General features: G+C 63.0%; 52 protein-coding genes, 1 tRNA gene and 1 other RNA gene (2 of these 54 cut by a window edge). 27 read left to right on the top strand and 27 right to left on the bottom strand.

The annotated features are described in order from the left end of the window. On the bottom strand, positions 1 to 1585 hold the 5' portion of the coding sequence (locus tag MGMSRV2_RS13345; protein WP_024080888.1) for a FecR domain-containing protein. 1136 nt of this gene lie to the left of the window's left edge; 1585 of the gene's 2721 nt are visible here — the first part of the coding sequence; it begins with the start codon at positions 1583 to 1585; the stop codon falls past the left edge of the window. 227 nt (positions 1586 to 1812) lie between these two features. Here MGMSRV2_RS13345 and MGMSRV2_RS13340 point away from each other — a divergent pair, with 227 nt between their 5' ends. After that, positions 1813 to 2319 carry a TIGR00645 family protein gene (locus tag MGMSRV2_RS13340; protein ID WP_024080887.1) on the top strand — a complete coding sequence of 169 codons (507 nt, stop codon included), beginning with the start codon at positions 1813 to 1815 and terminating at the stop codon, positions 2317 to 2319. A gap of 4 nt (positions 2320 to 2323) precedes the next feature. Then, positions 2324 to 2593 carry a hypothetical protein gene (locus tag MGMSRV2_RS13335; protein ID WP_024080886.1) on the top strand — a complete coding sequence of 90 codons (270 nt, stop codon included), beginning with the start codon at positions 2324 to 2326 and terminating at the stop codon, positions 2591 to 2593. Between the two features lie 244 nt (positions 2594 to 2837). Here the strand turns inward: MGMSRV2_RS13335 and MGMSRV2_RS13330 are convergent, their stop codons facing one another. Continuing rightward, a complete protein-coding gene (locus MGMSRV2_RS13330) occupies positions 2838 to 3632 on the bottom strand; it encodes a M23 family metallopeptidase (protein WP_024080885.1) in 795 nt (264 codons plus the stop codon). 4 nt (positions 3633 to 3636) lie between these two features. Beyond that, entirely contained in the window at positions 3637 to 4656 is a 1020-nt protein-coding gene (locus tag MGMSRV2_RS13325) for a COX15/CtaA family protein (protein ID WP_024080884.1), read from the bottom strand. Positions 4657 to 4725: 69 nt separating this feature from the next. Here MGMSRV2_RS13325 and MGMSRV2_RS13320 point away from each other — a divergent pair, with 69 nt between their 5' ends. The 3 genes from MGMSRV2_RS13320 to MGMSRV2_RS13310 all read left to right on the top strand — a co-directional run bounded on the left by MGMSRV2_RS13320 (position 4726) and on the right by MGMSRV2_RS13310 (position 8438). After that, positions 4726 to 6069 (top strand): TldD/PmbA family protein, encoded by a 1344-nt coding sequence (locus MGMSRV2_RS13320; protein WP_024080883.1) that lies wholly within the window; start codon positions 4726 to 4728, stop codon positions 6067 to 6069. A gap of 90 nt (positions 6070 to 6159) precedes the next feature. Continuing rightward, positions 6160 to 6519, top strand: coding sequence for a hypothetical protein (locus MGMSRV2_RS13315; protein WP_024080882.1), 360 nt, complete (start codon positions 6160 to 6162; stop codon positions 6517 to 6519). A gap of 245 nt (positions 6520 to 6764) precedes the next feature. Further along, on the top strand, positions 6765 to 8438 hold the full coding sequence (locus MGMSRV2_RS13310; protein ID WP_024080881.1) for a diguanylate cyclase domain-containing protein: 1674 nt from the start codon (positions 6765 to 6767) through the stop codon (positions 8436 to 8438). Between the two features lie 2 nt (positions 8439 to 8440). On the opposite strand, the gene MGMSRV2_RS13305 is transcribed toward MGMSRV2_RS13310, so the two are convergent. The 6 genes from MGMSRV2_RS13305 to MGMSRV2_RS13280 form a co-directional block, all read right to left on the bottom strand. Continuing rightward, entirely contained in the window at positions 8441 to 9244 is an 804-nt protein-coding gene (locus MGMSRV2_RS13305) for a hypothetical protein (protein WP_024080880.1), read from the bottom strand. Positions 9245 to 9285: 41 nt separating this feature from the next. Then, the gene (locus MGMSRV2_RS13300; protein WP_024080879.1) at positions 9286 to 10995 is read right to left on the bottom strand and encodes a diguanylate cyclase domain-containing protein; all 1710 of its coding nucleotides are present in this window, start codon (positions 10993 to 10995) and stop codon (positions 9286 to 9288) included. 68 nt (positions 10996 to 11063) lie between these two features. Then, on the bottom strand, positions 11064 to 11786 hold the full coding sequence (locus tag MGMSRV2_RS13295; protein ID WP_024080878.1) for a response regulator: 723 nt from the start codon (positions 11784 to 11786) through the stop codon (positions 11064 to 11066). A 95-nt stretch (positions 11787 to 11881) separates the two neighbouring features. Next, positions 11882 to 12412 carry an ArsR/SmtB family transcription factor gene (locus tag MGMSRV2_RS22330; protein ID WP_024080877.1) on the bottom strand — a complete coding sequence of 177 codons (531 nt, stop codon included), beginning with the start codon at positions 12410 to 12412 and terminating at the stop codon, positions 11882 to 11884. A gap of 153 nt (positions 12413 to 12565) precedes the next feature. Beyond that, positions 12566 to 12865 carry an ATPase inhibitor subunit zeta gene (locus tag MGMSRV2_RS13285; protein ID WP_024080876.1) on the bottom strand — a complete coding sequence of 100 codons (300 nt, stop codon included), beginning with the start codon at positions 12863 to 12865 and terminating at the stop codon, positions 12566 to 12568. Between the two features lie 17 nt (positions 12866 to 12882). Further along, entirely contained in the window at positions 12883 to 13236 is a 354-nt protein-coding gene (locus MGMSRV2_RS13280; protein WP_024080875.1) for a winged helix-turn-helix transcriptional regulator, read from the bottom strand. A gap of 112 nt (positions 13237 to 13348) precedes the next feature. Here MGMSRV2_RS13280 and MGMSRV2_RS13275 point away from each other — a divergent pair, with 112 nt between their 5' ends. The 4 genes from MGMSRV2_RS13275 (at position 13349) to MGMSRV2_RS13260 (ending at position 18292) form a co-directional block, all read left to right on the top strand. Beyond that, a complete protein-coding gene (locus MGMSRV2_RS13275) occupies positions 13349 to 14350 on the top strand; it encodes a zinc-binding alcohol dehydrogenase family protein (protein WP_024080874.1) in 1002 nt (333 codons plus the stop codon). Positions 14351 to 14444: 94 nt separating this feature from the next. Continuing rightward, positions 14445 to 16247, top strand: coding sequence for a translation elongation factor 4 (gene lepA, locus MGMSRV2_RS13270; RefSeq protein ID WP_041633627.1), 1803 nt, complete (start codon positions 14445 to 14447; stop codon positions 16245 to 16247). A 733-nt stretch (positions 16248 to 16980) separates the two neighbouring features. Beyond that, positions 16981 to 17517, top strand: coding sequence for a molybdopterin adenylyltransferase (mog, locus tag MGMSRV2_RS13265; protein WP_024080872.1), 537 nt, complete (start codon positions 16981 to 16983; stop codon positions 17515 to 17517). 85 nt (positions 17518 to 17602) lie between these two features. Further along, positions 17603 to 18292: a c-type cytochrome gene (locus tag MGMSRV2_RS13260; protein ID WP_024080871.1), complete on the top strand. Its 690-nt coding sequence runs from the start codon at positions 17603 to 17605 to the stop codon at positions 18290 to 18292. Between the two features lie 134 nt (positions 18293 to 18426). Here MGMSRV2_RS13260 and rpmB read toward each other — a convergent pair whose 3' ends face one another. The 9 genes from rpmB to MGMSRV2_RS13215 all read right to left on the bottom strand — a co-directional run bounded on the left by rpmB (position 18427) and on the right by MGMSRV2_RS13215 (position 24628). Further along, on the bottom strand, positions 18427 to 18729 hold the full coding sequence (gene rpmB / locus MGMSRV2_RS13255; RefSeq protein WP_024080870.1) for a 50S ribosomal protein L28: 303 nt from the start codon (positions 18727 to 18729) through the stop codon (positions 18427 to 18429). A gap of 134 nt (positions 18730 to 18863) precedes the next feature. Further along, the gene (locus MGMSRV2_RS13250; RefSeq protein ID WP_234016272.1) at positions 18864 to 19382 is read right to left on the bottom strand and encodes a protein phosphatase CheZ; all 519 of its coding nucleotides are present in this window, start codon (positions 19380 to 19382) and stop codon (positions 18864 to 18866) included. 144 nt (positions 19383 to 19526) lie between these two features. Further along, the gene (gene meaB / locus MGMSRV2_RS13245) at positions 19527 to 20510 is read right to left on the bottom strand and encodes a methylmalonyl Co-A mutase-associated GTPase MeaB (RefSeq protein WP_024080868.1); all 984 of its coding nucleotides are present in this window, start codon (positions 20508 to 20510) and stop codon (positions 19527 to 19529) included. A gap of 10 nt (positions 20511 to 20520) precedes the next feature. Further along, complete coding sequence (locus MGMSRV2_RS13240; protein ID WP_024080867.1) at positions 20521 to 20856, bottom strand: hypothetical protein; 336 nt, start codon at positions 20854 to 20856, stop codon at positions 20521 to 20523. 115 nt (positions 20857 to 20971) lie between these two features. Next, entirely contained in the window at positions 20972 to 22615 is a 1644-nt protein-coding gene (groL, locus tag MGMSRV2_RS13235; RefSeq protein WP_024080866.1) for a chaperonin GroEL, read from the bottom strand. Between the two features lie 36 nt (positions 22616 to 22651). After that, the gene (gene groES / locus MGMSRV2_RS13230) at positions 22652 to 22939 is read right to left on the bottom strand and encodes a co-chaperone GroES (RefSeq protein ID WP_024080865.1); all 288 of its coding nucleotides are present in this window, start codon (positions 22937 to 22939) and stop codon (positions 22652 to 22654) included. A gap of 188 nt (positions 22940 to 23127) precedes the next feature. Next, an RNA gene (ffs, locus tag MGMSRV2_RS13225) (signal recognition particle sRNA small type) lies at positions 23128 to 23226 on the bottom strand. A 59-nt stretch (positions 23227 to 23285) separates the two neighbouring features. After that, positions 23286 to 23609: a c-type cytochrome gene (locus MGMSRV2_RS13220; protein ID WP_024080864.1), complete on the bottom strand. Its 324-nt coding sequence runs from the start codon at positions 23607 to 23609 to the stop codon at positions 23286 to 23288. Next, entirely contained in the window at positions 23606 to 24628 is a 1023-nt protein-coding gene (locus MGMSRV2_RS13215; RefSeq protein WP_024080863.1) for a hypothetical protein, read from the bottom strand. Before MGMSRV2_RS13215 ends, MGMSRV2_RS13220 begins: the two co-directional genes overlap by 4 nt. Positions 24629 to 24846: 218 nt before the next feature. Here MGMSRV2_RS13215 and MGMSRV2_RS13210 point away from each other — a divergent pair, with 218 nt between their 5' ends. The 10 genes from MGMSRV2_RS13210 (at position 24847) to MGMSRV2_RS13165 (ending at position 36038) form a co-directional block, all read left to right on the top strand. Further along, complete coding sequence (locus tag MGMSRV2_RS13210; protein WP_041633626.1) at positions 24847 to 25863, top strand: TAXI family TRAP transporter solute-binding subunit; 1017 nt, start codon at positions 24847 to 24849, stop codon at positions 25861 to 25863. Between the two features lie 128 nt (positions 25864 to 25991). Beyond that, positions 25992 to 27752, top strand: a complete 1761-nt coding sequence (locus MGMSRV2_RS13205) for a DNA polymerase III subunit gamma/tau (RefSeq protein ID WP_024080861.1) — start codon at positions 25992 to 25994, stop codon at positions 27750 to 27752. Next, positions 27749 to 28072, top strand: a complete 324-nt coding sequence (locus MGMSRV2_RS13200) for a YbaB/EbfC family nucleoid-associated protein (RefSeq protein ID WP_024080860.1) — start codon at positions 27749 to 27751, stop codon at positions 28070 to 28072. The genes MGMSRV2_RS13205 and MGMSRV2_RS13200 overlap by 4 nt, the downstream gene beginning before the upstream one ends. A 15-nt stretch (positions 28073 to 28087) precedes the next feature. Next, on the top strand, positions 28088 to 28678 hold the full coding sequence (recR, locus tag MGMSRV2_RS13195; protein ID WP_024080859.1) for a recombination mediator RecR: 591 nt from the start codon (positions 28088 to 28090) through the stop codon (positions 28676 to 28678). Between the two features lie 202 nt (positions 28679 to 28880). After that, entirely contained in the window at positions 28881 to 30887 is a 2007-nt protein-coding gene (hyfB, locus tag MGMSRV2_RS13190) for a hydrogenase 4 subunit B (RefSeq protein WP_024080858.1), read from the top strand. Then, positions 30884 to 31831 (top strand): respiratory chain complex I subunit 1 family protein, encoded by a 948-nt coding sequence (locus MGMSRV2_RS13185; protein WP_024080857.1) that lies wholly within the window; start codon positions 30884 to 30886, stop codon positions 31829 to 31831. The genes hyfB and MGMSRV2_RS13185 overlap by 4 nt, the downstream gene beginning before the upstream one ends. Continuing rightward, entirely contained in the window at positions 31831 to 32496 is a 666-nt protein-coding gene (locus MGMSRV2_RS13180) for a hydrogenase 4, membrane subunit (RefSeq protein WP_024080856.1), read from the top strand. The genes MGMSRV2_RS13185 and MGMSRV2_RS13180 overlap by 1 nt, the downstream gene beginning before the upstream one ends. Further along, entirely contained in the window at positions 32493 to 33986 is a 1494-nt protein-coding gene (locus tag MGMSRV2_RS13175) for a hydrogenase 4 subunit F (RefSeq protein ID WP_024080855.1), read from the top strand. The genes MGMSRV2_RS13180 and MGMSRV2_RS13175 overlap by 4 nt, the downstream gene beginning before the upstream one ends. A gap of 7 nt (positions 33987 to 33993) precedes the next feature. Beyond that, positions 33994 to 35511, top strand: a complete 1518-nt coding sequence (locus tag MGMSRV2_RS13170) for a hydrogenase large subunit (RefSeq protein ID WP_024080854.1) — start codon at positions 33994 to 33996, stop codon at positions 35509 to 35511. Then, a complete protein-coding gene (locus MGMSRV2_RS13165; RefSeq protein ID WP_024080853.1) occupies positions 35508 to 36038 on the top strand; it encodes an NADH-quinone oxidoreductase subunit B family protein in 531 nt (176 codons plus the stop codon). The genes MGMSRV2_RS13170 and MGMSRV2_RS13165 overlap by 4 nt, the downstream gene beginning before the upstream one ends. Here the strand turns inward: MGMSRV2_RS13165 and MGMSRV2_RS13160 are convergent. Further along, the gene (locus MGMSRV2_RS13160) at positions 36035 to 36847 is read right to left on the bottom strand and encodes an ABC transporter permease (protein WP_024080852.1); all 813 of its coding nucleotides are present in this window, start codon (positions 36845 to 36847) and stop codon (positions 36035 to 36037) included. The genes MGMSRV2_RS13165 and MGMSRV2_RS13160 overlap by 4 nt on opposite strands. Before the next feature lie 34 nt (positions 36848 to 36881). Here MGMSRV2_RS13160 and MGMSRV2_RS13155 point away from each other — a divergent pair, with 34 nt between their 5' ends. Continuing rightward, the gene (locus MGMSRV2_RS13155) at positions 36882 to 37439 is read left to right on the top strand and encodes a regulatory protein RecX (RefSeq protein WP_024080851.1); all 558 of its coding nucleotides are present in this window, start codon (positions 36882 to 36884) and stop codon (positions 37437 to 37439) included. On the opposite strand, the gene MGMSRV2_RS13150 is transcribed toward MGMSRV2_RS13155, so the two are convergent. Beyond that, entirely contained in the window at positions 37436 to 38593 is a 1158-nt protein-coding gene (locus MGMSRV2_RS13150; protein WP_024080850.1) for a mechanosensitive ion channel family protein, read from the bottom strand. The genes MGMSRV2_RS13155 and MGMSRV2_RS13150 overlap by 4 nt on opposite strands. A 76-nt stretch (positions 38594 to 38669) precedes the next feature. Here MGMSRV2_RS13150 and arsC point away from each other — a divergent pair, with 76 nt between their 5' ends. After that, positions 38670 to 39014: an arsenate reductase (glutaredoxin) gene (arsC, locus tag MGMSRV2_RS13145; RefSeq protein ID WP_041634498.1), complete on the top strand. Its 345-nt coding sequence runs from the start codon at positions 38670 to 38672 to the stop codon at positions 39012 to 39014. Positions 39015 to 39185: 171 nt separating this feature from the next. Beyond that, on the top strand, positions 39186 to 40886 hold the full coding sequence (locus tag MGMSRV2_RS13140; RefSeq protein ID WP_024080848.1) for a methyl-accepting chemotaxis protein: 1701 nt from the start codon (positions 39186 to 39188) through the stop codon (positions 40884 to 40886). 11 nt (positions 40887 to 40897) lie between these two features. On the opposite strand, the gene MGMSRV2_RS13135 is transcribed toward MGMSRV2_RS13140, so the two are convergent. From MGMSRV2_RS13135 to ccrA, 3 genes are all read right to left on the bottom strand, one after another. Beyond that, positions 40898 to 41749: a C-type lectin-like domain-containing protein gene (locus MGMSRV2_RS13135; RefSeq protein WP_024080847.1), complete on the bottom strand. Its 852-nt coding sequence runs from the start codon at positions 41747 to 41749 to the stop codon at positions 40898 to 40900. A gap of 162 nt (positions 41750 to 41911) precedes the next feature. After that, positions 41912 to 43576, bottom strand: coding sequence for an acyl-CoA dehydrogenase family protein (locus MGMSRV2_RS13130; protein ID WP_024080846.1), 1665 nt, complete (start codon positions 43574 to 43576; stop codon positions 41912 to 41914). 78 nt (positions 43577 to 43654) lie between these two features. Continuing rightward, entirely contained in the window at positions 43655 to 44923 is a 1269-nt protein-coding gene (gene ccrA, locus MGMSRV2_RS13125; RefSeq protein ID WP_024080845.1) for a crotonyl-CoA carboxylase/reductase, read from the bottom strand. A 221-nt stretch (positions 44924 to 45144) separates the two neighbouring features. On the opposite strand from ccrA, the gene MGMSRV2_RS13120 reads away from it, so the two are divergent. After that, positions 45145 to 47118, top strand: coding sequence for a protein meaA (locus MGMSRV2_RS13120; protein WP_024080844.1), 1974 nt, complete (start codon positions 45145 to 45147; stop codon positions 47116 to 47118). 54 nt (positions 47119 to 47172) lie between these two features. Here the strand turns inward: MGMSRV2_RS13120 and metH are convergent, their stop codons facing one another. The 3 genes from metH to MGMSRV2_RS13105 form a co-directional block, all read right to left on the bottom strand. Beyond that, positions 47173 to 50649 carry a methionine synthase gene (metH, locus tag MGMSRV2_RS13115; RefSeq protein WP_024080843.1) on the bottom strand — a complete coding sequence of 1159 codons (3477 nt, stop codon included), beginning with the start codon at positions 50647 to 50649 and terminating at the stop codon, positions 47173 to 47175. A 114-nt stretch (positions 50650 to 50763) separates the two neighbouring features. Beyond that, positions 50764 to 51645 (bottom strand): methylenetetrahydrofolate reductase, encoded by an 882-nt coding sequence (gene metF, locus MGMSRV2_RS13110; protein ID WP_024080842.1) that lies wholly within the window; start codon positions 51643 to 51645, stop codon positions 50764 to 50766. Continuing rightward, entirely contained in the window at positions 51642 to 52586 is a 945-nt protein-coding gene (locus MGMSRV2_RS13105; RefSeq protein ID WP_024080841.1) for an ArsR/SmtB family transcription factor, read from the bottom strand. The genes metF and MGMSRV2_RS13105 overlap by 4 nt, the downstream gene beginning before the upstream one ends. A 267-nt stretch (positions 52587 to 52853) precedes the next feature. Between MGMSRV2_RS13105 and MGMSRV2_RS13100 the strand changes: the two genes are divergently transcribed. Together MGMSRV2_RS13100 and MGMSRV2_RS13095 are read left to right on the top strand one after the other, a co-directional pair. Further along, positions 52854 to 53603: an MlaA family lipoprotein gene (locus MGMSRV2_RS13100; protein ID WP_024080840.1), complete on the top strand. Its 750-nt coding sequence runs from the start codon at positions 52854 to 52856 to the stop codon at positions 53601 to 53603. Between the two features lie 23 nt (positions 53604 to 53626). Beyond that, a complete protein-coding gene (locus MGMSRV2_RS13095) occupies positions 53627 to 54229 on the top strand; it encodes an MlaC/ttg2D family ABC transporter substrate-binding protein (RefSeq protein WP_158497772.1) in 603 nt (200 codons plus the stop codon). Between the two features lie 57 nt (positions 54230 to 54286). Here the strand turns inward: MGMSRV2_RS13095 and MGMSRV2_RS13090 are convergent, their stop codons facing one another. Continuing rightward, positions 54287 to 54634, bottom strand: a complete 348-nt coding sequence (locus MGMSRV2_RS13090) for a PilZ domain-containing protein (RefSeq protein ID WP_052588977.1) — start codon at positions 54632 to 54634, stop codon at positions 54287 to 54289. A 132-nt stretch (positions 54635 to 54766) separates the two neighbouring features. On the opposite strand from MGMSRV2_RS13090, the gene MGMSRV2_RS13085 reads away from it, so the two are divergent. Continuing rightward, positions 54767 to 54842, top strand: a tRNA-Ala gene (locus tag MGMSRV2_RS13085). A gap of 290 nt (positions 54843 to 55132) precedes the next feature. Next, positions 55133 to 55846, top strand: partial view of a hypothetical protein gene (locus MGMSRV2_RS13080; RefSeq protein ID WP_024080837.1) — the 5' portion only. 249 nt of this gene lie beyond the right edge of the window; the window shows 714 of its 963 coding nt (coding positions 1-714); it begins with the start codon at positions 55133 to 55135; its stop codon lies off the right edge, out of view.

Raw genomic sequence — 55846 nt, 5'->3', positions numbered from 1 at the left:
CGGCCACCCGCCAATTGGCGTTGGGGCCGGCGGCGGCCAAGGTCAGCGAATCGCCATCACCGCTGGTGTAATCGATGAAGGTGTCGCCGGTGGATAGGGTGGAGTTGGCGGCGATGGTGACGGCGTCGGCGGTGTTTTCCACGCCGACGATATAGTCGGTGACCCCATCGGTGACGGTGATGGTGGCGGCACCACCGGTCAGGTTATGCTGCTGCATCGGCTGGCTTAACGCCTCGTCCTCGATCTGGTCGATCATGTCCTGCAAGGCCTCGTCGATGATCTCGCCGATTTCAAAGCCGAGTTCACCGATCAACTCACCTAGATCGAACTCACCGGGGCCGAACTCTCCGAACGGGTCGGGGCCGAATTCGCCGAACAACGGCCCGTCGTCGCCCAGCATCTGTTCGAACAGATCGTCGATTTCGTTCATCATGATCTGGCCGTCTTGGCCGAACAGTCCCAGATCGGTGCCCAAGGCCTGGGCCAGATCGTTCAATGATCCGAACAGATCGGTTGCCTCTTCACGCGCCGCCTCGCCTTCGGCATTCAGCGCATTTTCGGCCTCGGCCTCGGTGGCGGCCTGCTCGGCGGCGGCTTTTTCCGCCGCCTCGGCTTGGGCTTGTTGCTGGGCTTCGGTGGTGGCGTCGGCCTGACGCTGTTGCTGTTGCTGTTGAAGCTGTTCCGGCGACGGCGGCGGCGGCAGCGCCTGCAAGGTGTCGCCGTATTGCTGCTGAATCTGTTGCGGCGACAGGATCACCGGCGGCGGCGGCGCGGTGAAGGCGCTGGTGAACTGGGTGGTGGCGCCCGGCTGGCTCAGCATCTGGGTGCCGGCTTGGTTGCTGACCGACATCTGGCCGACATTGCCGTCGGCATCGGGCAACAGCGATACGGTGTTGTTCTGGCCTTCCGGCCCGGCAACGCCGGCGCCGGTGGTCCCGCGCACGCCGATATTGGCCACCGGCGTCTTCAATTGCATGGCGTCGGGCACGGATTTGGCGATGGTTCCGCTGGAAAACGAGAACGACCCGCCCTGGATCGCCAGCACTTCCTTGCCGCCGCCGCCGGCTGCGTCGGGCAAGGTCATCTCGTCGACGCTCATGCGGCCATTGCCGCCCAAGGCAAAGGTCGAGCCGTCGTCGAAGGTGATGCCGACCTTGCCGTTGCCGCCGGTGCTGATGATATCGCCGACCTTGACCGCGTCGCCGTTTTTTACCGCGTCCTGGGTGCCGTCGGCGTGACGGACCTGGACCTGGCCGACGGCGTTGCTGACGGTACCGATGGCCGGCGCCGCTGCCGCGCCGCCGGCTTGGGCGTATTGCCCCGGCGCCAGCGGCCCGGCCAGCCGGACGGCCCAGTCGCCGGTCACCATCATGCCGCCATCGTCCACCAGGGCGGGCGGATTGGGCAGATCGAAATAACCGGGTACCACCATGCTGACGCTGTCACTGCCGGTCAGCAGCAGATCGCCGCCGTCACGGCTGAGATCGGCGCCGTCCAGCCAGTCGGCACCGGGAACCCGGATGTGGTCGCCGGTGGCGGAGAGGACGACAGGATCACGGAGCGAGGCGCTGGTTTGCGTAAGCATGAGCTGGTCTGCCGAGAAGTGATGCGCAGGCGTGCCCGAATCCAGGGTTGTTTCAAGTGGGCGCCAAAATTCTACACCAAATGGTATGTGCTGGAAATTGAAACATAACTTTAGTTTTAGTTTGTGGCCCTTCGATCCATTAACCGCAATGAGTGTAAGAAGCTTGCTGCCCCTTGCCAGCTCTGCCGCAGCGCGGTAATGACAAGTCGAGGGAAGGGAGAACCATCATGATCGAGCGCGCCATCGAGGGATTTCTGTTTTGGAGCCGCTGGCTGTTGGCCCCGCTCTATATGGGGCTGACCGTCGTCCTGATATTCTTCGCCTTCAAGTTTTTCCAGGAACTGATCCATCTGGTGCCACTGCTGCCGCAGATGGTCGAAGCCGACCTGATCCTGACGGCGTTGGGTCTGATTGATCTGGCCCTGGTCGGCAACCTGCTGATCATGGTCATCCTGTCAGGCTACGAGAATTTCATTTCCCGCATCGACCAGTCGGCACAAACCGAAAAGCTGTCGTGGCTGGGCAAGGTCGACGCCGGCACCTTGAAGATCAAGGTGGCCGCCTCCATCGTCGCCATCTCCTCGATCCACCTGCTCAAGGCCTTCGTCAACATCCTGTCCATTCCCAACGACAAGCTGATGTGGCTGGTCATCCTGCACATGACCTTCGTCCTTTCGGCGCTGATCCTGGCTTATGTGGACAAGCTGGCCTTTGCCGCCCATCGGGACCACTAAGGCCATGGGCGCGGGTGAAATCAATTTCCTGGCTCTGCCCTTGGTGGCGCTGCTGGCCCTGGTGGGGGCGCCGTGGGCGTTTCGCCGCGCCGGTTTTTTGTGGGGCAAGGTGGTATTCGGCTCTTTGACCGTGGTGTTCGCGGCCTTGGGCTCCGCCGGCATCATCATCTCGGTGCAGCACAAGACCGGATTGTCGGCGCTGCCGCTGGCCTGGCTGGTGCTGCCGGCGCTGATTTTCGCCCTTTACCGCATCAGCCGGATCAAGGCTGAGTAGCCGTCGCCCGTGGAAAAGTCCCTCGGCTTCGCCTCAGTGTACTTTTCCCCGATTTGATGTGTAAGCCCGTGCTCAAGCAAGCTTTCCGCGCGGGCTTTACCTTTTCTTCCGCCATCAGGAGAACCTTGTTCGCCTGATGGCGGCAAAAGAAGAAAGTGAAAAATAGGTGCAGGGCCGTCCCAAGCCTATTTTTCTCCGCTTCAATGAACGGGGAAAAGTACACTGAGCGAAGCGAAGGACTTTTTCACGAGCAGCAAGGCAGCACGGCCAATACCGTTTCCGGGTCCAGGCGCACATCCAGCCACGACGCCCCCCAATGCAGATGCGGCCCGGTCGCCCGACCGCTGGCCCCCACCGCGCCGATGACCTGGCCCTTGGCGACGGTCTGACCTTCGGTCACATCCATGCGCGACAGATGGGCATAGACGCTTTGCAAGCCCAAGCCATGGTCGATCATCAGCGTCTGGCCGGTGAAGAACATGTCCGGGTGGGTCAAGGTGACGATGCCGTCGCCCGCCGCCCGCACCGGCGCACCGGTGATGGCGGCGATGTCGGTGCCGGAATGGGGGGCGCGGGCTTCGCCGTTCAACACCCGCTGACTGCCGAACACGCCCGAGACGATGCCGTCGGCGGGGGCGGCCAGACCGGCCAGGAACAGGGCGCGCGGTTGGGATTGCTGCCGACGTTCGGCGATCAGGCGGTTTTCCGCCTGGATGCGGGCCAGTTGCGCCGGGTCGGGACTGACCTTGGCCGCCGGCAGGCCGTCGATGCGCTGGATTTGCCAGTCGCGCTTGGCGATGGGCAAAATCCGGGTTTGCGTGCCGATGGTCAAGCTGGCGGCAGGGCCGGCATCGCGACCGAACCCCAGGAGGAAACGGCCCTGGTCATCGGTGGGGACGGCCCGTCCGTCCAGGCTGATGGCGGCACCGGGCGGGGCTTGGCCGATGACCAGCCCGCCTTGCTCCAGCTTGCCGCGCAAATCCCCGGCCCAGGCTGGCCCCACGGCCAGCAGCAGCACAAAACCCAATACACGGCGCATGTTCCTATCTCCGAACCGAGAACAGCGCCCATGTTAGCAGAGCAACCAGCACCACCGCGCCCCCTTGATGCAGTGCAGCCAGAACCAATGGGGCGCCGTGCAGCAAGGTGGCGATGCCCAGTCCGGCCTGAACCTGGACCCAGGCGCCGGTCAGCAGCAGCGGGCGCGGTCCATGGCGACGCCAGCTCCATGCCGCCAGCAGCGACAGGCAGGCCCAGGCGGTGATTGCCAACACCCGGTGCACATATTGTACCGAGGCGGCATCGGTGATGGCGTTGCCGAGCGGCGGCGACGGCAGCCAGCCGTCTTGCATCAGCGGAAAGGTATTGTGGATGCGCCCCGCATCCAGTCCGGCGACCAGGGCACCCCAGCTCATGGCGGCCAGGGTCAGGGCGGCGACCAACCACAAGGTGGTGAACAGCAGGCGGTGGCGTTGGCGGGGGTGATCCCGCAGCGCCAGGGCACACCAGATCAGCGCCGCCAGGATGACCAGGGCCAGCAGCAGATGGGCGGCAAGGCGGAAATGACTGACCTCGGGACGGTCGGCCAAGCCGCTGGCCACCATCAGCCAGCCCATCACCCCTTGGCCGCCGCCCAGGGCCAGCAGGGCCAGCAGGCGCGGCAGCCAGCCCGCCGGCACCATGCGCCGCCAGACGAACCAGACCAGCGGCAGGGCGAAGGCCAGGCCGATCAGCCGCCCCCACAGGCGATGGATATATTCCAGCCAGAAAATGGATTGATAGCCGGCCAGATCCATCTGGGTGTTGATCAGTCGGAATTCCGGGCTTTGCCGGTAAAGGGCGAAGGCTTCCTGCCATTGGCCGGCGTCGAGGGGCGGCAGGATGTGGTGGGGATTCCATTGGGTCATGGACAGGCCCGATCCGGTCAGCCGGGTCAGCCCGCCCAAGGTCACCATCACCGCCACCATGGCCGCCACCATCAGCAGCCACGCCGCCAGGATGCGGCGGTGGCGATCCTGCGGGTGATCCAGGTCATGGGCGGCGGCATCTCTCATTTTCGGCATATGGGGCGGGGTTCCCACGCTGCCAAGCCCGTGCTAGCCTTGCTGCCCGTACCCGTCCCGGAGGAAGTCATGTCCACTGCCGATACCCTGTCTTTGCTGGATGGGCTGGTGGCGCAGGCCCGCCGGGCCGGTGCCGATGCCGCCGACGCGGTGGCGGTGGACAATGTGTCGTTGTCGGTGGGCGTGCGCCTGGGACAGCTGGAACGCATGGAACGCTCGGAAGGCGCCGATATCGGTCTGCGCGTGCTGATCGGCAAGCGTCAGGCCATGGTGTCGTCGTCGGACCGTTCGCCCGATGCCTTGGGTGAGTTGGTCGACCGCGCCGTCGCCATGGCTCGGGCGGTGCCGGAAGACCCCTATGCCGGTCTGGCCGATCCGTCGGAACTGGCGCGCGAATTTTTGGATTTGCAGGCCTGCGATCCTGGCGAACCGTCGGCGGAAATCCTGCTGGAGATGGTCAAGGCGGCCGAGGATTCCGCCCGCGCCGTGCCCGGCGTGACCAATTCCGAGGGGGCCGAGGCGGGCTGGGGCCGCTCGGCGGTGGCCTTCGTCGGTTCCAACGGCTTTTCCTTTGGCTATGCCGCCACCTCGGGCTCGTTGTCGGCGGCGGTGCTGGCCGGCGATGCCGAGCAGGGAATGGAGCGCGATTACGATTATACCCAGGCGGTGTTCATGGCCGATCTGCGCGCCCCCGAGGATGTGGGCCATCAGGCCGGACGTCGTGCCGTCCGTCGTCTGGGCGCGCGCAAGGTCAAGACCTGTCAGGTGCCGGTGGTGCTCGACCCCCGGGTCAGCCGCGGTCTGGTCGGGTCATTGGCCGGGGCCATCAACGGCGCCGGGGTGGCGCGCGGCACCTCGTTCCTCAAGGATAAGATGGGGCAGCGCCTGTTCGCCCCCGGCATCCGCATCGTCGACGATCCGCACCGCCTGCGCGGCCTGCGCTCGCGCCCCTGCGATGGCGAGGGCGTGGCCACCCGCCGTCTGAACGTGGTTGAAGACGGGGTGCTGACTTCGTGGTTGATGGATTGCCGTTCGGCCCGCCAGTTGGGTTTGAAAAGCACCGGCCATGCCAGCCGCGGCACCGCCAGCCCGCCCAGCCCGTCGGCCAGTAATTTCTATATGGAAGCTGGGGCGGTGACGGTGGCCGAGATGATCGGCGACATCCATGACGGCTTCTATATCACCGAGCTGTTCGGCCAGGGCGTCAATGGCGTCACCGGCGATTATTCGCGCGGTGCCGCCGGTTTCTGGATCGAGGCCGGCGAAATCGTCTATCCGGTGTCGGAAGTCACCGTGGCCGGCAATCTGAAAGACATGTTCCTGAATTTGACTCCGGCCAGCGACCTGGAGTTCCGCTATGGCGTCGATTGCCCGACCGTGCGGATCGACGGCATGACCGTGGCGGGGCGTTGAGTCTCTTCCCAAGGTCTTAACCATTTGGTAAGACTCATGGTATCGGTTCCTCGCCAGAACGGCGAGGGCAGGGGATAGGGAATTCGCGCCATGTATGCCAAGCTTGCCATTGCCGCCGCCATCGCCGTGTCCGTCGGCGCCTGTGCCGTGCAGCCCTATGAGAGCGGCATTTCCGGGCATTCCCCCGCCAACTTCAATTACAAGTCCGACGGCGAGAATGCGCGTGCCCTGCTGGCGGCGTCGGAAAGCGGCAAGGCCCAGACCTGGGCGGTGTCGGAGAGTTCTTACGGTGCGGTGTCGGCCAGCGGCCCTGCCTATCCCGACCGGGCCCGCCGCCAGTGCCAGCCGTTGAAGCATGAACGTGACGGCGCCGCCCGTCAGGTCACCGCTTGCAAGGGGGCCGATGGTACCTGGGTCGTGGCCGAGTGGGTGCCGGACAAGGGCGAGTGATTGCTGTTTTTCCGGTGAGACGTATCGAGGCCCGGTCAGTTTGACCGGGCTTTTCTTTTGCCTTCGTAAATGTTCCGTGAATGAATCGTAGACAGCATTGAAATCTGTTGTTGCTCCATTCTTATTGTTTGCGACGTATTCAACTAAATGTTTGTGCATTTGCATTGTTACTGCTGAAAGTCGCCTGGAAAAAAGTATATAGTTAATACCATCGTTTGGTGTTGCTGTTGCGGCCAGGGGTCTTGATGGGCATTCGTGAAAAGTTTGTACTGGCCGTGATGATCGGTGTTGCTGCCTTCATCGCTTTGTTCACTCTGTCGCTGCTGGAACAGCGCAAGGTGGTCCTGGCCGCTTACGAGGCGCGCAACGCCAGCGTCGTCGACCTGACCGTCAGCATGCTGCAACAGATCGATGCCCGGCGCCTTGAAGGTCAGATGGACCTGAAGGCGGCCCAGGATCAGGCCAAGGCTACCCTGCGCGCCCTGCGCTATGATAACGGCGATTATATTTTTGTTCTGGGATTGGATGGCGGTTTCATCGTCAATCCTGGCTTTCCCCATCTGGAGGGCACGGTGCCGCGTGACCTGGTGGACGTCGAGGGGCGTCCCCTGCTGTCCCGCCTTGCCGACGTTGCCGCGCAGGGGGTGGGCACGGTCCGCTATCGCTATCCCCGCGTCCATGGCGGTGAGTCGGTGGAAAAAACATCGGCGGTGCGCCTGTTCGCGCCGTGGGGCTGGGTTGTCGGTTCCGGCGCCTATGTGGACGACGTCCAGACCATGTTCGCCAAGCGGGCCCGGCAATTCGCCATGGTGGTGGTGCCCCTGGGGCTGGTGTTGATCGCCGGGGTTTTCTGGCTGGCGCGGTCGGTAGCCGTGCCTTTGCGCGATCTGGTGGCGGGGGTGCATGCCATTCGCCGGGGCGATTTCGACCGCGACGTATCGCACACCGATCGGGCGGATGAGTTGGGGCAATTGGCCGAGGCGGTGGAATCCTTACGTCAGGTAGCGGTGATGGCGGACGAGGTCCAGCGTTCGCGCGAGTTGATGGCCAAGGTGTTCGATACCAGCCGGGAAGCGGTGCTGATCACCGATCACAGCGGTCGGATCGTTCTGGCCAGCGCCGCTCTTTGCACCATCAGCGGTTATGCCGCCGCCGATCTGGTCGGCCAGAAGGCGTCGATCTTGAAGTCTGGCCATCACGACGACGAATTTTTCGCCGATATGTGGAGCCGCCTGATCAATGGCGGTGCGTGGGAAGGCGAAGTGTGGAACCGCCGCGCCAATGGCGAGGTGCTGGTGGTCTACGAGCGCATTTCCGCCATCCGCGACGATTCTGGGCGCATCCTTAATTTTGTCGCCATCATGCATGACGTGGTTGAACACAGCCGCAATCAGCGCGGCGCCCGTTTCCTGCCCATGCATGACCCGTTGACCAATCTGGCCGATCACGACCTGCTGGCCGAACAGGCGTCCAGGATGCTGGCCAAGGCGTCGCGCACCGGCCGTCCGGTGGCCTTGCTGGTGGTGGACGTGGATGATTTTGCCCAGGTCAATGCCGCCCACGGCATGGTTGCCGGTGACGAAATCCTGCGTTTCATCGCGCTTCGGCTGATGAAGGTGGTGCGTGGTGCCGACATGGTCGCGCGTTTGGGCGGCGACGATTATGCCGTGCTGATGGAGGATTATTCAGGGGTGGCTGAAATCCGCGCCGTCGCCACCCGCATCATCGAGGCCATGCACGCAGCCCTTAGCGTCGGCGACAGCAAGATCGGGATATCGGTGTCGGTGGGTATCGCTCAGGCGCCGCAGGACGGGCGGGGTTTCACCCAGTTGTTGAAGGCCGCCCGCGCCGCCCAAGGCCTGGTCAAGGCCGGGGGCGGCAACGGCTTCCATCTGACCGGCCAAGACGTGGCGGCGTAGGTTCAGCGTTTGCGCTTTTGCAGCCGTTCGGTGCGGCGCGGCTTGTCCGGCTGTCCCTCGGTGTCGTCGGTTTCCGGTGCCGGGCGGCCCAGGCGCGGGGCTTCGACGCGCAGCCGCAGCCAAACCTTGGCGAAATAGGCCGAAGATACCGTCAGGGCAGCGAAAGACAGGACGAATTGCACCAGACCGGCAGCGATTTCGGTGCCTTGGCCAGCCGGCAATTGTCCGACCAGATCGGCCCAGGCCAACGAGATGACCAGGAAGGGCAGGTTGGCCAGCACATAGCCGAAACCGACGGAAATGCCGCCGGCCAGGGTCATTTCCTGCAACGATGCGCCGCTTTTGCCCTCACCGCGCTGGTAAAGGGCGATGTGCGGCAGGATCAGGAACATGATGCCGATCAGCAATTGAAAGGCTTCCTGCACGGCGATGCCGATGATCTTGCCGCTTTCCATATCGGCCAGGCTGGAGCTCAGCAGCAGGATCGGAAAGCTTTCGAAACCCAACAGCAATTGATAGGCCAAGGCCCACAGCAGATGGCGCAGGCCGATGCGGATGGCCACCGGCCGGCCCGGCTCCTCCCCCAGGGCGACGAAGCGTTGCCAGGTGACGGCAAAGGCGCCGAAGGCCAGTCCGTTCAGCCCGAAGGGGATCAATCCGCCCCCGGGCAACCCCAGGCCGACGGCGAAATGGGCGGCCAGTGCCAGCACGAACCAAGGCGCGATGGCGCGCAGCCAGGGGCCGGGCTGTTCAAGCGGCAGGAAAAAGGATTGGGCCAGTTCGGTGGAATAACGGTTCAGGCTCATGGGGATGGGGTACCCTTGACGACGGGAGCGACACCATACCCTTATCCCTCGACCGATACCAGCACCTGCCCCGGTTGGGCAAAGGCGAAGCCGCCACGGCCCTGGTGTTTGGCCTGATACATGGCGGTATCGGCGGCGACCAGCAGGGTCGCGGGGTCGGTGCCGTCGCGCGGAAACAGGGCGATACCGATGCTGACGCCGATGGTGACCGACTGGTGGTCGATATTGAAGGGCTGCGCCAGCGAGTCGACCAGCTTGGCGGCGATGCGGGCGACATCGTCGGCGGCCGCCAATCCTTCCACCAGCACGACGAATTCATCGCCGCCCAGTCGCGCCACCACGTCGTCGCCGCGTACCGCCGCCTCGATGCGCTTTGCCACCCGCTTCAACACTTGGTCGCCGGCGGCATGACCCAGGCTGTCGTTGACCGGCTTGAAGCCGTCCAGGTCCAGGTACATCACCGCCGCCAGCGACGAACTGTCAGCGGCGATTCGCACGGCGTCAGCCAGCCGGGCCTCGAATTGGGCGCGGTTGCAAAGTCCGGTCAGCGAATCGTGTTCAGCCCGCCAGCGCACCCGCGCTTCCCGCCGTTTGCGGTCGGTGATGTCCATGAAGGTGGCCACATAGCCATCCATGCGGCCATCGGGTTGGCGCAATTGGGTGATGGACAGGGATTCCGGGTAAATGGCGCCGCTTTTGGTGCGGTTCCATATTTCGCCATGCCATTCCCCGCTTTCCCGCAATTCGCGCCACAAGGCCTGATAAAAGCTGTCGTCGTGGCGGCCCGAAGACAAAATATCGGGGGTCTTGCCCACCACCTCGTTCAGTGAATACCCGGTGATGCGAGCAAAAGACGGGTTGACCATGATGATGCGGTTGGCTTCGTCGGTCAGCATCACCGCTTCCGAGATATGGTCGAACACCGTCTTGGCCTGGGCCAGCACCCGGTCATGGGCCTGCCGCGCTTCCTCGCGCTGGATCAGGTGTTGCCGGAACACCGCCATGGCCCGGGTCAGGTCGCCGATTTCGTCGCCCCGGTTGGTTTCCGGCACCTCGACGTCATGGCCTTGGGCCAGCAGACGCATGGATCGGGTGATCCTGCCCAAGGGCTTGGTGATGGACTGTCCCAGCACCCAGGCCAAGGCCATGCAGACCAGCAAGGCCAGCCCGGCAGTGAGGCCCCAACCGACGGCTCCCTGGCGCCAGGCCTGGTGCAGATCGTCCAGGTACAGGCCCGATCCCACCACCCAGCCCCAGGGGGCGAAGCGTTCCACATAGGATATCTTGGCGCCAATCTGGCCGGTTTTCGGGTCGGGCCAGGAATAATGGACGAAGGTGCCGCCAGTGCCGTTGGTGCGGTCGACGAACTCGCGGAACAGATAGCGGCCATCACTGTCGGTGAAATCGGAAACGTCGCGCCCCATCCAGCTTCCCATGGGGTGCCAGATAACCCGGGGCTGCAAATCATTGATCCACAGATAATCACCCTGGCGAGCCGACATGGCGGCGACGGCGTTGATGGCGCGGTCCATGGCCTCGCCCTGGGTCAAGGCTCCGGCGCGGACCATGCCGTCCAGGCGGTCCATATAGCCCAAGGCGCCCTGGACCAGCATGCGACTTTGATTCTGCCGCTCGATCAGCAGGCGATCGTGCAGCGCGTTCAGGCCGCTGGCACCGATCACTCCGGCCAGAGCCAGCATGGTCAGGGCAAGGGAGTAAAGGCGCAGTCTGATGGAGACACGCTCGAACATCGCTCACCCCCATGTGAGCTCTTATACCAGAGGTTATATTGCCCAGATTAACCGCACGGGGGAAGAGGTTACTTGCCGGCCTCGAAATAGCCTTGAACCAGCATGATCTGCTTGATCAGGTCGTCGGCGGAGATGGGCTTGGTCAGCACCTTGGAGGCGCCCATCTGCCGGGTGATTTCGTGCGCCTGCTCGTTCTTGTCGCCGGTCAGGATCAGCACCGGCTTGCGGTTGTTCAGATTGGTCTTGTCGGCCCGCAATTCCTTGAGAAACTGGCTGCCGTCCATTTTTTCCATGTGCAGGTCGCACAAGATGACGTCGGGATCGACCTCGCCCGAACGCAGCATCTCCAACGCCTGGGCGCCGTCGGTGGCTTCGGTGATCTGGGCGGGGTTGGCCTTGGACAGCAGCTTCTTGATGATATTGCGCATGACCTCCTGGTCGTCGATGATCATCACATGCATACCGGGCGAGCCGATCTGCATGGACAAAGCGGCGCCATCCTTGAACTTTTCCACTTGCTTGGACACGTCCTTGGGCAGCGGCACCTTGTGGGCGCGGCAATGATCGGTCAGCGACTGCCCCACATCCTCGCGCGAGAAGGCGAAGCGGGTCTCGACCCCACCGCGCGTGGCGGCGAAGGTCACGGTCAGGGCCACATCCTGGGCCGGGTCGAAACTGATGGCCATGGGTGGCACATCGGGCATGGCCTTGCCGGTGCGTTCGCCATAACGACGCATGGCGTCGAGAAAATCGGCACGCGGGAAAACGAGGACACGGCGTTCCAGAATCATGCAAAAATCCCCAGACACCCAAATATCAAGACGGATGATCGGGGTGATAACGCGTCCGACGACAAAACGCCAGACGCGTTATGTGACGTCCAACTTCAGTCTGACTTGGTGGTCAGACAGCCAAAACCGCGCAAGACGGTCAGTACCTCTGGTGAGTACAGCGAATAGTAAATGCGGGTGGCGTCGCGGCGCGTGCGCACCAAGCCACCGATGCGCAGCTTGGCCAGATGCTGGGACAGGGCCGACGGGCGCAGGCCCACGGCTCGGCGTAATTCGCCGACGGAGCGTTCGCCCTGGGCCAGTTCCACCAGCACCAGCAGCCGGTGATGGTTGCCCATGGCCTGCAAGGCGGCGGCGATCCGTCGCAAATTGGTGGGGCTGGACCCGGAACCGGACAACATCTTCGGCAACACTCCCGCTTGGCTCAACTCGGCCAAGGCGCTGCCGACCTCGCCCTCGCTCAAATACAATCCCTGATCCAGCGCGCGTTCCCGCAATTCTCCGGGGTTGAGGGTGATCAGCGGACCGGAAAACACCAGTCCGGCCACCAACAACCTTTCCCGCGTCGGCATCAGCCCGGCCTGACGCAGGGCGGCAACGGCTGTATCCATTCCTTGGGTCGTCATGAGTTCCTCCACCTGCTCTTTGACGCGGATGATAGTCATTCGCATTTGCAGATGGCAAGGGGTTTTTTATCGCTTTTTGATGAAGTTCCAAAACGGACGAAGCCGAAGAGGGCTGCCCTCTTCGGCTTCGTCGATCGGAAAGGCATAGGGTGATCAGTGTTTGTCCGGATCCTGATGGTGCAATTGCCGCCCGGCCTCGTGCAGCAGGTGGGACAGCTTTTCCCGGATTTCGTGGATATCGACCTTGCCGCGCAAATCCTTGCCCAGGCGTTGGATCAGCTTTTCGTCGCCGTCGCCATCGTGATCCTGAGCGTGGGCGTGGGTCAGATCGTGGGCGTAATCGCGGGCGGCATGGCCCAGCAAGCCCAACAACTCCGCAGCCCACAATCCGGCCATGCGGTTGCGCCGGTCGCGGGCCGTGGGGGTGGTGTCGGTTTTGGACTGGAACAACATGACGTTCTCCCCCTTGGTCAAGCGGCCGACGAGTGCAGATGATTGGTGGACCCGCCATGGGTATCGCCCCACGTCTTCAAGGCCACCACCACCGGGCGCAAGGTCTCACCCAGATCGGTCAGGCAATATTCAACCCGCGGCGGCACTTCGGCATAGACCGTGCGCAGCACCAACCCGGCGTCTTCCAACTCGCGCAATTGCTTGGTCAGCATACGCTGGGTGACGTTGGGCAGCTTGCGGCGCAATTCGCTGAAGCGATGCACACCTTCCAGCAGGTGATAGAGCACCACGCCCTTCCACTTGCCGCCGATCTTCTCCAAAGTCGCTTCGACCGGGCAGCCGGGTGAGCAATCATAGACCTTGTGCGCCATGGAAAACCTCAATGGTATCTTTTTTGATACTATACACCAAAAATGTGCATTCTTGCGAGATGGATCAGTAAAGGTCCATATATGGCGCACCCCAGTCAGCGGAGCCCAACTCATGCGTGCCATCGCTTATCGCCACAGCCTGCCCATCACCGATCCCGCCGCCTTGGAAGATGTGGACCTGCCCGATCCGGTCGCCCAAGGCCGTGACCTGCTGGTGCGGATCGAAGCCATCGCCGTCAATCCGGTGGACACCAAGGTGCGTCGCAATGTCGATCCTGGTGGTGCCGTCAAGGTTCTGGGCTACGACGCCGCCGGCGTGGTCGTCGCCACCGGCCCCGAGGTCAGCTTGTTCAAGGTCGGTGACCGGGTGTTTTATGCCGGTGCCCTCGACCGCCCCGGTACCAACAGCCAATTGCATCTGGTCGACGAACGCATCGTCGGCCCGATGCCGGCCAGCCTGGATTTTGCCGCCGCCGCCGCCATGCCGCTGACCTTCATCACCGCCTGGGAATTGCTGTTCGACCGCTTGGGCGTCACCGCTGAAGATACGCGCAGCCTGTTGATCATCGGCGGTGCCGGCGGGGTGGGGTCGGCGGCCATTCAACTGGCCCGGCAATTGACCGGCCTGACGGTGGTCGCCACCGCCTCACGCCCGCAAAGCCGGCAATGGTGTCTGGATTTGGGCGCTCATCACGTTATCGACCATGGGCAGGATCTGGTCGGGCAGTGGCAAGGGCTGGGTCTGGGCGGCGCAGGCCTGATCCTGGCCCTGACCAACACCGACCAGCATCAGGCGGCTCTGGCCGAGATCATTGCCCCGCAAGGGGCGTTGGGGTTGATCGACGACCCCAAGGGCTTCGATATCGGCCTGTTCAAACGCAAGGCGATTTCCATCCACTGGGAATTCATGTTCACCCGTTCGCTGTTCCAGACTGACGACATGATCGCGCAGCACACTTTGCTGAAGCGGGTGGCTGAACTGGTTGATCTGGGGGTGTTGCGCAGCACCCAGGCGCAAAGTCTTGGTCCCATCGATGCTGCCACTTTGCGCCGGGCTCATGCCCTGATCGAGGACGGTCATGCCATGGGCAAAGTGGTGCTGGCCGGATTCTGAAGGGACAAAGGGCGGAGCGGTGCGCTCCGCCCTTCCCAAAAGTCGCGCAAGGCCCTATGTTCCCTCGATTCATCCGGCCTTGCATAAGAAGTCCATGACCAAGCTCGAGCACATCCGTAACTTCGCCATCATCGCCCATATCGACCACGGCAAGTCGACCCTGGCTGATCGCCTGATCCAGCAATGCGGCGCCGTCGAAGCGCGCGACATGAAGGAGCAGATGCTCGATTCCATGGATATCGAGCGCGAGCGCGGTATCACCATCAAGGCCCAGACCGTGCGCCTGGCCTATCAGGCCAAGGACGGCAAGACCTATCAGTTGAATCTGATGGACACCCCCGGCCACGTGGACTTCGCCTACGAGGTCAGCCGCTCGCTCGCCGCCTGCGAAGGTTCGATCCTGGTGGTCGATGCCAGCCAGGGGGTGGAAGCGCAGACCCTGGCCAATGTCTATCAGGCGCTGGATGCCGGTCACGAGATCGTGCCGGTCTTGAACAAGATCGACCTGCCGGCGGCGGAGCCGGAGCGGGTCAAGCAGCAGGTCGAGGACGTCATCGGCCTGGACGCGTCGGATGCGGTGATGATCTCGGCCAAGTCGGGTATCGGCATCGAGGACGTGCTGGAAGCTTTGGTCACCCGTCTGCCCTGCCCGGAAGGCGATGAAAAGGCCGATCTGCAGGCGCTCTTGGTGGATTCCTGGTATGACGCCTATCTGGGCGTCATCATCCTGGTTCGCGTCAAAAACGGCGTTTTGAAGCGCGGCATGAAGATCCGCATGATGGCCAACGGTTCGGCCTATGAAGTGGATTCGGTCGGTTACTTCACGCCCAAGATGATCAAGGCCGACGCCTTGCGTCCGGGCGAGATGGGCTTCATCACCGCCGGCATCAAGGCGGTGGCCGACACCAATGTGGGCGACACCATCACCGACGACAAGAAGCCCGCCGCCAGCGCCCTGGCCGGCTTCAAGCCGTCGATCCCGGTGGTGTGGTGCGGCCTGTTCCCCATCGACGCTGCCGATTACGAGGATTTGCGCGATAGCCTGGCCAAGCTGCGCCTGAACGACGCCAGTTTCCAATACGAGCCGGAAACCTCGGCCGCCCTGGGCTTCGGCTTCCGTTGCGGCTTTTTGGGTCTGTTGCACCTGGAAATCATCCAGGAGCGGCTGGAACGCGAGTTCAACCTGGACCTGATCACCACGGCGCCGTCGGTGGTCTATCACATCCACATGACCAACGGCTCCATGCAGGAACTGCACAATCCCGCCGACATGCCCGACCAGGGTCTGATCGACCATGTGGACGAGCCGTGGATCAAGGCCACCATCATGGTGCCGGACGAATATCTGGGCTCGATCCTGCAATTGTGCACCGAACGGCGCGGCCAGCAGCTTGACCTGACCTATGCCGGCAACCGTGCCATGGCCGTCTACAAGCTGCCCTTGAACGAGGTGGTGTTCGATTTCTACGATCGTTTGAAGTCGATTTCGCGCGGCTATGCCAGCTTCGATTACGAGATGGATTGCTACACCGAAAGCGATCTGGTCAAGGTGTCGATCCTGGTCAACCAGGAACCGGTCGACGCCCTGGCCTTCATCGTCCACCGCGCCAATGCCGAAAGCCGTGGACGCGGCATCTGCACCCGTTTGAAAGAGCTGATCCCGCGCCAGATGTTCCAGATCGCCATCCAGGCGGCCATCGGCGGGCGCATCGTCGCGCGTGAATCCATCAGCGCCCTGCGCAAGGACGTGCTGGCCAAGTGCTATGGCGGCGACGTCAGCCGCAAGCGCAAGCTTTTGGATAAGCAGAAGGAAGGCAAGAAGCGCATGCGCCAGTTCGGTCGCGTCGAAATCCCGCAAAGCGCCTTCCTGGCTGCGCTCAAGATGGGCGACGACTGACGCTACCCCCTCACCGCCTGCTTGGGGTTGTGCCAGAAGCAGGCGGTGGGCGGTAGCATAACCGGGTTGCCAGGAGAATTCGGTAACGACGCACTGGCCTGGATAGCGGGTGAAATCGATCGACCCGACTGTGGTGCCGAGTGCGTCCGCCTCCAGAACGTGCCGACGCATGAAGGTCGGACGGATCGCCACTTGACGGGTGGTTGTACTGGCATCGCGCGTGCCGACAGCCCAAGGGAGCGTCTCGACACTAGCGCTTTGGGGCTGTTGATCGAAATGCCGGAACTGGGAAGCTTGGTGCCAGGCTAGGCCACCAGTCTGGCCGGTCACGCGGCAATCCAGGCGATGGGCGGGAAGAGCCTTCATTTGCGGCGGGTGAGCCGCTGTCCGCCCTGGTCGCCATTCGGTTCAATCCCGATTTCAAGGCCCAATACACCCAGCTCACTGGGGCGGAAAAGCTGGCGAAACTCGCCATAACCGCAATCATAACCTCAATTTCGGGCACAGCCCCCAAACCACGCAGCGCTAGCCAGACTTGCTTGGTAATCGTCTCTGCAAGACGCAAGGAAATCAACGGCCAGAGGGCCGCGACTTCACGTTTTTCTTGACCCCAACGACTTGCCAACGAATACTATTCAAGTTGTGCACTTCGGTCACGATTCTGCCTGTATTCAGTAAGCTGGTGTTATCTCACCCGCCCCACTCCCTTGCCATTCCTGACCAGCGAATACCCATGACCGGACCATTTCCCATCGGTGTCGTCACCATTTCCGATCGTGCCTCGACCGGTGTCTATCAGGACCTCGGGGGGCCGGCCATGGTCGAGTGGCTAGGCAAGGCCTTGGTGTCGCCATGGCATCCGGTGGCGCGCCTGATCGCCGACGAACAGCCGCTGATCGAAGCCACCTTGCGCGAACTGGCCGATGTCGAGAAATGCGCTCTTATCGTCACGACCGGCGGCACCGGCCCATCGCCACGCGACGTCACCCCCGAAGCGACCGAGGCGGTATGCGACAAGATGATGCCGGGTTTTGGCGAATTGATGCGCGCGGTCAGCCTGAAGGTGGTCCCCACCGCCATTCTGTCGCGGCAGACCGCCGGCATCCGCGGTCAGTCGCTGATCGTCAATTTGCCAGGAAAGCCTAGCGCCATCGCCGATTGTCTGGAAGCGGTGATGCCGGCCATTCCCTATTGCATCGATCTGATCGGCGGACCGTTCCTGGAAACGGATCCGACTTTCTGCAAGGCCTTCCGCCCCAAAGCGAAATAACGATCGCTTGACCGCACTCAAAGTCCGCCGCGTCGCTTTCGGGCGACAACCATGATCGGCTTTCCTGTGGTGGGATGAACGGATCATGCGTTTGGCGATGGTGACGATTGTGGTGGCAACCGGACTGGTCTGCACGGCCTGGGCACAAAAGGCCCCAGAGCCGCGTCAACTGCCCAATGGCAAGACCTGGACCTATGATGCCGATGCCGGACGCGACATCATGCGGACCTGTGCCGCCTGCCATGGTGAATTCGGCGGCGGCGGTGGCGGCGGCGTCTATCCACGTATTTCCGGTATGCACCCCGACTACATCGCCGAGCAATTGCGGGCGTTCAAATCACGAGCACGCGAAAACATCCCGATGATTCCCTATGCCAATGACAGGGAATTGCCGGAAAAAGACGTGCTCGACGTGTCTTATTATCTGGCCGCCATCACCCCGCCAAAGCATCCCCCGTCCGACGACGTGACCATGGATGCCTTCGAGCGACTGACCCTGGCCAAGCAGGCCGTACAGATATCTCGACAGCCTGGGGATATCGCCGCCGGCCAAAAATTATACGATGCCGATTGCATGGAATGCCATGCCCGCGATGGCCTGGGCCGGGTGAAAAAGCCGCCCCTGGCTCAGCAGCATGTCCCCTATTTGCGCACCCAGATCACTCTGTTCCTGACCGGGCAACGCAAGCACGAGGATGTGGACGAGTTGATGCGGCCCAAATCCGCCAAGGACTGGGACAATCTGTGGGCCTATGTATCGACCTTGGATGATTGAAACAGCCTGGTGGAACCAAGGCAAACTACGCTCATCGCCAGTGGCGAGCACAGATTTGATCCACGGACCACGGACGTCGTACAAAAAAGCCCGGCATTCGCCGGGCTTTTTCGTATCGTAAGTGCTGACGTCGATTAGACGGCGGCGGCCTGCTTGGTGGCCAAAGCCTTGGCGACGCGCTTCTTCAGGCGACGGGCTTCGTCGGGCAGACGGGAATCATTGGTGCCCAGCAGGAAAGCATCCAGACCGCCATTGTGTTCAATGGTCTTCAGGCCACGGGTCGAGACCTTCAGGCGAACCATCTGGCCCAGCGCGTCGGACAGGACCGAGGTTTCCTGCAGGTTGGGCAGGAAGCGGCGACGGCTCTTGTTGTTCGCGTGGCTGACGTTGTTACCGGTCAGAACGCCCTTGCCGGTGATGGAGCAACGACGGGCCATGGTGACATCCTCTCTTTGTTCGCTTGGGGCGCACGCAATCGGCGCCACAGGTAATCCGGGTCCAGGCAAAGCCGGGAAGCCGCGTTTTTAAGGGGCCGAAGCCCTTTCGTCAAGCGGATTCAGACTCGTTTCGTTCAGCCGAACAGCTTGTCGATGTCATCTTGATTGAACATCTTGTCGACGTCGGCCTGGGCCACCCCCTGGCCGGGCAATTGCGGCCCATTCAGCAGCTTCTTGTCGGGGTCTTTTTCTTCCTTCAGTTCCACTACCACCTTGGTCAGTTCATCGCGGCCCCAGGTGATGATGATGGAATTGATGCGCTCTTCCACGAATTTCATGGAATTGACCACCTTGGTCACCCGCTGGCCGGTGATGTCCTGGAACGAGCAGGCCTCGAACACCATGTTTACCTTGTCGGTGACGGCGTCGAAGATGGCCTTGAGCTTGGGATCCTCGGTCAGGGCGCGGGCGTCGTTCATCAGGGTGTCGACGCCCTCGACGCTTTCCATGATGGTGTTGGTGGCGCCTTCGGTGGCGTGGATGATCTCATCCAGCTGTTCCGACATCGAGCCGAAATGGTCGGGCGCCCCCGGCGGGTTCAGCGCCGCCAGCTCCTTGCGGATGCGCTGCAAGTGGCCGAACAGACCGACCATCTCCCTTTTCAGAATAAGCAGGTCTTGGGCAGAAACGGGGGGGGACGAGGGCATTGTCAGTCCTGAATTCCGGCTAGGTGCAAACGCAGCATATCTTGACTGGTAAGACAACGCAAAGCGACTGACGCATACGTATAAAATCAGCTAGTTCCCATGGCGGAAGGCCTTGATCAATCGCCGTGCCGCCGCGCCGGGGGCCATGCGTCCGGCGGTGACCTCGCGTTCAAGCGCCGGCAATTGGGTGGCGACACTGGAATCGTCCTTCAGTGTTTGCAGCAGGGTTTCGTTGATTTCGTTCCACATCCAGGCGTGGGCCTGTTCCGCCCGTCTTTCATCGAAGCGCCCGATGGCTGCCATGGTCTGGCGGTAGCCGCCGATGGCGGTCCACACCTCGGCGATACCGCCGCGTTCCAGGGCCGAACAGGTCAGCACCGGCACCGTCCAGGCGGCGCTGGCCGGGGTCAGCAGGTGCAGGGCGTTGGTGTAGTCGCGCGCCGCCCGTTTGGCCGCCACCGCCAGATCGCCATCGGCCTTGTTGACGATGATGGCGTCGGCCAGTTCGACGATGCCTTTCTTGATGCCCTGCAACTCGTCGCCACCGCCCGGCACCAGCAACAGCAGGAACATGTCGACCATGTCGGCCACCGCCGTCTCGCTTTGGCCGACGCCGACGGTTTCCACCACCACCACGTCGAAGCCGGCGGCTTCGCACACCAGCATGGCTTCACGCGTGCGTCGCGCCACGCCGCCCAGGGTGCAGCCCGATGGGCTGGGGCGGATGAAGGCGCGGATGTCGCGCGACAGATCCTCCATGCGGGTCTTGTCGCCCAGGATCGAACCGCCCGAGCGCGGGGACGACGGGTCCACCGCCAGCACCGCCAGCTTATGGCCCTGTTCGACCACATGCAGGCCGAAGGCCTCGATGAAGGTGGACTTGCCGGCTCCGGGCACGCCGGTGATGCCGATGCGGATCGAACGCCCGGCCTGGGGCAATATCTCGTGCAGCAGGCGTTCCGCCGCCTCGCGGTGGTCGGCGCGGGTCGATTCGATCAAGGTGATGGCACGGGCGACCGAGCGGCGGTCGCCGGCCAGCACGCCTTGAGCCAGGGCGATGGGGTCGGTGGACAAGGGCGGCTTCCTATTTCTTCTTGTTGCTGTCGGGGGGGCCGTCTTCGCGCATCAGCGCGGTGATGGCCATGGCCACCAGCTTGGCCCGGCTCTCGTCATCCAATTGGTCGAGAATCTGGCGTTTGGCCCGCTGTACCTTGAGCGCGTTCTGGATCAGCGCCTGGCGTTCCGGGGTGACGAACTGGCCGACCTGGGCCTGCATGCGGGCGATGTCGTCGTCGCGGCTGGACGAAGCCGGAGCCGGCTTGGCCACCTTGGCCGCCGCTTTGGGCGCCATCTGCTGGGCGCGGCGTTCGATGGCCGCCTGGGCGTCTTTTTCGAACTTGTTCTTGAAGAATCCAAACATGCTTTTCCTCGCCGCGCAGGCCTTAAGCTTACGCCAAGCGGGGGGCAAAGAAAAAGCCCCCTTCCCAGGGGAAGAGGGCTTTTCCGACACGAAGGCCAAAGTGAACGGACTTTTATTAGAAGTCCATGTCACCCATGCCGCCCATGCCGCCGCCGGGCATGGAAGGACCGGAATCCTTCTTCGGCTTCTCGGCGATCATGGCTTCGGTGGTGATCAGCAGGCCGGCGACGGAAGCGGCGTCCTGCAGGGCGGTGCGGACCACCTTGACCGGATCGATGATGCCGGCCTTGATCATGTCCACATAGGTGCCGGTCTGCGCATCGAAACCGAAATTGGTGTCGGTGGCTTCCAGCAGCTTGCCGGCGACGACGGCACCGTCATGACCGGCGTTTTCGGCGATCTGACGGACCGGCGATTGCAGGGCGCGACGAACGATGTCGATGCCGACCTTCTGGTCGTTGTTAGCGACGGCGATGCCGTCAAGGGCGCGCACCGAGTACAGCAGCGCGGTGCCGCCGCCGGGGACGATGCCTTCTTCGACCGCCGCGCGGGTGGCGTGCAGGGCGTCGTCAACGCGGTCCTTGCGTTCCTTGACTTCCACTTCGGTGGCGCCGCCGACCTTGATCACGGCCACGCCGCCGGCCAGCTTGGCCAGACGTTCCTGCAGCTTTTCACGATCGTAGTCCGAGGTGGTTTCCTCGATCTGCGCGCGGATCTGCTTGCAGCGGGCTTCGATGTCGCCACGGGCGCCGGCACCGTCGACGATGGTGGTGTCTTCCTTGGTGATGGTCACGCGCTTGGCGGTGCCCAGCATTTCCAGGGTGACGCTTTCCAGCTTGATGCCCAGGTCTTCCGAGATGACCTGGCCACCGGTCAGGATGGCGATGTCTTCCAGCATGGCCTTGCGGCGATCGCCGAAGCCCGGGGCCTTGACGGCGGAAACCTTGAGGCCGCCGCGCAGCTTGTTGACCACCAAGGTGGCCAGGGCTTCGCCTTCGACGTCTTCAGCGATGATCAGCAGCGGACGGCCCGACTGCACCACGGCTTCGAGCACCGGCAGCAGCGGCTGCAGACCCGACAGCTTCTTTTCGAACAGCAGGATGTAGGGGCTGTCCAGTTCGCAGGTCATCTTTTCGGCGTTGGTGACGAAATACGGGCTGGAATAGCCGCGGTCGAACTGCATGCCTTCGACGACGTCCAGCTCGGTCTCGAAGCCCTTGGCTTCTTCGACGGTGATCACGCCTTCGTTGCCGACCTTGCTCATGGCTTCGGCGATCTTGGCGCCGATGTCACGCTCGCCATTGGCCGAGATGGTGCCGACCTGGGCGATCTCTTCGTTGGTCGAGACCTTCTTGGCGCGGCTCTTGACGTCGGCGACGACGGCTTCCACGGCCAGATCGATGCCGCGCTTCAGATCCATCGGGTTCATACCGGCGGCGACGGCCTTGTTGCCTTCGCGCACGATGGCCTGGGCCAGCACGGTGGCGGTGGTGGTGCCGTCACCAACCAGATCGGCGGTCTTCGAGGCCACTTCGCGCACCATCTGGGCGCCCATGTTCTCGAACTTGTCCGACAGCTCGATTTCCTTGGCGACGGAAACGCCGTCCTTGGTGATGCGCGGGGCGCCGAACGACTTTTCGATGACGACGTTGCGGCCCTTGGGGCCCAAGGTCACCTTGACGGCATCGGCGAGAATGTCCACGCCGCGCAGCATCTTGGCGCGCGCTTCAGTGGAAAACTTGACTTCTTTAGCAGCCATTGTGTGAAACCTCTATCCGTTTAGCGGGAACGATTCTCAGGCCAGAATGCCCAGAATGTCGGATTCCTTCATGATCAACAGGTCTTCGCCGTCGATCTTGACTTCGGTGCCGGACCACTTGCCGAACAGGATGCGGTCACCGGCCTTGACGTCGAGAGCGACGATCTTGCCGTCTTCGCCGCGAACGCCGGAGCCAACGGCGATCACTTCGCCCTGCATGGGCTTTTCCTTGGCGGTATCGGGGATGATGATGCCACCAGCGGTCTTTTCTTCCGCGTCAAGGCGCTTCACCAGCACACGATCATGGAGCGGGCGGAACTTCATATAAAAACCTCCGTCAATGCGGTTTGGTTCCAGGAATGGATATACCGGCGGGAGCCTTGTTGTTAGCACTCACCCCCGGCGAGTGCTAACCATCTAGGGAGACTGCCCAAAGGAGTCAAGCGACAAACCGACGATTTTTCGCGGCTGTCGACTAAGTCCCTGATTGGTATGAATTTTCTGGAATTGAGGGTGGGAGACCGGACAACGACCCGAACCGGAAATCGTTACGGCTGCTTCCTTCCGGACCTGACCGGGTTGGCGACAGGCTCGTCCATCGCCGATCTCCCGGCGGGAATATCGGGGCAAGCGGTACTGATTGCAAGGACAAAGCGACCGGACGTACGGCTTATTTCAGCGACAAAATCCAGCTGACCAGTTTGCGGATGTTTTCTTCCGGCACGCGTTTGTTGGGCGACATGGGCACCGTGCCCCAGGCGCCGGAGCCGCCGTCACGCACCTTGACCACCAGGCGCTCAAGCGCGCCGGCATCGTTGCGATAGCGCTTGGCGACGTCGATCCAGGCCGGTCCGGTGACTTTTTCGCGCACGTCGTGGCAGGCGGTGCAGCGGCTTTTATCGGCCAGTTCCAGCATGGCGGCGTCATCGTTCGCCGCCATGGCGGGGGTGGCCGCCAACAGGATGGCCATGGGCAAGGTCGGCCACGCCCTCATACGGAGAAGGTCTTTTCCGCCTGACGGATCTGGCCGATGCCCTGGATCATTTCCGAGGCCATGAAATCGGCGCGCTTGACCGGGCCGCCGCTATTGGGGCGGGGGAACATGCGGGCGAACGAGTTCATCTTCACCGTCAGTCCGCACAATACGGCGCCGATGGTGATGTGATAGCGCTCGATCAGGGTCTTGACCTGGCGGAATTCCTCCTGGTTCAGATTGCCCCACATTTCGCGCGTACGTTTCTCGAACACTTCCAGCCGCCCGGTGATGGCCGCCGACATGTTGTTGATGGTGTCCTCGATGGTGTCGCAGGTCTTCATCAGCCCCTGATCCTGCTTGAGCTGGAAATGGGTGCGGATGGGCTTCATGGCGTCGACACAGGCCGAGAAATAGGGTTCCAACCGGTCCAGGCAATGACGGAAATAGGACAGCGACAGGAAGGTGTCGCCGTAATCTTCCAAGAAACGTGGCACGTCCCAGATGTCGATGTTCAGGCTGGTGGCCATCTGTTCCAGTCGCTGGCGCGCCTTTTTGACGTCGGGGTCGCGGAACAGGTGCAGCAGGTCGTCATAGGATTCCACGTTCACCGCCTCGTCCGCATAGATCAGCTTCATCAGCGGGCGGGTGAACATCAGCATGTACTTGGTCAACTCGTTGGCCTTGTCGGGCGACAGCTTCAAGGCCGAGTAATCGTTGACCGGAATACCGTGCTCGCGCAAGGAGATGCGCAAGGAATAGACGTCGTAGCTGGGCAACAGCGCCAGGCGGCGCAAGATGGCGTGGTCGGGGTGCAACTCGTCCAGCGGCCAATTGAACATGCGCGGCAGGCTTTCGATGTCCACCTGCCCCGATCCGGTCTGCTCGTCGGCGAAGATTTCGATGACGCTTTGCAGGCGCACGTTCTTGATCAGCTTAGCGCTTTGCAAGGCCGGCGTTTCCAGCGGGATGATCGACAGCGGCAGCACGAACATGGAATCCATGTCGCTGTCGGCGATGGCTTTAAGTTCGTCGTCCATGGGCAGGCAAAACGTCCCCGATGAAAGTCTGATCATATTGCCGTGAAACGTTGCGGCGCGAAACCGCGAAAAGCAAATAGGACCGTGAAGATCGTACGATGATGTCGATATTATATGAGGAAAAATTAAAGTATGCGTTTATACTCGGCCTCAACAAAAGCCGGTATAACAAAAGCGCCGGTGCCAAAGAGGTTGGGGAGGATGAACACGTGCAGACGATGCAGCTGATGCGCCGCTTCGCCCGGGCGGCTGCCGTGGTGGCGGTTTTCATGGCCTTTCAGGGTCAGGCCACGGCCCAGGAATTGCGCTTTTTCCAATTGGGGACCGGCCCGACCGGCGAGACCCGCTTTCCCGTCGGCGGCCTGATCGCCAACGCGCTGTCCAATCCCCCCGGCTCGCGCGAGTGCGAAAAGGGCGGGTCATGCGGTGTGCCCGGTCTGGTGGCGGTGGCCAAATCCACCGGCGGTTCGGTCGCCAATGTGGAAGCCATCGGGCAAAAGCGTCTCGATGCCGCCCTGGTTCATGCCGACATCGCCTATTGGGCCTATCACGGCACCGGCATCTACAAGGGCAAGGGAGCGGTGTCCAATCTGCGCGGCATCGCCATGCTGTATCCGGAAACCCTGCATCTGGTGGCGCGCAAGGGGGCCAAGATCGCCTCGGTCAAGGATTTGCGTGGCAAGAAGGTGTCGTTCGGCGACAAGGATTCCGGTTCGCTGGTCCATGGCCGGTTGTTGCTGGAAGGCTATGGCATCGGTGAAAAGCAGATGAAGCTGTCGTTCCTGAAGCCCGGCGCCGCCGCCGATGCCCTGGCCGCCGGCGAGTTGGACGCCTTTTTGATGGTCGATGCCTTTCCGGTGCCGGTGATCGCCGATCTGGCCCGCAAGACCGCCATCAATCTGGTGCCGTTGGACGGGCCGGAAGCGGCCAAGATGCTGGAGCGCTTCCCCTTTTTGCTGCAATCCCAGATCGACGGCGGCACTTATGACGGTATGGCCGATCCCGTCAAGTCGCTGGGCGTCGGCGTCGCCCTGGTCACCGGGGCCGAGCAGGATGAAAAGCTGATCTATGGGGTGACGCGGGCGCTTTGGCACCCCAGCACGCAAAAGCTGCTGACCCAGAACAGCCCGCACGGGGCCAAGATAAATCTGGATGCCCAGACCATCGAAAAGATGGGCATTCAGATCCATGGCGGCGCCTCGGCCTTTTATTTCGATGCCGGATTGGTGAGATAGGAAGCTTGGCGTGAGGCGCGGCCCGTGCCGGGCCCGTTCAGACGCCACGCGGGCTTAAGCGATTCCGACTTTATCGGAATCGCTGTTCCCCCCTTGGGAAATCGGATGCACCGATATATGGTTGGGCCATGACCGATACCGTTCAGCCCACGCCTTACCGCGTCCTTGCCCGCAAGTACCGTCCGACCGATTTCGCCACCCTGATCGGTCAGGACGCCATGGTGCGGACGCTGACCAACGCCATCGCCTCGGGTCGGTTGGCCCATGCCTTCGTGCTGACCGGCGTGCGCGGTGTGGGCAAGACGACGACGGCGCGGATCATCGCCCGCGCCCTCAACTGTATCGGCCCCGATGGCCAGGGCGGCCCGACCATCGACCCCTGCGGCCAGTGCGAACATTGCCGGGCCATCGCCGAGGATCGCCACGTCGATATCCTGGAGATGGACGCCGCCAGCCGCACCGGCGTGAACGATATCCGCGAGATCATCGAAAGCGTGCGCTACCGGCCGACCTCGGCCCGGTTCAAGGTCTATATCATCGACGAAGTGCACATGCTGTCCACCGCCGCCTTCAATGCCCTGTTGAAGACGCTGGAAGAACCGCCGGAACATGTGAAGTTCATCTTCGCCACCACCGAAATCCGCAAGATTCCGGTCACCGTGCTGTCGCGCTGCCAGCGTTTCGACCTGCGCCGGGTGGAAATGGAGGTGTTGACCAAGCATTTCGCTGCCATCGCCGACACGGAAGGGGCCGAGATCGAGCCGGCCGCCCTGCGCCTGATCGCGCGCGCCGCCGACGGCTCGGTGCGCGACGGGCTGTCGCTGTTGGATCAGGCCATCTCCCACGGCGCCGGGCTGGTGTCGGAAGCTCAGGTGCGCGACATGCTGGGGCTGGCCGACCGCGCCCGTGTCTTCGATCTGTTCGAATTGGTGATGAAGGGGCAGATGGCCCCGGCACTCGATCTGCTGGCGGAACAATATGCCCTGGGCGCCGATCCGGCGGTGGTGGTGCAGGACATGCTGGAACTGGCCCATTGGCTGACCCGGCTGAAGATCACCCCCGACGCAGCCGATTCCTCCGCCGCCTCGGAAACCGAAAAGGTCAAGGGCACGCAGATGGCCGGCGATCTGTCCATGGCCCAACTGACCCGCACCTGGCAGATGCTGTTGAAGGGGCTGGCCGAGGTGCGCTCGGCCCCCAATCCGTTGCAGGCGGCGGAAATGTCGCTGGTGCGGTTGGCCTATGTCGCCGATCTGCCCAGTCCCGCCGATCTGATCCAGCAATTGCGCGACAACCCGCCGTCACCGCGTGGTCCCGGCGGCGGCGGCGCTCCCGCTCCCGGTGGTGGCGGAACCGTTGCCTTATCGACACAAATGGTGTCCCCCGGTTCCATGGGCGGGCCGAGCGCGGCCTTGAAGATGGAGCCGGCCTTGGCCGCCCAACCCATCCACCTGCCGGCCATGCCGGCCAGCTTTGCCGAAGTGGTGGCGCTGTTCTCGGAAAAGCGCGAAGGCGTGCTGGCCGTGCATTTGCGCAATCAGGTCAATCCGGTCAAGTTCGAGGCGGGGCGCATCGAGTTCCGTCCCCATAAAAGCGCGCCGCACGATCTGGCGCCGCGCGTCTCGCGCCTGCTGTCGGAATGGACCGGGCGGCGCTGGACCGTCACCGTCAATCTGACTGACCCCGCCGATCCGACGCTGTCGGAACAAGAGGCCTTGGCCGAACACAAGCGGCGCGAGGACGCGGCCAACCATCCGCTGGTCCGCGCCGTTCTCGATGCCTTTCCCGGTGCCGCCATCGAAATCGTCCGCGATCTGGTGGAAGCGGAACCGGAAGAAAGCGATCTGGCCTTTGACGCCGATTTGACCCCAGGAGAAGAGGAACTATGAAGAATCTCGGCAATCTGATGAAGCAGGCCCAGCAGATGCAGGCCAAGATGGGCGAAATGCAGGCCAAGATGGCGGAGATGGAAGTCTCGGGTGCTGCCGGCGGCGGCATGCTGCAGGTGACCCTGAACGGCAAGTTCGAGCTGAAGAAGATCAAGATCGACAAGTCGCTGGTCGACCCCGAAGACGTGGAAGTGCTGGAAGACCTGATCGTCGCCGCCTTCAACGACGCCAAGGTCAAGGCCGAGGTGGCCATGCAGGACGAGATGGCCAAGCTGACCGGCGGGTTGAACCTGCCCGCCGGCATGAAGCTGCCGTTTTGAGGGCGGAATAAAATCATGGTCGGCCCCGAGATCGAGCGCCTGATGCAACTGCTGTCGCGGTTGCCCGGCTTGGGGCCGCGTTCCGCCCGCCGGGTGGCGCTGCATCTGGTGGAAAAGCGTGAAACCCTGCTGCTACCGCTGGCCAAGGCGTTGAGCGCGGTGGGCGACAGCGTCAAGACCTGTTCGGTTTGCGGCAATTTCGACAGCGTCGATCCCTGTTCCATCTGTGCCGATCCCCGCCGCGACCAGACCATCCTGTGCGTGGTCGAGGGCGTCGGCAGCCTGTGGGCGATGGAGCGGGCCGGCGTGTTCAGCGGGCGCTATCACGTGTTGGGCGGTTTGCTGTCGGCGCTGGACGGCATCGGCCCCGACGATCTGGGCCTGGGCCGGCTGCGGGCACGGCTGGACGGTTCCATCCGTGAAGTGGTGGTGGCCACCCCGGCCACGGTCGAGGGCCAGACCACCGCCCATTACATCGCCGATTTCCTTGCCGATTGCGGTATTACCGTATCGGGGCTGGCCCATGGCGTGCCGGTGGGCGGCGAGTTGGATTATCTCGACGACGGCACTATCGGCGCCGCCTTGCGGGCGCGGCGCAGTTTCTGACGGATTGTTTAATCAGCTTTCCGATGCCGGTTAGCCCCTTGTCCTCGGGCCAGCCGCTGGTTTAAGCTTTGCCCCGCCTGAATAAAATAAATCATCAAGCCGCCACAGGCCGGCATCCGGGAGAGCGCCCCGTCCGGGGTTGGAGGTTTTTCGTGCGTGCTTCGATTCGCCTGGGCCGCTTGCGGCCGGGAAGCCTTTTGCCATGCTGATCGCCGGCGCCTTGCTGTCGTTGCCGCTGCTGGCCCTGTTCGCGGTGCTGGTCGGCAGGCGCGATGTGGGCCATTCCATCACCTATGCCGGCTGCTTCGTCGCCTCCATCGCCTTGCTGGCCGGCGGGTTGACCTATCTGGGCGGCCATGATGCCTCGCCCCGGCTGGTGTTGCCCTTGGGCCTGCCGTGGCTGAAGGCGCATTTCCGCATCGACAATCTGTCGGCGCTGTTCATGCTGATGATCAATCTGGGCGCCGCCGCTGCTTCCGCCTTCGCCGTCGGCTACAGCCAGCATCTGCCGCAACGCCGCCGCGTCACCCCGTTCTTCCCCCTGTTCCTGCTGGCCATGAATCTGGTGTTGATGGCCGATGACGCCTTCATCTTCCTGGTCTCGTGGGAATTCATGTCGCTGGCGTCGTGGCTGATGGTGGTGTCCGACCACACGGAAGAAGAAAACCGCAAGGCCGGCAACGTCTATCTGATCATGGCCGCCTTCGGCACCTTCTGTCTGTTGCCGGCCTTCGGCCTGATGGCCGGGCCCGGCGGCGATTTCACCTTCGACGCCATGCGCATCAAGGATTTGGGGCTGATGGGCGGTTTCCTGGTGGCGCTGCTGGCCATCATGGGCGCCGGGTCCAAGGCCGGGCTGGTGCCGCTGCACGCCTGGCTGCCCTTGGCCCATCCCGCCGCCCCCAGCCATGTCTCGGCCCTGATGAGCGGGGTCATGACCAAGGTGGCGCTTTACGGCATGATCCGTATCCTGCTCGACCTGCACGGCACCTTGTCGTGGCATTGGGGCGCTGGCCTGATGCTGGTGGGGGGGATCACCGCCGTCATGGGCGTGCTCTATGCGGTATTGCAGGACGATCTGAAAACCCTGCTGGCCTATTCCACCGTGGAAAATATCGGCGTCGCCGTCATCGGTCTGGGCTTGGCCATCGCCTTCAAGGGCGACGGTCAGACCGAACTGGCCGCCCTGGCCCTGGTCGCCAGCCTGTATCACATGGCTAACCATTCGGTGTTCAAGACCCTGCTGTTTCTGGGCGCCGGCGCCGTCATCAGCGCCACCGGCCACCGGTCGCTGACCGTTTTGGGCGGATTGCTCAAGCGCATGCCGTGGACCGGCACCGCCTTTCTGGTCGGCGCCGCCGCCATTTCCGCCCTGCCGCCGTTGAACGGCTTCGTCTCGGAATGGCTGATCCTGCAATCGTTGTTCAAGGGACCGGCCATGCCCCATTGGGCGATGAAGTTCGGCGTCCCCGTGGTCGGCGCCTTTCTTGCCCTGGCCGCAGCGCTGGCCGCCACCTGCTTCGTCCGCGCCTATGGCATCGCCTTTTTGGGCCGCCCCCGTTCCACCGATGCCGCCCAGGCGACCGAGGTCAGCTTCGGCATGCGCTGGTCCATGGTGGTGCTGGCGGTGCTGTGCGTGGTGCTCGGCGTCATCCCGGTCACCGTCACCGACGCCCTGTCGCATGCGGTGCAGCCTTTGACCGGCGTCCAGTTCGCCGTTTCCGCCGATCTGGGCTGGCCGTGGCTATCGCCGGTCTCGGCCACCCGCGGCGCCTATTCCGGCACCATCCTGGTCATGTTCGGGCTGGCCCTGTTCGCCATCGCCATCTTCACCGTGCACCGTCTGGGCACCCAGGCCATCCGCCGGGCCGATCCGTGGGATTGCGGCCATCCCGAGGACATCCCCCAGACCCAGTACACCAGCCAATCCTTTGCCCAGCCGCTGCGCCGGGCCTTCGGTCACACCATCTTCCAGGCGCGGGAAACGGTGGTTATGCCCGAGCCGGGCGACGATGCCCCCGCCACCCATAAGGTCACCATGTTCGATCCCATCTGGTCGGGCCTGTACGCCCCCCTGGGTCGGGTCATCGGCTGGATCGCCGACCACGTCAACCGGCTGCAATACCTGACCGTGCGCGGTTATCTGCTGATGATGTTCCTGACCTTGGTGTTCATGCTGTTGGTGGTGGCGGTGAGGCAACAGCTATGAACGCGATGATCTGGCAAGTCCTGCAAATCATCCTGGTGGTGGCGCTGGCGCCCTTGATCACCGGCTATGTCCGTTGGGTGAAAGCCCGGCTGAACGGACGGCGCGGGCCGTCGCCGATCCAGCCCTATCGCGACCTTTATCGGCTGCTGCAAAAGGAAGCCATCGTCGCCCATTCGGCCAGTTGGATTTTCCGCGCCGCCCCTTACGTCACCTTCGCCAGCGTCTGGCTGGCGGCCTGCATCGTGCCGACCTTCACCACCAACATGGTGCTGGCCCCGGCGGCCGATCTGATCGCCCTGGTGGCTTTGCTGGCGGTGGGCCGGTTCTGGACGGCGCTGGCCGGCATGGATGTGGGCACCGCCTTCGGCGGCCTGGGCGCCAGCCGCGAGATGCTGATCGCCTCTCTGGCCGAGCCGGCCATGCTGATGGTGACCTTTTCACTGTCGCTGATCTCGGGGACCACGGCGCCGGGCCAGATCGTCGCCTTCGTCCTCGCCGGCAATGTGGGGGTGGAAGTCAGTCTGGGCTTGGCCCTGGCCGCCCTGGTCATGGTCGCCATCGCCGAGAACGGGCGCATCCCCATCGACAACCCGGCCACCCATCTGGAACTGACCATGGTGCACGAAGCCATGGTGTTGGAATATTCCGGTCGTCATCTGGCCATGATCGAGGCGGCCAGCATGGTGCGGCTAACCTTGTTCATCGCCCTCATCGCCACCTTGTTCGCGCCCTGGGGCATCGCCCAGCCCGGCGCCGGGCCGCTGGGGGTGCTGGTGGGCATGGGCGCGTTCCTGGCCAAGACCTTCCTGCTGGCCAGCGCCCTGGCGGTGTTCGAGACCTCCATCGCCAAGATGCGGGTGTTCCGCTATGCCGATTTCCTGGGCGGCGCCCTGCTGTTGGGGTTGCTGGCCACCATCTTCCTTTACGTTTCCGAGGCGGTGTGATGAACCAGCAATTCAGCTATGACATCGCCCATCTGATCGGTGCCACCGTGCTGATGGCCGGGTTCAGCCTGCTGTATCAGCGCCGGCTGTTCGCCGTGCTCAACAGCTTCGCCTTCCAGGCCCTGGCCCTGGCCGCCGCCGCCGCCTGGCAGGCGCATGTGCAAGACGCGCCGCACCTTTATTTCACCGCGGCCATCGCGCTTCTGTTCAAGGCCATCGCCGTGCCCTTCGCGCTGCACTGGCTGGTGGAGCGCTTAGGCATCCACCGGGCGGTGGAGACGGCCTTGTCCATCGGCTGGACCATGATCGTCGGCGTCGCCCTGGTGGCCCTGTCAATCATGCTGGTGCTGCCGGTGACCGCTGCGGCGGCGGCGCTGACCCGCGAATCCCTGGCTCTGGCCATGAGCGTGGTGCTGCTGGGCATGTTGATGATGATCACCCGCCGCAACGCGGTGACCCAGGTGGTCGGCTTCATGGCCCTGGAAAACGGTCTGATCCTGGCCGCCGTCTCGGCCAAGGGCATGCCCTTGGTGGTGGAAATCTCCATCGCCTTCTCGGTGCTGGTGGCCATGACCTTGTTCGGCATCTTCTTCTTCCGTATCCGCGAGCGCTTCGATTCGCTGGACGTGGCCTATCTGGAAAGCTATCGCGGGGATCGGTCATGAGCCTGGATGCCTTGATCATCGCCTTGTCCGACAACCCGCTGCTGCTGATCCTGGCCATTCCGCTGGCGTCCGCCGGTTTCCTGGCGGTGCTGCCCGGCTGGCGGCTGGCGTCGTGGCTGAACATCGCCGTCTCGGGCGCCACCTTCGCCGCCAGCCTGTCGCTGTTCAGCCATCGTCCGCCCGACACCAGGCTGCTGTTCATCGACGATTTCAACATCTATCTGGTGGCGCTGACCACCTTCGTCGGTTTCACCACCGCCATCTTTTCCGCCGGCTATATCGCGCGCGAGGCGGATTCCGCCCGCCTGTCCGATCTGCACCTGCGCTTCTATCATTCCATGTATCAGGCTTTCCTGTTCACCATGCTGCTGGCGTTGACCGCCAACAATACCGGGGTGATGTGGGTGGCGGTGGAGGCGGCGACCCTGACCACCGTGCTGATGGTCAGTCTCTATCGCACCCGTGAAGCCATCGAAGCGGCGTGGAAATACTTCATCCTGTGTTCGGTCGGCATCGGTCTGGCCCTGTTCGGCACCACCTTGGTCTATCTGGCGGCGCAGCCGGTGATGGGCGACGGCGCCGACGCCATGGCCTGGACCTTGTTGATCAAGCAGGCGGCGCGCTTCCACCCCGATCTGCTCAATCTGGCCTTCGTCTTCCTGCTGGTCGGCTATGGCACCAAGGTTGGGCTGGCACCCTTGCACGCCTGGCTGCCCGACGCCCATGCCGAGGGGCCGACGCCCATTTCGGCGGTGCTGTCGGGGCTGCTGTTGAACGTGGCGCTTTATGCCCTGCTGCGCTTCAAGATGCTGATCTCCGCCAATCCCGATACCTTGGCGCCGGGGCCGCTGATGATCCTGATGGGGTTGTCCAGTCTGTTCCTGTCCGGTTTCATGCTGTACCGGCGCGGCGACATCAAGCGCCTGTTCGCCTATTCCTCCATCGAACACATGGGGCTGATCACCTTCGCTTTCGGCATGGGCGGGCCTTTGGCCAATTTCGCCGGGCTGTTGCACATGACCATGCATTCGTTGACCAAGTCGGGCATCTTCTTCGCCGTCGGCGCCATCACCCAGAACGGCGGCACCAAGCGGCTGAATGAGATTCGCGGCCTGACCGTCAGCCATCCGGTGCTGGGCTGGACTTTCGCCATCGCTGTCCTGGCCATCGCCGGCCTGCCGCCCATGGGCGTGTTCATGAGCGAGTTCCTGGTGGTCAGTTCCACCTTCGCCCGCCAGCCCTTGCTGGCCATTCCGCTGATCATCGCCTTGCTGGTGGCCTTCGCCGCCCTGATCATGCGCTTGCAGGCGATGATCTTCGGTGCCCCGCCGCCCATGCCGCGTCATGCGCACGGCCAGCAAACGACTTTCGGCACGGTACTGGCCTATACACCGCTGCTGCTGCATGTGGGGCTGGTGGTGGTGGCCGGTCTGTATCTGCCCGCGCCGCTGGTCCGGTGGTTCGAACACGTGGCGAAACTGTTGGGATGATGCGGCCATGATGGGAAACGTCACCCTGCTGGAATTTCTGTCCATGGGCCGCGAGGTGGCCAACCACCGCCCGTGGCCGCGCTATCAGCTGGATGCCAAGGGCTGGCGCCAGTTGGCCGAACAGATGACCGTGTCCAACTGGGAAATTCTGGCCGAATGGGGCGAGCCGGCGGAAGTGCACGTGCTGTTGCGCGGCGAGGATTCAGGCGCCATCGCCGTCGCCTCGCATCCTTGCCCCGACGGTGCCTTCTTCGCGCTCGGCCAAGTGCGCCCGGCAGCCATCCGGCTGGAACGGGCCATCCGCGATTTGTGGGGGGTGATCCCTGAAGGGCTGGAGGACCAGCGCCCGTGGCTGGATCACGGCCATTGGCGGGTCAGCCATCCGCTGGGCCATCCGCGCCAGTATGATGGCGGGCGCCATATCTATAAGTTCCTCACCGCCGAGGGCGACGGTTTGCATCAAATCCCCGTCGGCCCGGTCCATGCCGGGGTGATCGAACCGGGGCATTTCCGCTTTCACTGCCAGGGCGAAACGGTGGTGCGGCTGGAAGAACGCCTGGGCTATGTCCATAAGGGCATCGAGGGACTGCTGGCCGGCAAGCCGATCCTGGATGCCGCCCGCATCGCCGGCAGGGTGTCGGGCGATGCCACGGTGGCCTACGCCATCGCCTTCGCCCGCGCGGTCGAGGCCGCCTTGGGCCAGGATGCCCCGCCGCGTGCCCATTGGCTGCGCGCCCTGATGGCCGAACTGGAGCGGGTCGCCAACCACCTGTTCGACATCGGCGCCATCTGCAACGACGCCGCTTTCGCCATCATGCTGTCGCACATGGGGGCGCTGCGCGAGCAGATATTGGCCGCGAATAACGCCATTTTCGGTCACCGCCTGCTGATGGACCGCGTCGTCCCCGGCGGCGTCAGCATGGATTTGGACGAAGCCGGGCGGCAAAGGCTGGCGGCGCTGCTGCCCCGCCTGCGGCACGGCTTCAAGCGGGCGGTGGCGCTTTACGAGCAGACGCCGTCGCTGTTGGACCGCACCACCGGCACCGGTACGATCCAGGGCACCTTGGCCCATCGTTTCGCCGTCTCCGGCTTTGTCGGCCGGGCCTCGTCGCGCAGCGTCGATGCCCGCCGTATGCCCGGCTATCCGCCCTATGACGATCTGGATTTCACCATTCCGGTGCTGGCCGAGGGTGACGTCCATGCCCGCGTGCAGATCCGCATCGAGGAGGTGCGGGCGTCGCTGTCGCTGATCGAGCAGATTTTGACCGGCCTGCCCGGCGGCGCTTTCCTGACGGCGCTGCCCATGCGCGCCGGCGAGGGCGTGGCGCTGGTGGAATCGTTCCGCGGTGAGGTGGCCTTTTGGGTGCGCTTGTCGGAAACCGGCAAGGTGGTCCGCGCCCATCCGCACGATCCGTCCTGGTTCCAGTGGCCGCTGTTGGAAGCGGCGATCGAGGGCAACATCGTCGCCGACTTTCCGCTGTGCAACAAGTCGTTCAACTGTTCCTATTCGGGCCACGACCTATGATTCCGCCCATCGCCAAAATGCTGGCTCGCCACCTGCTGCGCCCACATACGACCAAGGACAAATTCAATCCGGCGGAAGCCGCGTTGCGCGAACTGGCCGACAGCCTGGGGCTGGCCGCCCAGGCCAAGCTGGGCCGGTCCTTGGCCATCCGCGCGGTGGATGCCGGGTCATGCAATGGCTGCGAGCTGGAAATCCACGCCGTCAACCACCCGGTCTACGACCTGGAACGCTTCGGTATCAAGTTTGTCGCCAGCCCGCGCCATGCCGATGTGCTGCTGGTCACCGGCCCGGTCAGCTGGAACATGGCGGAAGCCCTGCGCCGTACGGTGGAGGCAACGCCGGAACCGCGTTGGGTGGTGGCCATGGGCGATTGCGCCATCGACGGCGGCTGCTTCGCCGGCTCTTACGCCGTGGCCGGCGGTGCGGCTGCCATCGTGCCGGTGGACATGACCATCCCCGGCTGTCCGCCCACCCCCATCAACATCATCGCCGGTCTGCTGGCGCTGCTGGAGGCGGTGGACGGTTAGGCCTTCAGTTTATAGCCGGTGGACAGCATGCGCCAGGTCAGCGCCAGCAGGGCCAGATCGGCCAGTCCCACCACCATCAATCCCACCGCCAGCGATCCGTCGGCATGACCGATGAAGCCATAGCGGAAACCGTCGATCATGTAAAAGAATGGATTGGCCAGGGCGATGGCGTGAAAGCCTTCCGGCAGGCGGTCGATGGTGTAGAAGGTTCCGGACAGGAACGACAGCGGCGTGACGATGAAATTGGTCACCGCCGCCATGTGGTCGAACTTGTCGGCCCAGATGCCGCCGACCATGCCCAGAAGCGACAGCAGCAACGACCCCATCACCGCATGGAAGACGATGAAGAAGGCGTCGTGCACATGGACATTGACGAACAACGTCATCACCAGCCCGACCACCAGTCCCACCACCACGCCGCGGATCACCCCGCCCAAGGCCACCGCCAGGGTCTGTTCCGTCGCCGACAGGGGCGGCATCAGCATATCAACGATATTGCCTTGGACCTTGGCGATGATCAGCGACGACGAGGTGTTGGCGAAGGCGTTCTGCACCATGGCCATCATGATCAGGCCCGGCGCCAGGAACTCGACGAAGGGCACGCCGTGCACATCCGCCGCCACCCGACCGAGCGCCAGGGCGAACACCGCCAGAAACAGCAGCGTCGTCACCACCGGGGCCATGATGGTCTGGAAATAGACCTTGAGGAAGCGGCGCACCTCCTTGGCCAACAGGGTATAGAACCCCAGCCAGTTGACCATCCCATAGCTGCGGGGGACCGGCGGCAGGGTGGCGATAGGGTCTTTCATGGCGTGCAAGCTCCGTTGGCGCTAGATTGCGGCCATGGCCGCCACTCGCATCCCCACCAGGATCACCCCGCAATACCTCGAGAATGCAGCGTTGCATTACCTTGAACGCTTCGCCGCGTCCAGTGCCGGTTTGCGCCGGGTGCTGTTGCGCAAGGTCGACCGCTCGGTCGCCCATTGGGGCGGCGAGCGCGCCGACCATCTGGCGGCGGTGGACGCGGTCATCGTCAAGCTGACCAATCTGGGCTATCTGAACGACCAAGCCTTCGCCGAGATGAAGACCCGGGCGCTGCATCGCCAGGGCAAGGGCAGCCGCGCCATCCGCGCCACCTTGGCGGCCAAGGGGGTGGACAGCGACCTGGCCGAACAGGCCATGGAAACCCTGACCGAAGAACACGCCCAACCCGATCTTGCCGCCGCCGTCAAACTGGCGCGCAAGCGCCGTCTCGGCCCCTTTCGCCTGCCAGAAAAGCGGGCGGAGACGCGGGCCAAGGATATGGCGGCCCTGGCCCGCGCGGGCTTCGATTTCGACACCGCGCGGCGGGTCATCGATGCCGACAGCGTCGACGGGCTGGAAGAGTTGCTGACGTCTTAGCTCGGCTTCATCTTGCCGTCGGCACCCATCAGCAAGGTGGCCGCCGGTGTGGGAAAGCGAATGCCCTCGGCGTCGAAACGTTGTTTGATGCGACGGTTGAACTCGCGCGCCACCGCCCATTGCTGCAACGCCTTGGTGCGGAAGCGGGCGCGGACGATGACCGCATTGGTGTCGAAACGCTCGAGCCCCAGCACCTCCAGCGGATTAAGGATTTTGCCGGCCCATTCGGGCTCGACCAGCATTTCATCGCCCAACCGGTTGAGCTCGGTGCTGACCCGGTCCACATCCTCGCCATAGCAGACGCCCACGTCGAAGACGGCAAAGGCGAATTCCTTGCTCATATTGGTCACCGATCCCACCGACGAAAACGGGATGGAATGCAAGGCGCCGCTGGAATCGCGCAGTTTCAGTGCCCGAATGGACATGCTTTCCACCGTACCGGCATGGACGGCATCGATGCGCACCACATCGCCGATGGAAATGGTGTCCTCGATCAGGATGAAGATGCCGGTGATGATGTCTTGCACCAGCTTTTGTGCGCCGAAGCCGACGGCGATGCCGACCACGCCGGCACCGGCCAACAGCGGGGCGATGTTGACGCCCAATTCCGACAAGATGATCAGCGCCACCATGACCGTCAGAACCATACGCACCACCAGCCGCAGCAACGGCAGCAAGGTGCGCACCCGGCGCGACCGCTCGATGGCGTTGCCGTCCTTGTCGGTCCGTTGCAGATAGCGGCGGATGGAGGTCGCCACCAGGCGCCATACGGCATAGGCGATCCCCAGCGCCGACAGGATGGAAATGAGGCCGCCAATCAGGCGCTGGCCGATGCCTTGGGACAGCCATTTGGCCGCACCGCCGCCCCATTGCCCCACCATCGACCACAGTGAACGTTCGAGCTTGTCGGGGATGACGTTCAAGAGGGCCGAGCTGTCGTTGCCCTGCACCAGCGAACCATTCGCCTTGGTGTTCTGCGCCTTCAACAGCAGCTTCAACTGGCCGACCAGCTTGGCCCGGGCGGAATCATCCTCGAGGGTGGCGACCAGCCTTTCCACCTCGGCGGCGCTTTGCGCCCGCGCCGGCTGGGCGGTGGCGAAAGCGGTGACGGCAAAGGCGATCAGGCAGAACAGGCGCAGCAAGGCAATCATCATCGGTCCCATCTTGCCGGGTCAAAGAGGCGGGCTCACAATGGGTGCTGCTTTTGTGGTTTTCAAGGATTCAAAACGTATGACCGAGGTGACCATCTATCACAATCCGCGCTGCTCCAAATCGCGCGAAACCCTGAAGCTGCTGGAGGATCAGGGCGTGACACCGCGGGTGGTGGAGTATCTGAAGACTCCGCCCAGCGCCGCCCTATTGGCCGCCATCCTGGCCAAACTGGGCAAGGGGCCGAAGGACATCATCCGCAAGAAGGAAGTCGCCGAGGTCGGTATCGACGTGGGCGGGCTGTCCGATCAGGCGCTGATCGCGGCGCTTGCCGCCAATCCCACGGCCATCGAGCGGCCCATCGTCGTCAAGGGCGACAAGGCCGCCCTGGGCCGCCCACCGGAAAACGTGCTGACCATTTTGTGAATTCTCCCCCCCTGGGCCAGGCCCTGTCCAGGGGGCGTAGTTCCAATGAATGCTCCGTATACCTTGGTTTTTTAATATTACACTTTTTATACCCAGGGTTTCGCCATATGCGGACATGACCGAACATGTCTTTCCCCTGCATCCTTTGCCATGCAATGGACAAAGGGCAGCATGATGCTGGAAAACATAAGCATTTCTAATAAGATCCTGGGGATCGTCGCATTTCTGGGGCTTGTCGCCGCCGGTATCGCCGGCCTGGGGACCAATGGCTTGATGGTGCTGAACTCCAACGCCCAAGACATCGTCGAGACCGCCGAGGAAATCCGCATCGCCGCCCGCCTCAACGAAAATGTGGTCGAGCTGAACCGGGCGGAATATTGGGCAGCCACCGATCCCGCCGCCTATGAGCAGATCGCCGAAAACGTCAAAAAGGTCAGCGCAACCCTGGATGACCGCCTGAGCCGCTTGGAAAAAAACGCCGGCCCCAATCAGGCCCGCCTGCTGGCTGATGTTCGCCAAGCCTATGCCACCTATGGCAAGTCGGTACAGCAATCGCTGGAAACGGCCCATAGGCATCGTGACCATGTCAGCTTGGATGCGGCGCGCAAGGAAATCGCCGATCAGGTCGCCGTCAGCCGCCTCAATGCCCGCGCCTTACGCAACAAGGTCAACGAGTTCGTCACCTATACCGACGACAAGAGCGAGAAAATCAAGGCCGAGGCCGACCAGCAGGCCAACGTCCTGTCCAAGACCATGATCATCGGTGCCGCCGCCGGCATCATCATCGGCTTGGTCATCGGCCTTGCCGTCGCCCGCAAGGGGATCGTCACCCCCATTCATCGTATCGTCGACACCTTGAAGAACCTGGCCCATGGTCGCCTGGATATCGACATCCTGGGGACCGGACGCAAGGACGAGATCGGCGACATCGCCCGCACCGCTTTGGTGTTCCGCGACAACGCCCAAGAGGCCGAACGGCTGCGGACGGAAGCGGCGGCACAGGAAGGCCGGGCCGCGGCCGAGCGCAAGCAAGCCATGCTGGGCATGGCTGACGATTTTGAGAACCGGGTCAAATCATTGATCATCGCCGTATCGTCGGCGGCCACCGAATTGCAGGCGACCTCGCAGCAATTGTCGGCGACGGCGGAAGAAACCAGCCGGCAAGCCGGTGCGGTGTCGGCAGCATCGGAACAGACATCGGCCAATCTGCAAACGGTGGCCGCCGCCACCGAGGAAATGTCGGCGTCGGTGGATGAAATCACCCGCCAGATCAACACCGCCGCGCAACGCACGCGGGAAGTGGCCGGCGACGCCAAGGCCACCGACGAGGCGGTGGCGCAATTGGCTGAAACCGCCAATCGCATCGGTGATGTGGTCCGCCTGATCAATGAAATCGCCAGTCAGACCAATCTGTTGGCGCTCAATGCCACCATCGAGGCGGCGCGCGCCGGCGACGCCGGCAAAGGTTTTGCCGTCGTTGCCCACGAGGTGAAATCCCTGGCCAATCAGACCGCCAACGCCACCGGAGAAATCGGCAGCCAGATCAACACCATCCAGAATGCGATGAAAGTGGCGGTCGCCGCGGTGAGCAAGATCGTCAGCGGTATCGGCGATGTCGACGGCATCACCGCCACCATCGCCGCCTCGGCGGAAGAGCAATCGGCCTCGACCGGTGAAATCTCACGCAATGTCTCGGAAGCAGCCCACGGCGCCCAGGAAGTCAGCGGTAATGTCATCGGCGTCATGCGGGCGTCGGAAGAAACCGGCTCGGCTTCGACCGTCGTCTTGGAATCGGCGTCGCAACTGGCGCGTCAGGCCTCGGATCTGTCGCGCGAAGTGGAGACCTTCCTGGCCGAAGTGCGGGCGGCGTAGTCGCCGGTTCGTCAGCGTGGGGCTTTGTCGTATTCGATGATAAAGCCCTGCGCGCGGCCTTCGCGGCCCTCGCCATGGGTGCCGAAACGGTGCGGGAAATCACCCCAGGTGGGGACCGGCTTATTGACCTCGCCAAAGGCCAGGACGTTCTGGTTGCCGGTGGCGTCGTTGGGCTGGGTGTTGTTGCGCAGGTCGTTGTCGCCGGACATGCCGTCCCAGGCCCAGTTCTCATAGCTCCATGCTTCGCCGCTGACCCAGCGCCAGCCGCCCTTGGGTTCGCTGGCGCCCGCTGGCTGGAACCCGCCCAGGAACGGGCCGTTCATGACGAAGTTATGGGTGTGATCCCATTCAAACCAAAATTTGCGATCACTGATCAGGGCAAAGACGAAATCGTTTTCCGCAGTCGAGTGCAGGGTGGCCAGATAGCCGCCGGCCTGCTCGGCCAGGGCTTTGGCCTGTGTCCAGTTGACGCCGCCTTGCGGCAGATAGACCACTTCGTACCAATGAGTCTCGCCGCTGGGCAAAATGAAGGAAGCCGGAGCCAGGCGATCGAAGGGGACCGGAATGGTATCGAAGGTCAGGCGCGGACTGGCGGGAAAGCCGGTTTCGTTCCCTCGTTCGTCCAAAGCCGGGCGCCCGCCGCCGCCGGGCGGGCGCGACGGGACACATTGCAACTTGTCGCCACGACGCTGGCACGCACCATTCATGGTGCCATTGGGTGTCGGATGGCTGCATTCCGCTCCGCTGTCCTTGCCATCACAGGCGGCGAAGGCTTCGGGCGGCGGACCACCCATGGGTTGGGCCAAGGCCGGCACCGCCACCGACACCACGAGCACGCCCATCACCACGGCAAAACGCAGCATCGCCACCCCCCATGAAAAAAGCCGGCAGGGTGGTCCCTGCCGGCTTTTACTCTAGACCAGTTTCAGCTAAAGCGGAAACTGGTCTAACTCTTACAAATGGCCCGTGACGGGCCGCTCAGGCTTAGCGCATATACACGCTTTGCGTGAAAATGCGCTAACAGCTCAGCCCCGGGCCCCGGACAACAAGCCGCGGGCGATGACTTGGGCCTGGATTTCCGCCGCGCCCTCGAAGATGTTGAGGATGCGGGCGTCACACAGGATGCGGCTGATCTGGTATTCCTCGGCATAGCCGTTGCCGCCATGGACCTGCAACGCGTTGTCGGCGTTGGACCAGGCGACGCGGGCGCCCAACAGCTTGGCCATGCCGGCCTCGATGTCGCAGCGGTGGCCGCCATCCTTTTCGCGCGCCGAGAAATACGTGAGCTGGCGGGCGATCATGGTTTCCACCGCCATCCAGGCGATCTTGCAAGCCACGCGCGGGAACTTGTAGATGGGCTTGCCGAACTGCACCCGATCCTTGGCGTATTGCTGGCCGATTTCCATGGCGTTCTGGGCGACGCCGATGGCGCGGGCGGCGGTCTGGATACGGGCCGATTCAAAGGTTTCCATCAGCTGCTTGAAGCCCTGGCCTTCGACTTGACCCAGCAGATTGGCCGCCGGCACCTTGAAGCCGTCGAAGCCCAATTCGTATTCCTTCATGCCGCGATAGCCCAACACCTTGATCTCGCCGCCGGTCATGCCGGGGGTGGGGAAGGGGTTTTCCTCGGTGCCGCGCACTTTCGGCGCCAGGAACATGGACAGGCCGCGCCAATCCTTGGTGTTGGGATCGGTGCGCACCAAAAGCGCCATGACGTCGGTGCGCGACGCATGGGTGATCCAGGTCTTGTTGCCGGTGACGACGTAATCGTCGCCTTCCTTGACCGCGCGGGTGCGCAGGCTTCCCAGATCCGAGCCGGTATTGGGTTCGGTGAACACGGCGGTGGGCAGAATCTCGCCCGAGGCGATTTTCGGCAGCCATTCTTCTTTTTGCTCTTGGGTACCGCCCAGGCGGATCAACTCGCCGGCGATTTCGGCGCGGGTGCCCAAGGAGCCGACGCCGATATAGCCGCGCGACAATTCCTCGGTGACCACGCACATGGAGGTTTTGCTCATGCCCAGACCACCGAATTCCTCCGGCAGGGTCAGGCCGAACACGCCCATTTCCGCCACTGCGTTCAAGACCTCGAGCGGGATCAACTCGTCCTTCAAATGCCATTCATGGGCATAAGGGGCGACGTTATCCTCGACGAAGCGGCGGAACTGGTCACGGATCAATTCCAGGGTTTCGTCATCAAGCGCCAGTTCACCGTAATGGTGGCCGTCCTCGATCAACTGGGCGATGCGCACGCGCACGGCCGCCGCGTTGCCGGACTTGCGCAAAATGCTGACCGCTTCCGAATGGTGCTTGTGACAGGCACCCGAATCCAGGCCCAGATCGATGGGGCGGATGATCTCGCCCTGGCTCATGGGGATGCCGCCGTAAATCTGGGCGCAATATTCGCCGTAGGCCGATTGCAGCATCAGCTGTTCCAGCTCGCCCAGCTTGCCGGCGGCGCCGACGCGCTTGGCCCAATCCAGCATCTGTTCCAGCGCCGCCACGTAGGTGGACAGCCAGGCATAGCCGTGGGCGGCCTGCTGGTTGGCTTCAAACAGGGCGGAATCGATCTTGCCATCCTTGCTCACCATGGCCGTCACCGATTCCTTGGCGGCGGCGTGCAGACCACGCACGGTTTCGAGCGCGCTTTCACAGGTGGGGATCAGATCGTCGATCAGCAGCGAGGCGGTCATGGCGCTTGTCCTAAAGGGGGGAGGCTGAATAGGAAAAGCCCCCGCCGCCCATAAAGCGGCGGGGGCGGTTTCGGGGCTTTATTCGCCCTCGATGCAGTCTTCGATGGTGTAACGACCGGGCTTCTTGGCCTGGACCATCACCGCCATGTTGCCGGGCTTGTGCTGGTTCTTCAGCATCTTCATGTGGGCGGCCGGGATATCCTCCCAGACATAGCATTCCGACATGCACGGATCGATGCGGCGTTCGATCACCAGCTGGTTGGCCTGGCTGGCCTGCAGCAGGTTGGCGAAGTGGCTGCCCTGGATACGCTTCTGGCGCATCCAGACGAAGCGGGCGTCGAAGGTCAGGTTGAAGCCGGTGGTGCCGGCACAGAACACCACCATGCCGCCGCGCTTGACCACGTTGCACGACACCGGGAAGGTAGCTTCGCCGGGATGTTCGAAGACGAAATCCACGTCGTTGCCCTTGCCGGTGACGTCCCAGATGGCCTTACCGAACTCGCGCACCTTCTTCATATAGGCGGCGAACTCGGCCTGGTCGCCGTCGACGTCGGGCAATTGGCCCCAGCAATCGAAATCCTTGCGGTTGATCACGCCCTTGGCGCCGAGGCCCAAGACGAAGTCACGCTTGTCTTCTTCCGAGATGACGCCGATGGCGTTGGCGCCCGACACCGCGATCAGCTGGATGGCCATGGAGCCCAGGCCGCCGGCGGCGCCCCAGACCAACACGTTGTGGCCCGGACGCAGCACGTGCGGACGATGGCCGAACAGCATGCGATAGGCGGTGGCCAGGGTCAGGGTGTAGCAGGCGCTTTCTTCCCAGGTCAGGTGCTTGGGCCGATGCATGACCTGCTGGGCCTGCACACGGGTGAACTGGGCGAACGAGCCGTCAGGGGTTTCATAGCCCCAGATGCGCTGGGTCGGCGAATTCATCGGGTCGCCGCCGTTGCATTCCTCGTCGTCGCCATCGGTCTGGTTGCAGTGCACGACCACTTCGTCGCCCACTTTCCAGCGCTTGACCTTGGAGCCCACCGCCCAAATGATGCCCGAGGCGTCGGAGCCGGCGATGTGATAGGCGGCCTTGTGGTAGTCGAAGGGCGAGATGGGCTTGCCCAGGGCGGCCCAGACGCCGTTGTAGTTGACGCCGGCGGCCATCACCATGATCAGCACTTCATGCGGATCGATGTCGGGGGTGTCGACCACTTCCACCAGCATGGCGGTATCGGGGTTGCCGTGCCGTTCCTTGCGGATGGCCCAGGCGTACATCTGCTTCGGCACGTGACCCAGCGGCGGGATCTCACCGATTTCGTAAAGGTCCTTCTGCACTTGGGCCTGAACTTCGCTCATCCCACTCACTCCCTGCATGGCAAGCTGGTAATCTGATGGTCCCGCTGGCCCATGGGCGCGGCGGAGCTTCGTTTTAGCGTTTTGCGGCTTTCTTCGCAATGCACAAAATGATAGTTTGTTTCGCGAAGGGCCGATATCGAGAAATTTTAGGTCGCTCGCATGCGGCCCTCGTGAGGCTTTATATCTTTGATTAACGCGCCAATGCAGGAAGGTAGCGACCCATGACGGACAAGACCCCCGCCCGCGAGAAGCCCTGGCTGTTCCGCACCTATTCGGGCCACAGCTCGGCGGCGGAATCCAACAAGCTGTTCCGTGCCAATCTGGGCAAGGGCCAGACCGGCCTGTCGGTGGCCTTCGACCTTCCCACCCAGACCGGCTACGATTCCGATCATGTGCTGGCGCGCGGCGAAGTGGGCAAGGTGGGCGTGCCCATCTGCCATATTGGCGACATGATGACGCTTTTCCAGGATATCCCGCTGGAAAAGATGAACACGTCCATGACCATCAACGCCCCCGCCGCCTGGCTGCTGTCCTTGTACATCGCCACCGCCGAGAAGCAGGGCGCGGCGCGCTCCAGCCTGAACGGCACCACCCAGAACGACATCATCAAGGAATACCTGTCGCGCGGCACCTATATCTTCGGGCCGCAGCATTCCTTGCGCCTGACCAGCGACGTCATCGCCTTCACCTACCGCGAGGTTCCCAAGTGGAACCCCATGAACGTCTGCTCGTACCACCTGCAAGAGGCCGGGGCGACGCCGGAACAGGAACTGGCCTTCGCCCTGGCCACCGCCATCGCCGTGCTCGATACCGTGCGCCCCGTCGTGCCGCCCGAGGATTTCTCGGTGGTGGTCAGCCGTATCTCGTTCTTCGTCAATGCCGGCATCCGTTTCGTCACCGAATTGTGCAAGATGCGGTCCTTCACCTATCTGTGGGACGAAATCTGCCGCACCCGTTATGGCATCACCGACGAGAAGGCCCGGCGCTTCCGCTATGGCGTCCAGGTCAATTCCCTGGGCCTGACCGAGCCGCAGCCGGAAAACAACGTCTATCGCATCTTGCTGGAAATGCTGGCGGTGGTGCTGTCGAAAGACGCCCGCGCCCGTGCCGTCCAGTTGCCGGCCTGGAACGAGGCCCTTGGCCTGCCGCGTGAATGGGACCAGCAATGGTCGCTGCGTCTGCAACAGATCGTCGCCTATGAAACCGATCTGTTGGAATTCGGCGACATCTTCAACGGCTCGACCGAAATCCAGCGCAAGGTGGATGAATTGATGGCCGATGCCCGCGACGAGCTGAAGCGCATCGACGATATGGGCGGCGCCGTTTCGGCGGTGGAATCCAGCTACATGAAGCAGAAGCTGGTGGAAGCCAACGCCCGGCGCATCGGGGCCATCGAATCGGGTGAACAGATCGTCGTCGGCGTCAACAAGTGGACGGAAACCGAGCCCAGCCCGCTGACCGGCGGTGACGGCTCGATCCTGACCGTCGACCATAAGGTCGAGGCCGAGCAGATCGAACGGCTGAAGGCGTTCAAGGCCACCCGCGATCAAGGCGCGGTGGAAGCCGCCCTGGCCGGCCTGCGCGCCGCCGCGAGCGAAGGCCGCAACGTCATGGAGCCGAGCATCACCGCCGCCCATGCCGGGGTGACCACCGGCGAATGGGCACAGACCCTGCGCGAGGTGTTCGGCGAATATCGGGCACCGACCGGTGTTTCCCGCGCTTCCGCCAACACCAAGGGCGAGAAGATCGTCGATGTGCGCGCCAAGGTCGAGACCGTGTCGGCCAAATTGGGCCGTCGGGTCAAGATGCTGGTGGGCAAGCCCGGTCTGGACGGTCATTCCAACGGCGCTGAACAGATCGCTGTCCGTGCCCGCGACGCCGGCATGGAAGTGGTCTATGAAGGCATTCGCCTGACCCCGGCCCAGATCGTCAATGCCGCCCTGGAAGAAGGCGTGCACGTGGTCGGCCTCTCCATCCTGTCGGGCAGCCATATCCCGCTGGTGACCGAAGTGCTGGAACGCATGAAGGCCGCCGGTATCGGTGATATCCCGGTGGTGGCCGGCGGCATCATCCCGCCGGAAGACGAAAAGCTGCTGCTGGCGGCGGGCTGTGCCCGCATCTACACGCCCAAGGATTACGACATCACCACCATCATGGGCGATATCGTCGATCTGGTCGGCGCCCGCGCGGCGTAACCTTAACCCGGACCAAGAAAAACCCCCTGTCGCTTGGCGGCAGGGGGTTTTTTATCAAACCGTGAAGTACTTGGCCTGCGGATGGACGCAGACGATGGCGCTGGTGCTTTGTTCCGGCTCCAACTGGAATTCGTCGGACAGGGTGATGCCGACGCGGTCGGCGCCCAACAGCGCCAGCAATTGCTTCTGGTCCTCGACGTTGGGGCAGGCGGGATAGCCGAAGCTGTAACGCGAGCCCTGGTAGTTCTGCTTCAACAGCTTGTCCATGTCGGCGGCGTCCTGGGCCGCGAAGCCCAACTCGGCGCGGATGCGCTTGTGGACGTATTCGGCCATGGCCTCGGCCATCTCCACCGACAGGCCGTGCAGGTACAGGTAATCCTGGTACTTGTTGGCCTCGAACCATTGCCGCGCCACGTCCGACGCCTTTTGCCCCATGGTCACCACCTGCAAACCGATGACGTCACGCACCGGGTCGCTGATGGGACGGAAGAAATCGGCGATGCACAAGCCGCCGTCGCGGGCCTGACGGGGGAAGCCGAAGCGGGCCAACTCGGTGCTGCCGTCGGTGTCGAACACCACCACCGAATCACCGTCGGCGGCGGCCTTCCAATAGCCATAGACGCCTTGGGCGTGCAGGATGCCTTCCTGGGAACAGCGCTTGAGCATGTTGAGGGCGATGGGCTTCAGTTCCTTGCTCGCCCAGGCCTTGAACTCGTCGATGCTCTTGCCCTGCTTCCGATAGCCCCAATGGAACTGATAGAGCATGGTCTCGTTGAGGAAGCCGGCCAGATTCTGCAAGGGGACGTTCTCGATCAGCTTGGCCCCCCAGAACGGCGGCACCGGCGGCGGCACGTCCCGGTGCAACTCGGCCCGGCGCATGGTCACCTCGTCCCAATCGACGGGACGCAGCGTGCTGGCCTCGGCCGGCTGGCCGATACGCTTGGAATTGCCCGATTTCGGCGCCTTGCTGCGCGCCTGCACATAAGTGTCGAACGAGCCGTCGGCCACCTTGGCCATCAAATCCAGGCCGTCGAAGGCATCGCGGGCATAGGCGACGCCGGAACCGCCATAGGCGTTCAGACAATCTTCCTCGACGAATTTGCGGGTCAGCGCCGCGCCGCCCAGCAGCACCGGCACGTCCAGGCCCTGGGCCCGCATTTCTTCCAGGTTGTCCTTCATGATCACGGTGGATTTGACCAACAGGCCGGACATGCCGACGGCATCGGCCTTGTGTTCCTTCGCCGCCTTGATGATCTCGCCCACCGGCTGCTTGATGCCGATATTGACCACCTTGTAGCCGTTATTGGTCAGGATGATGTCCACCAGATTCTTGCCGATGTCGTGGACGTCGCCCTTGACGGTGGCCAGCACCATGGTCGCCTTGGCCGAACCGTCGGATTTTTCCATGTGCGGCTCCAGATAGGCCACCGCCGCCTTCATGGTTTCCGCCGATTGCAGCACGAAGGGCAGTTGCATCTTGCCTGAGCCGAACAACTCGCCCACCACCTTCATGCCGTCGAGCAGCAGGTCGTTGATGATGGCCAAGGGCGCCCAGCCCTCGGCCATGGCGGCGGCCAGATCGTCGTCCAGGCCGGTGCGGTCGCCGTCGACGATGCGCTGCTTCAGGCGATCCTCGATCTTGGCCGGCAGCTCCTTCTTGTTTTCCGCCGCCTTGCGGTCGCCGAACAGGGCGATGAAGGCCTGCAACGGGTCGATGCCGGGGCTGCGGCGGTCGAAGATAAGGTCTTCAGCGGCATTGACCTCGTCCGCCGGGATGGAATGCAGGGGCAGGATCTTGGAGACATGGACGATGGCCCCGGTCATGCCGCGCTTGACGGCATAATCGTTGAACACCGAGTTCAGCACCTGCCGCGCCGCCGGCTTCAGGCCGAAGGAAATGTTGGACAGCCCCAGGACGATGCCGCATTCCGGCAATTCGCGGGCCAGGGCCTCGATGGCGTCCAGGGTTTCCAGGCCGAGCTTGCGGTCGTCCTCGTTGCCGGTGCAGATGGTGAAGGTGAGCGGGTCGAACAACAGATCGCCCGCCGGCAAGCCATGCTGGTTGACGGCGAAATCATAGAGGCGATGGGCGATGCGCAATTTGGCGGCGCAATCCTTGGCCATGCCCTCTTCGTCGATGGTCAGCGCCACCACCGCCGCGCCAAATTTCTTGGCCAGCTTCAGGCGGTCGGCGGCGTCTTCCTCGCCGTTCTCGAAATTGATGGAGTTCAAGATGGCCTTGCCGCCATAAAGCTTGAGCGCCGCTTCCAGCACCGGCAGTTCGGTGGAATCGATGACCAGGGGCGTGGTCACCGCGCCGCGCAGGCGGGTCACCACCTGGGTCATGTCGGCCACTTCCTTGCGGCCGACGAAGGCGGTGCAGACGTCAAGGGTGTGGCTGCCTTCCTTGACCTGCTCGCGCGCCATGGCGACGATGCCGTCCCAATCCTCGGCATCCTGCAAATCGCGGAACTTCTTCGAGCCGTTGGCGTTGCACCGCTCGCCGATGGCGAGAAAGGCGTTTTCCTGGCGCAATGTCACCTGGGAATACAACGATGCCACCGCCGGCACCCAATGGACGCTGCGCTTGACCGGATTGGGGCGATAGCCGGCGCCGATCCGCTGCAACATCTGATGGGTGGCACCGATATGGGCCGGCGTGGTGCCGCAGCAGCCGCCCAGCAGGTTGACGCCCATACCGACGAAACGTTCGTGCCACACCGCCAGTTCTTCCGGCAACAAAGGATAGCGGGTCTGGCCATCGACCAGTTCGGGCAGGCCGGCATTGGGCTGCAACGAAATCAGGTCGGGCCAGTTTTCCACCAGATACTTGACGTGTTCCAGCATCTCCTGCGGGCCGGCGGCGCAGTTGAGGCCCAGGGACGGCACGCCAAGGGAATGCACCACGGTGGCGGCGGCGGCGATGTCGGCGCCGACCAGCATGGTGCCGGTGGTTTCCACCGTCACCTGGACGAAGATGGGGGTGTCCTTGCCGGCAGTCGTGCGGGCGATCTTGGCGCCGTTGACGGCGGCCTTGATCTGCAACGGGTCCTGGCAGGTCTCGATCAGGATGGCGTCGGCGCCGCCGGCGATCTGGCCGGCGCATTGCACCACATAGGCCGCTTCCAACTCGTCATAGCCGATATGGCCCAGACTGGGCAGCTTGGTGCCGGGACCGACCGAACCGAGGACGAAACGGGCCCGGCCATCGCTGAATTCTTCCGCCGCCTCGCGGGCAATTTCAGCCGCGCGCTTGTTGAGGTCGAAGGCTTTGTCGGCGATGCCGAACTCGGCCAAGGTGATCGGGCTGGCGCCGAAGGTGTTGGTCTCGACCATGTCGGCGCCGGCGTTGAAATACTGCATGGCGATGTTGCGCACCACGTCGGGGCGCGATTCCACCAGGATGTCGGTGCAGTTTTCCAGCCCCATGAAATCCTTGTCCACCGACAGGTTCATGGCCTGGACCAGGGCGCCGGTCCCGCCGTCGCACAAAAGAACACGCTGGTGGAGATGGTCGAGAATATTGGTCATGCGATCCTCAAGCCCGGCTGCGCCGGAAATAAATGACACGGATGAACACGGATGGACGCGGATGAAACAGGATAAACCATCCGTGTTTATCCGTGTCCATCCGTGTCTTAACCTCTATTGGGCCTTGGGCCGTACCCCCAGGATATGCGAGATCGCATAAGCCAGATCGGCGCGGTTCAGCGTATAGAAATGGAAGTCGGTGACGCCGTCGGCGGCCAGGGCTCGACATTGCTCGGCGGCAACGGTGGCGGCGACCAGACGGCGGGTTTCCGGGTCGTTGTCCAGGCCTTCGAAAAGCTTGGCCATCCATGCCGGCACCGAGGCGCCGCAGGCGGCGGAGAACTTCTGCACCTGGGCGAAATTGGTCACCGGCAGGATGCCGGGCAGCACCGGGACGGTGATGCCGGCGGCACGCACCCGGTCGATGAAACGGCGATAGACGTCGACGTCAAAGAAATACTGGGTGATCGCCCGCGTCGCCCCGGCATCCACCTTGCGCTTCAAATTGTCCAAATCGAAGTCCGCGTTGGGGGCATCCGGGTGCATTTCTGGGTAGGCGGCAACCGAGATCTCGAAATCGTTGATGCGCTTCAAGCCCTTGACCAGATCGACGGCATAGGCATAACCGCCGGGAGTGGGTTGATAGGCGCCCGATCCTTCCGGCGCGTCGCCACGCAGGGCGACGATGTGGCGGATGCCTTCGTCCCAATAACGCCGGGCGATGTCGTCGACCTCGCCCTGGGAATGGCCGACGCAGGTCAGGTGGGCGGCGGGCTTCAACGAACTTTCGCGGGCGATGCGGACCACGGTGTCGTGGGTGCGTTCGCGCGTGGTGCCGCCGGCACCATAGGTCACCGAGACGAAGCTGGGGGCCAAAGGCTCCAGGCGTTTGACGCATTCCCACAGGGTTTCCTGCATCTTTTCCGTCTTGGGCGGAAAGAACTCAAAGGAAACGCTGACCGGCTTGGCCGAAGCGGCGGCGATGGGAAGGTTCACGGATGGTCTCCTGTCGTTTTCTTTTCGGCGCTCCACAGCACCACAGTCAAGGGCTTGCCCGGCAGACGCACGGGCGGGCGGGTCTGCAACCCGGCGATGCTGAACCACTGTCCGACCTCGGCATCGCTGAAGCCCAGGCGGCGGTGGGCGTGCTGGTCGCGCAAAATTTCCTGGTCATGCGGGGCGAAGTCCACCACCAGCAGCACGCCGCCGGGGCGCAGGATACGAGCAGCCTCGGCCACCACGGCGGCGGGGTCGGCGGCATAATGCAGCACCTGATGGATGGTGACCACATCCGCCGATGCCGCCGTCAACGGCACCTGGGTGATGTCGCCCTGACGGACCATGCAATGGCGCAGATCGGCGCGCTCCAGATTGGCCCGCGCCACCGCCAGCATCTCACGCGACAGATCGATGCCGATGCCGCGCTCCACGTGCGGGGCCAGCACTTCCAGCACCCGCCCGGTCCCCGTACCCAAATCCACCAGGTCGCCGACACGACGGCCCCGGAGGGCGGCGACCAGGGCGCGCTCGACCTCGCTGTCGTCCACGTGCAGCGAGCGCAATTGGTCCCAACGCCCGGCATTCTCGGTGAAGTAATCCTGGGCGCGGGTGGCGCGGGCGGCACGGATGGCATCCAGGCGCGACTGATCCAGGCCAAGCATGGCATCGTCGGCGGGCAGCATGGACAACAGGCGCTGCGCCAGATCAGCCCCCGCCCCCTTGGCGGCGACCCGGTAAAACACCCAAGCCCCCTCGGGGAAACGGTCAAGTAGGCCGGATTCACACATCAGCTTGAGATGACGCGATACCCGGGGCTGGCTTTGCCCCAGAATATGGGTCAATTCCGACACCGTCAGGTCGCCATGGCCCAGCAACCGCAGCAGACGCAAACGCGTCGGCTCCGCCGCTGCCCGCAATGCCGCCAGAATGTCGTCCACGACGCCCTCCGCCAAATTCAAGAAACATATAAACATATCTTTATGCGTTATGGAAAGCAGAATCCGGCGCTGCCGGTGACCCGGTGTGTCATTCGTGCAACATTTCGCCATGACGAAAAAAGCATCGGTTTTGTGCCTACTGGTGTTTCCCTTCCGACTGTGTTACCTCCAATGGTGCAAGGAAGCCGCACCTGCGGAGTCTTGTCGTCTGGTGATCCGGGCGTTTCGGATTAGTCTTGAGGTCTAGAAAGCAGGATGCCAGCCTTCATGCCCCGCTCCGTCGTCGCTCGCTTCGCCGCGCCCCTTTTCGCCATCGCCCTGCTTGCCGGCTGTGCCACCCCGCCGCCAGCCGACGACAAGGAGGCGATGATGGAGTGGGATCAGAACAACGATCCGCTCGAGCCCATGAACCGGGCCATCTTCGACTTCAACCAGGCTGTCGATAAGGCGCTGTTGAAGCCGATTGCCCAGGGCTATGGCGCCATCATGCCGCAATACGGCAAGGACCGGGTGCGTGACTTCATCCGTAATCTGCGGGCCCCGGTGGTCTTCTTTAACGACGTCTTGCAAGGTCAGCCCGACCGCGCCATGCAGACGCTGATGCGTTTCGCCTTCAACACCGGCTTCGGTATCGCTGGCCTGATTGACGTGGCCGAGCCCGGCGGCATCCCTTATCACGACGAAGATTTTGGCCAGACCTTTGCTGTTTGGGGCATTGGCGAGGGTCCGTATCTGGTTCTGCCCATTCTGGGCCCGTCCAACCCCCGTGACGGTGTCGGCATCGCCACCGAATGGCTGGTCGATCCGTTCAATCTGTACATGGATCACATCGACCGCTCCTGGCCGGTGTGGACCCGCGCCGGAATCTCTGGCCTGGAAAAGCGTGAACGTCTGCTGGCGCCGCTGGACGAGATCGAGCGTTCGTCGCTGGATTATTACTCGGCCTTGCGCTCGACCTATCGGCAGAATCGTAATGCCGAGGTCAAGAATGCCCTCAATCCGACGGGGCTGCGCTAATTATGTTGAGCCGGCGGATTTTATTGCTGAGTGCTGTCGCTGCGGCGACCTGCCTGCATGTGCCCTCCATCGCTTTCGCCGTTGAGGTCAAAGCGCGTTCCTTCATCCAAGATTTGGCCGATACCGCCATGAACACGGTGGCGGTGAAGGATCTGTCGGACGCCGAGCGGGCTTTGCGCTTCCGCAATCTGTTCGTCAATACCTTCGACTTGCCGGAAATCAGCAAGTTGGTGCTGGGGCGCTATTGGCGTCCTCCGACCACGGCTGAGCAGCGCGGTGAATTCCAGAAGCTGTTCGAGGACATCCAGGTCTATACCTGGACACGCCGATTCAAGGAATATTCCGGCGAAACCCTGGATATTTTTGGCGTCGAACCCGATGCCAGCGGTGATTCGTTGGTGGTTTCGCAGATTCGCCGCCATAATCTGGCGCCGATCAATGTCTCCTGGCGGGTGCGCAAGGATGGCGAGACATTCCGCGTTGTCGACATCATTGTCGAAGGTGCCTCGATGATTGTCACCTACCGCTCGGATTACAGCGGTGTGTTGTCGAGCCAAGGCGGCAAGCTGGACAGTCTGCTGGCGGTGATGCGGCAAAAGGCCGATCAGCTTAAGGCCGGATCCTAACGATCCTGCTATTTTTCCGGTGGTGTCCGGTCGCGCCGGCCTTGGCGCTTTGGTTTATCAATAGCCGTAGGGACGATCGCCCCACAGCAGCGTGGCGACGTGGCGGCTGACCATTTTCATCAGGTCATAAGACGGACGAACGAATTGTACGGCCACCCAATTGGGGGTAATGGCGCGAATATCCGCCTTGCCCTTGGCCTTGCGCATGTCGGGAAAATGAGATGACACCATCTCGAATTCCAGCACCTCACCCTTCCAGGTCCGGCGTCCGGCTGGCAGGGGGAACTTCATGCCGCCGATGGAAATATCCAGCACCTCGATATCGGCATCCTCGACGCGGATAACCAGTCCAGTTCCGGGGTGACGATCATCAAAACGGCGGTCATTACTGGTCTTCTTGATCATCTGGAAATTCCAATCGGCCCCGATACGATAAGGGATATTAACTTGGCTGGAGTGATCGCGCCACCACCGATAAAGGATGGTGACGCTACCCTTGACAGCCCTTCGTCCATCCCCTAATTTCCCCACCTCGCTGGGGCCGTAGCTCAGATGGGAGAGCGCCGCAATCGCACTGCGGAGGTCAGGGGTTCGATTCCCCTCGGCTCCACCAGCCCCTTCACACGCCGAATCCATCGACTAGCCTAGCACAGTCGACTGTGGAGCGCAAGGTAACGCTTGCAATGGAGTGGCGTGGATATCCAGAAGACATAAGCAAAAAGGCCGCTAACCCAGAGGATTAGCGACCTGCGCCGAAGCGCTAAGAAAACTTGTTTGGCGACATCTTTCTTAGCCCGACGCAGGCCGCACTGTCAACGGAAAACCGTGAGGTTTCCGAACGGGTTAACTCGTCCCTTTTTTCTACCGTCGTGATGTTGATCCACGTTCCTCCTTGGAGGGGCGATGCATAAATCCGAGTACATGCGGTCTCTGTATGAGGCCAGCTTTCACGCATCCCATGCGTTGGGCTCGCAGAGCCGGACGCTGGAAGCGGCTATTGTCGAGGCGCGCAAGAAGCATGCGCCGGCTCTGATCGGCGCCAGCCTGGAACGTTACCGGCCTTCCCAGCAGGAGGACAGGCCGGTCGCGGTCGTTTGCACCAGGCGCCAGCGTGGGCCATCGCGCCGCATGGTCCAGCAGCGCCGTGCCGCGCATGCGCGGGCACGGTGGCCGTGGAAACTCCAAACGCAATGGCCATGGACCGATGCCGAGGTTTGTCTGATCGACGCGCTGTTATTCCTGGGTGGCGCCAGCGGCGAATTCGACGTGTACCGGTCCGAGCTTGAGAACCGGGCCGGTGTCCGTCCATCCACCCAGCGGGCGGCAGAGGCCAGGTTGCGCGATCTCGGCCTGCTGGACGTGATCGAGAACCGCCGTGAATACGACCGCAACGATGCCAACAGCTACCAACTCAAAGGGGTCTTGAAAGAAGCCGCCCGTATCTTGTGGGTGCGAAGGGGGGAGGGTACAAAACTTTGCGCACCCTTCGGGGGTCTTGAGAATCAAGAACCCCATACATCTCCTACATTGGCGCCGCCGACGTTGCTAAAACGGACGCCTGGACGGCGCCCTCCCGTCACCCCCGAACCCAAGGCCAGGGCTGAACGCTTCGACCAC

It is taken from the genome of Magnetospirillum gryphiswaldense MSR-1 v2 (assembly GCF_000513295.1).
In the GTDB taxonomy this organism is placed as follows: domain Bacteria; phylum Pseudomonadota; class Alphaproteobacteria; order Rhodospirillales; family Magnetospirillaceae; genus Magnetospirillum; species Magnetospirillum gryphiswaldense.
This window is presented reverse-complemented; position numbering and strand designations above follow the sequence as displayed.

Excerpts from the sequence above, each read along its gene's own strand:
- MGMSRV2_RS13340 (WP_024080887.1), top strand. The coding sequence starts at position 1,813 with ATGATCGAGCGCGCCATCGAGGGATTTCTGTTTTGGAGCCGCTGGCTG.
- MGMSRV2_RS13335 (WP_024080886.1), top strand. The coding sequence starts at position 2,324 with ATGGGCGCGGGTGAAATCAATTTCCTGGCTCTGCCCTTGGTGGCGCTG.
- MGMSRV2_RS13330 (WP_024080885.1), bottom strand. The coding sequence starts at position 3,632 with ATGCGCCGTGTATTGGGTTTTGTGCTGCTGCTGGCCGTGGGGCCAGCC.
- MGMSRV2_RS13325 (WP_024080884.1), bottom strand. The coding sequence starts at position 4,656 with ATGCCGAAAATGAGAGATGCCGCCGCCCATGACCTGGATCACCCGCAG.
- MGMSRV2_RS13320 (WP_024080883.1), top strand. The coding sequence starts at position 4,726 with ATGTCCACTGCCGATACCCTGTCTTTGCTGGATGGGCTGGTGGCGCAG.
- MGMSRV2_RS13315 (WP_024080882.1), top strand. The coding sequence starts at position 6,160 with ATGTATGCCAAGCTTGCCATTGCCGCCGCCATCGCCGTGTCCGTCGGC.
- MGMSRV2_RS13310 (WP_024080881.1), top strand. The coding sequence starts at position 6,765 with ATGGGCATTCGTGAAAAGTTTGTACTGGCCGTGATGATCGGTGTTGCT.
- MGMSRV2_RS13305 (WP_024080880.1), bottom strand. The coding sequence starts at position 9,244 with ATGAGCCTGAACCGTTATTCCACCGAACTGGCCCAATCCTTTTTCCTG.
- MGMSRV2_RS13300 (WP_024080879.1), bottom strand. The coding sequence starts at position 10,995 with ATGTTCGAGCGTGTCTCCATCAGACTGCGCCTTTACTCCCTTGCCCTG.
- MGMSRV2_RS13295 (WP_024080878.1), bottom strand. The coding sequence starts at position 11,786 with ATGATTCTGGAACGCCGTGTCCTCGTTTTCCCGCGTGCCGATTTTCTC.
- MGMSRV2_RS22330 (WP_024080877.1), bottom strand. The coding sequence starts at position 12,412 with ATGACGACCCAAGGAATGGATACAGCCGTTGCCGCCCTGCGTCAGGCC.
- MGMSRV2_RS13285 (WP_024080876.1), bottom strand. The coding sequence starts at position 12,865 with ATGTTGTTCCAGTCCAAAACCGACACCACCCCCACGGCCCGCGACCGG.
- MGMSRV2_RS13280 (WP_024080875.1), bottom strand. The coding sequence starts at position 13,236 with ATGGCGCACAAGGTCTATGATTGCTCACCCGGCTGCCCGGTCGAAGCG.
- MGMSRV2_RS13275 (WP_024080874.1), top strand. The coding sequence starts at position 13,349 with ATGCGTGCCATCGCTTATCGCCACAGCCTGCCCATCACCGATCCCGCC.
- lepA (WP_041633627.1), top strand. The coding sequence starts at position 14,445 with ATGACCAAGCTCGAGCACATCCGTAACTTCGCCATCATCGCCCATATC.
- mog (WP_024080872.1), top strand. The coding sequence starts at position 16,981 with ATGACCGGACCATTTCCCATCGGTGTCGTCACCATTTCCGATCGTGCC.
- MGMSRV2_RS13260 (WP_024080871.1), top strand. The coding sequence starts at position 17,603 with ATGCGTTTGGCGATGGTGACGATTGTGGTGGCAACCGGACTGGTCTGC.
- rpmB (WP_024080870.1), bottom strand. The coding sequence starts at position 18,729 with ATGGCCCGTCGTTGCTCCATCACCGGCAAGGGCGTTCTGACCGGTAAC.
- MGMSRV2_RS13250 (WP_234016272.1), bottom strand. The coding sequence starts at position 19,382 with ATGGTCGGTCTGTTCGGCCACTTGCAGCGCATCCGCAAGGAGCTGGCG.
- MGMSRV2_RS13240 (WP_024080867.1), bottom strand. The coding sequence starts at position 20,856 with ATGTTTGGATTCTTCAAGAACAAGTTCGAAAAAGACGCCCAGGCGGCC.
- groL (WP_024080866.1), bottom strand. The coding sequence starts at position 22,615 with ATGGCTGCTAAAGAAGTCAAGTTTTCCACTGAAGCGCGCGCCAAGATG.
- groES (WP_024080865.1), bottom strand. The coding sequence starts at position 22,939 with ATGAAGTTCCGCCCGCTCCATGATCGTGTGCTGGTGAAGCGCCTTGAC.
- MGMSRV2_RS13220 (WP_024080864.1), bottom strand. The coding sequence starts at position 23,609 with ATGAGGGCGTGGCCGACCTTGCCCATGGCCATCCTGTTGGCGGCCACC.
- MGMSRV2_RS13215 (WP_024080863.1), bottom strand. The coding sequence starts at position 24,628 with ATGGACGACGAACTTAAAGCCATCGCCGACAGCGACATGGATTCCATG.
- MGMSRV2_RS13210 (WP_041633626.1), top strand. The coding sequence starts at position 24,847 with ATGCAGCTGATGCGCCGCTTCGCCCGGGCGGCTGCCGTGGTGGCGGTT.
- MGMSRV2_RS13205 (WP_024080861.1), top strand. The coding sequence starts at position 25,992 with ATGACCGATACCGTTCAGCCCACGCCTTACCGCGTCCTTGCCCGCAAG.
- MGMSRV2_RS13200 (WP_024080860.1), top strand. The coding sequence starts at position 27,749 with ATGAAGAATCTCGGCAATCTGATGAAGCAGGCCCAGCAGATGCAGGCC.
- recR (WP_024080859.1), top strand. The coding sequence starts at position 28,088 with ATGGTCGGCCCCGAGATCGAGCGCCTGATGCAACTGCTGTCGCGGTTG.
- hyfB (WP_024080858.1), top strand. The coding sequence starts at position 28,881 with ATGCTGATCGCCGGCGCCTTGCTGTCGTTGCCGCTGCTGGCCCTGTTC.
- MGMSRV2_RS13185 (WP_024080857.1), top strand. The coding sequence starts at position 30,884 with ATGAACGCGATGATCTGGCAAGTCCTGCAAATCATCCTGGTGGTGGCG.
- MGMSRV2_RS13180 (WP_024080856.1), top strand. The coding sequence starts at position 31,831 with ATGAACCAGCAATTCAGCTATGACATCGCCCATCTGATCGGTGCCACC.
- MGMSRV2_RS13175 (WP_024080855.1), top strand. The coding sequence starts at position 32,493 with ATGAGCCTGGATGCCTTGATCATCGCCTTGTCCGACAACCCGCTGCTG.
- MGMSRV2_RS13170 (WP_024080854.1), top strand. The coding sequence starts at position 33,994 with ATGATGGGAAACGTCACCCTGCTGGAATTTCTGTCCATGGGCCGCGAG.
- MGMSRV2_RS13165 (WP_024080853.1), top strand. The coding sequence starts at position 35,508 with ATGATTCCGCCCATCGCCAAAATGCTGGCTCGCCACCTGCTGCGCCCA.
- MGMSRV2_RS13160 (WP_024080852.1), bottom strand. The coding sequence starts at position 36,847 with ATGAAAGACCCTATCGCCACCCTGCCGCCGGTCCCCCGCAGCTATGGG.
- MGMSRV2_RS13155 (WP_024080851.1), top strand. The coding sequence starts at position 36,882 with ATGGCCGCCACTCGCATCCCCACCAGGATCACCCCGCAATACCTCGAG.
- MGMSRV2_RS13150 (WP_024080850.1), bottom strand. The coding sequence starts at position 38,593 with ATGATGATTGCCTTGCTGCGCCTGTTCTGCCTGATCGCCTTTGCCGTC.
- arsC (WP_041634498.1), top strand. The coding sequence starts at position 38,670 with ATGACCGAGGTGACCATCTATCACAATCCGCGCTGCTCCAAATCGCGC.
- MGMSRV2_RS13140 (WP_024080848.1), top strand. The coding sequence starts at position 39,186 with ATGATGCTGGAAAACATAAGCATTTCTAATAAGATCCTGGGGATCGTC.
- MGMSRV2_RS13135 (WP_024080847.1), bottom strand. The coding sequence starts at position 41,749 with ATGCTGCGTTTTGCCGTGGTGATGGGCGTGCTCGTGGTGTCGGTGGCG.
- MGMSRV2_RS13130 (WP_024080846.1), bottom strand. The coding sequence starts at position 43,576 with ATGACCGCCTCGCTGCTGATCGACGATCTGATCCCCACCTGTGAAAGC.
- ccrA (WP_024080845.1), bottom strand. The coding sequence starts at position 44,923 with ATGAGCGAAGTTCAGGCCCAAGTGCAGAAGGACCTTTACGAAATCGGT.
- MGMSRV2_RS13120 (WP_024080844.1), top strand. The coding sequence starts at position 45,145 with ATGACGGACAAGACCCCCGCCCGCGAGAAGCCCTGGCTGTTCCGCACC.
- metH (WP_024080843.1), bottom strand. The coding sequence starts at position 50,649 with ATGACCAATATTCTCGACCATCTCCACCAGCGTGTTCTTTTGTGCGAC.
- MGMSRV2_RS13100 (WP_024080840.1), top strand. The coding sequence starts at position 52,854 with ATGCCCCGCTCCGTCGTCGCTCGCTTCGCCGCGCCCCTTTTCGCCATC.
- MGMSRV2_RS13090 (WP_052588977.1), bottom strand. The coding sequence starts at position 54,634 with ATGATCAAGAAGACCAGTAATGACCGCCGTTTTGATGATCGTCACCCC.